We start from the raw sequence: 57,671 nt of genomic DNA, 5'->3' as shown, positions 1-57,671 counted from the left end.
AGCAATACGGTTCGGTTAAGCCCAAAAAATAAAAATGTGTAGGTTGGGTTGAGGAACGAAACCCAACATATTGCAGGGTTTGTTAGGTAACACGAATGTTCAACCCAACCTACAAATATTCTTAACCGAACCGTATTGGGCGTTGCAGGGGCAGAGAAAAAAGCTTAACTGAACTGTATTGTCCTAAAAAAGATTCTCACACAACAAAAATGAGTGGATAATCGTGATATAAACCACAACTATCCACTCAAAGTTTAGTAAATCGGGGTTACTAGAAAAACCCAAGTAGATTATTGAAACTTGGCAAACTTCAAACCAATTAACGTGACTCAGTTCCCTGATTGGGGCTACCTGCTATACCATCCTCTCCTGGTGCTTCTGGTGTAGCAGTGGTTTTAGCATCGCTCTTTTCACTATCGCCAGTTTTGCGCTTACTTTCGTCAACAGGGGTTTCGTAATCACCAGAAGAACTGGGCGTTGTTTCTTGACTACCAGATTTTTGTTGTTCAGACATTATTACATTCCTAATAATTTTATTGTTGGCATTATCTTAAGAAGATTAGGAGTGGGAGCGCATCTATCCAGATATAGTTATGGCTGATTACTACCTCTATCGAAAGTATTGTTTAGTACCACTCATGTATACTGAGAAAAATCCAGAAATGTAGAGTTTTTTAAACTTACAACGCTTCCTATGGTTAAGGGAGGTTTATTTCCGTCGACCTGTACTAGGTGAAAAATATGATGTGATGATTGTGATACAAACTAATCATTGTGTAATTAATGAATCAGAGCAATCTATCGTTACCATCTGGGTGTATGCTTCGCAAGGCAACTTCTGGGGATCAGTGGTCGATTCGATTGCTGGTGTTTTCAGCGAAACTCGACCCAACCCAATTAAATTGGCAGCAATTTTGGGTAGTTGAATGCGATGCCTACGGCGGGCAAAGCCTACGCAATCTGGTAGCTTGTGGACAGCTACGTAATTTCTCCGGGGCGCAAGAACTTGGTAGTTTGGTCGTTGCGTCAGCTTGGAGAGGTCGCGGTTTGGGTACTTTGCTAACGCAGCATTTGATTAATACAGCAACGCAACCACTTTATCTTGAATGTTTAGGTGAACGATTGGCGCAGTTTTACAGTCGCTTTGGTTTTGTGCCAATATCTTTTGAAGACTTGCCACAATTTCCCAGTACAAGAGGCAAGTCTTCGCTCAAGGGGAAATTCAGATTCTCGCAATTAGCTAAAAGGCTGTTCAGAGTTCCTGTGGTGTTTATGGAACATCGAGGTAATTTGTAATTCGTAATTCGTAATTCGTAATTCGTAATTAATAGGACTTACGCAAGAATTACGGAATAACGTAGACGCAAAGCTGTGAAGCAGCGCGGTCTTCTCACATTGGGAGAGGCTAACGCCAACGCGTAGCGTCTCGTAGAGAAGGGGGTTTCCCCCATGAGCGACTGCTGTTAGCGCAGCGTTAGCGTTCGCGAGTGCGTCTCGTAGAGAGGTACGAACGTCACCCGGAGGGCTTGCCCTCCGGCTACCACAGAGGCGCAGAGAAGCCAGTGCGCCCTTGCGGTTAAGAGACTTGTCCCTTGCGCGTCTCCCCGAATCCCATTCGTGAGAGGCTAGCGCCTGCCGTAGGATGCCCGAAGGGCTGTAGGGAGAAGCAACTGGCGCGACACGGAGAAATAAGAGTTTGAGAGATATTTTGCGTAAGTCCTAATTAAGATACGCAGAAAAAGGCTTGATACAACCTGTTTTTAACCCTTTACTTTCGTCCATTCCCCACTCCCCATTCCCAATTCCCCACTCCCCATTTTCAAATCTGAGGTTTAGCAAAAATTGTTAGTAACACAGGCCCTAGTAAATAGTGGTGATTCAAACACAATAACCCAGCAGAGGAGCCAAGAAGTTGACGTTGATTAGGGCTGTAGAGTCTAATTCCAAGGGGAGAGACTGGCAATAATTGAGGTTCTGTCTCTTTTTTGGAGGTAAAATCAACCAAGTAGAAGCGTCCACCGGGAGAAAGTACCCGTGCTATCTCACTAACCACCTGTTTAGGTTCCAAATAGTGCAAAAAGCTGATAGTGCTGAAAACAGCATCAAATTGACCATCACCAAACGCAAGAGACTCAGCTTTACCTTCGACATAAATTAAGCGTGGACGGTGGCGGTTGCTCTGTCTTGCTACCCGCAACATATTAGCAGATAAATCCAATCCGATCGCTTGCAGGTCGGAAAACTGAGTCGCAAGTCGCTCAAGTAAGCGTCCAGTACCACAGCCGATATCAAGTACATTTGCTGACTCTGGTAAATCGACGTACTCCAGCAACCGTTTGTGAACGGCTCGATAAAACACTGAAGGAAATAGCCAGTCGTAACTTGGTGCCCATCGGTCAAAAAGGAACTTTTTGTTACTAAAAAAGTCATTAGTCATTAGTTTTCGCAGTTCACCTGAAGCGGAATGCTTTTTTAGGGTAAGTAGCTGCGCCTCAAATAAGTTGGTTAACTATAGTTTTGCAGTCCGGCAATATCTAGTATGCTCACCTTGGCAAATCATCCGGAATTTTGGCAATTTAATCTGTAGTTAACAGTGTGCCTAGAGATTCATTCTATCTCTGTAGAGAACCAAAGAACTAGCAATCAGTGCATAAAACTATAGAACCTAACCGTATATATTTATAGAGGTTCAAATACAACAAACTCATCTAGCTTGAAATTATAAAGGTAAAAAATTATGACAAGTTTTATTCAAACCCGGTTACACAATGATCTACTCCATCCAGTCCGCCAGTGGTTGGAAACGATAGAAATTCAGAACTCTAAATTGGCTCATTTCCTGTGCAAAGCTATTCCTGCCCAGTGTCCCTTTGAACGAGACATCACGCTCTTTAGCCGGAAGCTGTTTCACATTCCTCCGATGTGTAAATTAAATCCCCTATACGAAGAAGTGGTTGGTTTGCGTTTTAAAGCGCTCTGTTATCTTGCCGATGAATGCGGTGAAGATGTCACAGCCTATTGCTAATAGCCAGTCGGATCGTTATTTGATCGAGCAGCGATCGGTAATTGTAAATTTACGGTTGTTACTTACTCAGGTTTATACTAAGCTAACGTACACCTAATTTAGATGTTTAGCTATTTAAGTAGCTGGCACCTCGAAGACAGTGTTTCCACACCGTATTTTTGCCTACCGTATCCTGCTGAAATCATTAACATTATCATGACGCACATCTTACTGGTTGAAGATGAAGTCAAACTGGCACGATTTGTCGAATTAGAATTGAATTATGAAGGCTATCAAGTCAGTATTGCCTACGATGGATTAACTGCACTTACCGCAGCGCGTAAGTTACATCTAGATTTAGTAATTTTAGACTGGATGTTGCCTGGTTTATCGGGGTTGGAAATTTGTCGCTGCCTGCGAAGTATTGCTGATAAAGTGCCGATAATCTTATTAACCGTCAAAGATGAAGTGAGCGATCGCATTGCAGGCTTAGACGCTGGTGCTGATGATTACCTCGTTAAACCCTTCAGCGTTGATGAATTATTAGCCAGAGTCGGCGCTCACTTGCGAAGAAGCCAGCTAGTAGATGGCGCAGATGTTTTAGAATTTAAAGACCTGTGTTTAAATCGTCGCACGCGCCAAGTGTACCGAGATCAGAGGTTAATTGAGTTAACTGCTAAGGAATTTGATTTACTAGAATATTTACTGGCCCATCCGCGACAGGTAATTACCTGCGATCGCATTTTACAAGAAGTCTGGGGTTACGACTTCATCGGCGATACCAACATCATCGAACTTCAGATGCGCTACCTACGGCTGAAACTTGAAGCCAATAACGAAAAGTGCCTCATTCAAACTGTGAGTGGTGTCGGCTACACATTGCGTGATTGAATTTGGGATTGGGCATTGGGCATTCTCCACTCTGCTTCCTCATTCTCTTTCCAGTGTGAAATAACGGTAAAACCCCAAGGTTTTCTATTCTAGGAAGATTTGGGGTTTTTGGCAATCTGAGTAAAAACTCATCCAACTCCGGGTTAATTATATTAGGATGCACAAAGCTGTGATCATCTAAAATCTAAAACTGCATGACCTATCTAGAAACAGCAGCGCAATTCTACCGCGAAGTTGCCGAAACCCCGCAAGTTGGACTTTGTTGCGTGCAAAGTACACCCCTGCAACTACCAGGATTGAAAATTCCTTTGCCAATGCAGGAAATGAACTATGGTTGTGGCACCACCGTTCACCCCACCGAACTAGGAAACCAACCTACTGTGCTATATGTCGGTGTTGGCGGTGGCTTAGAAGCGTTGCAATTCGCTTATTTTTCCCGCTATGCAGGTGCTGTAATTGCCGTTGAACCGGTTGGGGCCATGCGGGAAGCAGCTGCACGCAATCTGGAAATTGCTGCTCAAGAAAATCCGTGGTTTGACAGCAGTTTTGTAGAAATCCGTGAAGGCGATGCTTTTAACTTACCCGTTGCTGATCTTCGCGTCGATATCGTGGCGCAAAATTGCCTTTTCAACATCTTTGAACCAGAAGATTTAACCCGTGCTTTAAAAGAAGCTTATCGGGTATTAAAACCAGGCGGACGTTTGCAGATGAGCGATCCAATTGCTACTAGTCAAATTCCAGCACACCTTCAACAAGATGAACGACTCAGAGCCATGTGTTTATCAGGCGCACTCACATATCAAGAGTATACTGAACGGATTACAAATGCTGGTTTTGGTCAAGTTGAAATTCGCGCCCGTCGTCCTTATCGTCTACTAGATTCCCAGACTTATAATTTAGAAGAACACCTACTTTTAGAAAGTCTGGATTCTGTCTCCTTTAAAGTTGCTATTCCAGAAGATGGTGCTTGTATCTTTACGGGAAAAACAGCAGTTTATGCTGGCTCGGAACCCTTCTTCGACGACTCAGCAGGCCATCTACTCCAGCTAGGTATTCCCGCAGCAGTGTGTGATAAAACTGCTGCTAAACTTGCGGCTATCAAGCCAGCAGAAATAATTGTCACCAATTCAACCTGGCACTATAGCGGTAGTGGTTGCTGTTAATTTATTAAGAAAGAATTCAGGTGTCAGGAGCCAGAATTCAGAATAATTCTGTACGACTGAGCAAAGAATGCACAATTTAAATATTTCACTAATTGCATTCTTAATTCTAGATTCTAGATTCTGGATTCTGGATTCTGGATTCTGGATTCTGGATTTTGGATTCTGACTTCTTCTTTATAAACTCCAAAATGTTGTTAATTAGTCTATTTATCGCCACGCTTTTTTTAGCATATTCTAATGGTGCAAATGACAACTTTAAAGGGGTAGCAACGTTGTTTGGTAGCCGAACCAGCAGCTATCAAACAGCAATTTTGTGGGCAACTTTTACAACTTTAGCTGGTGCGGTTGCTGCAACTTTTTTGGCAAGTAGATTAATTAAAAACTTTTCTGCGAAAGGACTAGTGCCTGACGCGATCGCTGATTCACCAGAGTTTCATCTGGCAGTTGCTCTTGCTGCAGGTTTAACTGTACTGATAGCCACCTTCATGGGGTTTCCCATTTCCACAACTCACAGTTTAACAGGTGCGCTAGTTGGCGCTGGATTAGTTGCGATCGGACTCAAAGTTAATTTTGCAGCTTTGGGAACTTCTTTTATTTTGCCTCTATTACTCAGTCCAATTATTGCTATTCCCTTGGGGGCAGGAATTTATAGTTTATCTGGCTATATAATTTCAAAATGGAACCTATCAGTCAATCAAAAAATAATTGATACTTGCCATTTTCTCAGCGCTGGAATTGTCAGTTTTGCTAGAGGATTAAATGATACTCCTAAGATTTTTTCACTCATTCTAGTTATTGAGTATTTTTCGATTCAGGGGGGAATGATTACGATTGCGATCGCAATGGCACTTGGCGGTTTACTCAACTCCCAAAAAGTTGCAGTAACCATGAGTGAAAAGATTACTTCATTGAATCATACTCAAGGCTTATCAGCAAATATAGTAACTGCAATTCTGGTAATTGCAGCTAGCCGATTTGGGCTTCCGGTTTCCACCACTCACGTTTCAGTTGGTTCTATTTTTGGAGTAGGGTTAACTAGCAAAAAAGCCAATATACGTGTTTTTTATCAAATACTATTATCGTGGATTTTAACTTTACCAACTGCTGCAATTATTAGTGCAATAACCTACAGATTATTGCAAGCTTAGAAAATATTTAAGGAGTAGCAACTAATGCCAACTCAATCAAAAGTTATACTATCAACAGTCACACCATTTAAAAACAAACTCAATTCTCCTTTGACAAAAAAGGGAATCACTGTTTTACAAATTAATCTAGGTAAGCGTTGTAACCTTGCCTGTACACACTGTCATGTCGAAGCTGGGCCAAAACGTACAGAAGAACTTTCTCCTGAAGTTTGCGAACAATTGATTTCGCTAATCCATAAATTTCCTGAAATTAAGATTGTAGATTTGACTGGTGGCGCACCAGAAATGAATTATGGATTTAAGCCATTGGTAGAAGCAGCAAGAGCAACTGGTAAGCAGGTAATCGTCCGGTCTAATTTGACCATTTATTTTGAAAATGGATTTGCTGATTTACCAGAATACTTTGCTCAACACCAAATAAGAGTTGTGGCTTCCCTACCCTGCTACCTAGCAGATAATGTTGATAAAATGCGCGGTGCTGGTGTTTTTGATAGTTCAGTCAAAGCTTTGCAGTGGCTTAACCAACTCGGCTATGGTAAAGAGCCAAATTTAATTTTGGACTTGGTATTTAATCCCCAGTTACCCACGGATGAAAAATTTTCTTTAGCTCCCGAACAGACTAACCTAGAACGAAATTACAAAATGTTCTTGCAAGAACATTTTAATATTGTGTTTAGCAACCTCTTCACCATTACCAACCTACCAGTTGGTAGAACCAAAATGCATTTAGAACGGAGAAAACTGTACACCAGCTATTTGCAGTTTTTAGAGTCACATTTTAATCCCAACACAGTTGAACATTTGATGTGCCGCGATGAACTCTCAATTGACTATCTAGGCAATGTATATGATTGCGACTTTAACCAAATGATGAATTTGCCTGCGAAATATCGCAATGGTGAAACTTTGACAGTGAGCAAACTCTTAGAAGCTGACAGTTTAGACTTGATTAGTGAGATACAAACTGCTGCTTATTGCTATGGTTGTACTGCTGGATGTGGTTCTAGTTGTGGTGGTGCTTTGCTCTAAAGACAAATAACAGGGCTTACGCAAACAATAGCCAAAACCCTTATTTTCAGGTAGGGGCAATTCATGTAGACGCAAAGCGGCTTCCCGCAGGGTATTGCCCCTACAGCGTATACCTGAAAGTATCATTGCAAAAAAAAGTCTGTTACCAAAATTGTTACGAGTGCGTTGTTGTTGGGCAGTTACTTTATCATGATATATAGTTAAACTCCTCACACCACACTGAAAGCCGTGAAACATTATGTTTTGCGGTTTTTTCCTTTTTAGGAATGATACACCTGGGACAATCGTGTTGTGAGATGAGGTGCGATCGCATATTTTCACCCTTTCTAAAGAATTATCACTCTTTTCAAAAGCAAATCTCCGCTTTATTCAATTTTTCCTGAAGTTTTTTTCTCACTGCATCAGTAAATTTTAGATCAGATGCCAGACCTTCTAAGCGAATATAGCTTTTACGTTGTCTAAGGTTTATTAGCTTATCGATAGTTGTTTGTTTTATACCTGTACCTTTGAAAGCAACAATAAGTCTATCTTTGTCAGCCTTATTAATATTGATAGCAGTAGGTGGTGATGCTGATGTTGAGTCTGGTGTCGGTGTAGCCGTTGAGGCTGGTGTCGGTATTGAAAATACTTTTTCAGATTCAATAAATTGAATATTTTTAAGCTCTAACTTTCGGTGTAACAAAGATGGGCATGAAGGAGCAATCATAAAAGCTAGATCAGGTGGGTTTGCGTCTGGCTTGAAATTAATATCACTTAACCATCTTTCAAACGTCTGCAAGTGTCCGCTTAAAAGCTCATAGTTTTTTGCTTCACCAAAAGCTCTAGCTACACTTGTACGGTTATGCAACAATTCCACGTAGCAGTCAAATGCATGACCTGATAGCACAGTTGTAGTTGAAACTGCCGATAAAGTATATGCAGATTTACTCAAATAACTTGCCCACTTTGTTCGACACTGCGCTTCCACTAACTCTCGGGCATTGCCTTCAAATAACTGCTCAGGTGCTTCGTTAAAATATCTTTCATGTATTTCCAGTACTGATGATGCGTAGTCTTGGCAAAACTTCCTTAAATTATTAGTAGGGTTCAAGCGGATATTTTTAATTTCTTCCCATGCTTTTGCAAAATTCTTATATGCCTGATAAGCACCTTGAATCCGCTCATCAATCTTAGCTCTGATCGTTTCAAGCTCGTTGCTATAGCCTTTATGTAGATTGATAACCGCTCTATCTACGATGCTTTCTAATATAATATCTCCAGCAATAAAACCTTTTACATTGTCTGTAGTGCCTACCAGATAGATTAGCAGATTGACTTTTGAGTTAAACTGCTGGCGCACTCCTTTAATTAATGCCTTAAAAAGTGATCTAGTGTCTAGAATATAATTTGGATATTCTTGGAGATGATCTAGCTCATCTGTAAGGTATACAAAGGTAAAAGCTGGCTCTAAAGCTGCGACTTCAGAGATAACATAAAAGAAAAAATCTTCAAAACTCACTCCACTGTCAACAAGATACTTGTTAAACTTAGGATAAAATTGAATTTTGAAATTTTTCGCCGATTCAAGTTCAGCAACTCGGCTTCTTTCTAATAAATCGCTAAGAATACGTTTTGCTACTTCTTTAACTGATGGAGATAAGTTTTGGTTGTGTAATAATTTCCAGAAAGTGTGAGCTAATATATAACAATACAATTTTATCCCAAAGTTATGATCTCCACCCACTCTTAACAAGTCAGAAAGTGGGAAGCGAACTACTAAAGAAAGACTTCTGTAATTACGTTGAGTCTTGGTTAATTCATGTAAATAAGTTAGAAGTGAAGTCTTACCACTACCAAGCGCAGCTGCAACAAATCTAAAGGCAAAGTAGCCCTCATCAAAGGTATATCTTAGATCGTCTTCCAGTAACTGAGTTATATTAGATATTGCTCGCATAGAAAGACTGAGAGCGGTAGATCCCTCACCATCTGACCCTGGAGGTCTAACAACACGCTCAATCCAAATATCTTCTATGAAACCTTCACCTCCTTTAACTTGTTGCAAAAAGTCTTTTATAAATTTTTTCTTACCTGCATCTTCTGGCATTATTTACTCCACCCACTGAATTATTTCTTCTTCTTTTTCGGTAACAGCAAAAACTTTGCCAGTTAATTTAAGTGTATTGAAGTAGTTGTCCAATGTAGATTGAGAAATCGGGTGATTATCCCTAAATTTCAGACCAATATCTCGACTGTAAATAGCAACAACGCCACGCAATTCCTGTTGCTTTCTTTCTGCAAAGTATAGTTCTTTAAACTTTTCTACGAATGTGTCAAAGTCCATATCTTCGATAGGTACAGAAGAAACATAGTCTTTCAACGATGTCAGCTTCAGGCAATGCAGAAGAGTGTTTAGAACTTTTTGCCCTTTTGAAGAGTCGAATTCGTAGTCTGTAGTTTGTAGATTAGCGACAAGCGCTTTCCTGCCCTCTTCTGTGACTGAAATCCGCCTTCTCTTGGGAGATTCTAGTAAATTTTGCTGATATAGAGTGTTATATATACCATCAGCATTTTTTTTGAGTTCTTTAGACAAATGCTCTTTGACAGTACCTTGAGTTACCGTACCCTCATTTGAGTAGGCGACTGTGTAAAGCAAGTAAAGCATTTGCTCTATGGAGAGTTTAGTCATAAATTCCTCTTACTCTTAAACAATTTTACTTAGACTCCTTTGGTGAACATAAATATTTTATCAAAGTAACATATAATACTTCAATGTAAATAGTATTTGTTAGATTGCGTCAGTTCACCGACGAGTAAGTATGCAGAATTCCCCAAATTACTAATCTTGGGGATACAAATAACATTACCAAAAGTAATCGACCCTTGTATAATTTGCTAATCAAAAGTGCGATCGCCCTTCGCTGCGAGACGCGCAAGGGACGCGGTTCAAATCCGAAACCACTTTTCTACAAGTGCTTATATGCAAAGAAGCTTATCGTCATACATTACTCATTCCTCTAACAATTTCTGCAAGAGTGTATAAATGTCCCCTTTGTCACCCTCTTTCCGTAGTCCCACCCCAACCACTAAAACCACCACTTTCTCTAGTTCTACTTTATAAATAATTCTGTAGCGTTGACCGATAGCCCTGACACTGCGATATCCCTTAAGCTTGTCAATTAGAGGTTTTCCCTGCTTTTCTGGATCTATCTTGAGTTTGTCGATTCTGTCGCTCAAAGATTTCTGATGACGCTGATCTTTAACACCAGCCAACATTTCTAAAGCTAGTGGTGTCAGTTCAATTTCATACTCTGTGTTAACGGGTTGTGGTATATCAGAGTCCAAGTTGGGCTTTTGCTTCCTTCCAGCTAATGGTTTCTTCCCGTTCCCCTTGGCTTATACTCTCCTGTAGCTGATGGGCAAACTCCCGATCGGATAAGATTGCCAGGGTTTCTAACAAAGATTCAAATTGTTCAAAGCTAAGTGCTGCCATTACTGGCTTACCATGCTTGGTGATGATCACTGGCTCATCTTTCAACTCATTCGGCAACTCTAATAGTTGTCGTCGAGCTTCCGTAATGGTTAGGTACTTTGGCATATAAATTAGTGTACATTTAAATGTACACTAATTATAACCTGAACGCGATGTCTACGATGGTCACTGAGCTTTGTCGTACCACTTCGGGGATCTTGCTACGCGCAGCGTCTCCAAGAGTTGTGCGGGCTATTCGGCGATCGCAGTTTTCCCTCAAACATAACTTTGTGTCCACCCTATTGCGCTAAAGTTGCATAAGAACGTGCATCTAAAGCCAGGAGGAAAGAGTTGTGAAAGCAGTCTTGATGACAGCATCTGGCAGTCCCGAAGTTCTGCAACTACAGGAAGTGCCAAACCCTGCTATTCCTGTAGGGAATACTGAACTTTTAGTGCGTTTGGTGGCTGCTGGCATTAACCCCATTGACACTAAACTTCGTAACCGAGGCACTTTCTATCCCGATCGCACGCCGACAATTTTAGGATGTGATGGTGCTGGTATAGTCGAAACGGTGGGTGCTAGTGTTCAGCGTTTTCGCCCAGGCGATGAAGTATATTTTTGCTATGGTGGATTGGGCGCACACCAAGGTAATTATGCTGAATATACCGTTGTGGATGAGCGGTTTGTAGCACGTAAACCCGCGTCTATCTCCTTTGCCGAAGCCGCAGCAGCGCCTTTAGTGTTAATCACCGCCTGGGAAGCTTTATACGAACGGGGACGATTGGAACCTGGGGAACGGGTTTTGATTCATGCGGGTGCTGGTGGTGTCGGGCATGTAGCAATTCAATTGGCGAAACTTAAAGGTGCTACTGTTTCCACCACAGTGGGTTCTCAGGAAAAAGCTGATTTTGTCAAACAACTAAGTGCCGATCATGTAATTCTTTACAAACAAACAGACTTTGTACAAGCAGCATTAGATTGGACTAACGGCGAAGGCGTAGACTTGGCTTTTGATACCGTAGGCGGCGAAACCTTTCACAAAACCTTCCCCGCAGTGCGAGTCTATGGTGATATTGTGACGATTCTCGAACCAGATGCCAACACTGTTTGGAAAACTGCTAGACAACGCAATCTCCGCATTGGTTTAGAATTAATGCTCACACCAGCGTTGCTAGGATTAGAAGAAAACCTCCAGCACCATGCAGAAATTCTCGAACAATGTGCCACCTGGATCGATGAAAGCAAATTAAAAATCCATGTTAGCCACAAGTTTCCTTTAAAAGAAGCGGCTAAGGCACACCAACTAATTGAAAGCGGTTCTCTGACAGGTAAAATTGTTCTACTGATTAGCGACGAATGATCGAACAATTTCCATAATTTATTTTTTAAACGCAAAGGTACGCAGAGGGGTTTCTCTGCGCTCCTCTGCGCTGCTAAATTTAAGCAACCAAGCAATTTTCAGGGCAGTATTTTTTTTGAAAAAGCTAATTTTAAACAAACTCAATGGCTGACATTGGGGTGTCTTTTAATAATTATTGTCCCCGTGCCGGTGGCTTTATTGATCCGACTTTACCAACAAGGTCGTTATCACGATTTAATGGACGTTTCTTACTTCACAGAAGACGGCACATTTCGCCAGTTACGACTATTGATTGGACGTTTGCCAGTCATACCAAGGAATCAAACATTTCGGGAACGATACATGCCTCTGTTGTGCGATCGCAGTTGGAACTGGCTCAACTACTATGATTTTAGTCTCAACAACCTAGTTAAATTAGGATTTAACGACATCCGTCTGTGAGACGAACATCTACCTGGCATCATCTCTGCACTTGCTTGGTATCAATGGAGTTTGGGTTTAATTTACATCACTCTCGTTTTGTGAACACTTTCTCGCACAATTCCGGGATTGAATTTGCTGATTTATCTGAAGTAATATCATGTCCGCCAAATTACCCATACCACTCCCAACCCCTCCCCGCAAGCAGGAGGGCAGACAAAGCATAGCTTTGGCTCTTTGGGGTTCTTCGGGTTTAATAAGCAATCAACCGAACCTGATATAATCCCTTCACCTGAACCTTTTTTTGCTGCACTTCGTAGTAGTGCTAATATGATGCAACGTATTGCAGAGTGCCAGTAATCGTGCTATTTATTGTTATCAGTCTCGTGGTATAACGTCGGGTAAAAGTGATATAACCCAGGATAAAGGCAGATTAATTAAATATCTAAAAATTTGGCAAATTTATCAAAAGATTGTTCATTGTAATATAATATTTAACCAAAATCTAATTTTATTCGACAAACATCTCAGCTAAGTTTTTTAAATTATTGTCTAAAAATATCTACAAGTTTGATAAATATATCAAAATATTTTGCATTGCCCTTCAAAATTAAATCATATACATTGTGAGTGTAAGTAGCAATGGATTAAAAATTGATTATCTACACTTAACAAAGATAAGCAAAAAAAATCTAATAGCTACTAACTACTTCTGCTAACAAAAAGACAACAAAAAAGTCACACAACAGACTTAATTTTTGTCTATTTTATGTTGCGATGCTAGCAAGATTTTTATCAAAACAATAAGAGGATTAATTCTAATGGCAGAAAATTCAAGCAATAGTGGTAGCAGCAACTCCTCTACTAGTGGAAACAATCCGCTTAGAGATTCACCCTTCGGTCGCTTGGTTGAAGTTGTCCCTGAGAAAGACCTCCCCAACATATTCAGTGGTGTTGGTGATGGAGAAGGTGGCGGTAGCCCATTTGGGGGTGGTGGCGGTGCTGGTGGCGGTGGCAGTCAGCCTGATTTACCCTATGGTGGTAATCCTTTCGCTGGTGACAACTTCTGGAATATCTTTGCAGGCGGTGTAAACCCATCCGCGGCGGCTGGTAACCCATCCGCAGGCGGTGGTAGCCCATCCGCAGGCGGTGGTAACCCATTCGCAGGTGGTGGTAGCCCATCCGCAGGCGGTGGTAACCCATTCGCAGGTGGTGGTAGCCCATCCGCAGGTGGTGGTAACCCATTCGCAGGTGGTGGTAGCCCATCCGCAGGTGGTGGTAACCCATTCGCAGGTGGTGGTAGCCCATCCGCAGGTGGTGGTAACCCATTCGCAGGTGGTGGTAGCCCATCCGCAGGCGGTGGTAACCCATTCGCAGGCGGTGGTAGCCCATCCGCAGGCGCTGGTAACCCATTCGCAGGTGGTGGTAGCCCATCCGCAGGCGCTGGTAACCAAGGTAGTGGCAGCGACCCTTTGACTGGTGCTAGTAGCCAGACCTATGGTATTAGCACAACTGAAATACCGGACGGGTTCAGTTTGAGAGATACTATTGACAAGCTAGTTGGCTCAAGGCTTGACAAGGAACTGGGTGGTGGACAAACCCCATTTGGTGGCGGACAAGGACAAACCTCTCCATTTGGTGGTGGTGGACAAACACCCCCATTTGGTGGTGATGGACAAACCTCCCCATTTGGTGGTGGTGGACAAACACCCCCATTTGGTGGTGGTCAAACTCTACCATTTGGCGGTCAATAAATCCCGTTTGCTTAATAGAATTCTTGCGAAAATCAGCACAGAAATAGAAGAGAACAACAATTACTTCAGTACATAGTATGCTAGTACAGCTTGGCGCAAATAAACATATCATTCGATAAAGCTGAAAAACGTGTATTATCGGTGATGTGCCTTCTGCCTTATTGTACTAGTTTGCTATTTTACGCCCTGGAACTCTTTACAGGCAAGTATTTAAGAAATATTTTCTGTTAGTTTGACAGTAAAATGATTAAAGCCTTTATTTTAAAGAGATTTTGGGTTGAGCAAATCTATAAATAATTGGTATAAGAGGTACTGAAGACCCCATAATTTTTAACTAAAAATAGGAGAATTAGTGCCAATGGAAGAGTCTGCTGTCAATCCCCTTAATGGTGGAGTTAATCCCTTAAATGCAGGTAGACCTAACAGCGTTAGTTCCTTTGCTGACAATGGCAATTTGTCTGCTGAAGGTAGCCTGTTGACGGGTGGTAGCAATCTGTTATTAGGTAACGGTAACAATCCCATTCCAGGTGGCGGTATTAACCCGTTTGCAGGCTATGGTGGCAGTCAGCTTCAGCAATTAATCTTTGATCGATTAAAGTTAATTTTGGGTGATAACTTTTTCAAGGATATTGACAACACATTGGCAGGAGGTAGTAACCCGATTGCAGGCGGTGGAAACCCCTTTGCAGGTGGTGCAAACCCATTTGCAGGTGGTGCAAACCCATTTGCAGGCGGTGCAAACCCATTTGCAGGTGGTGCAAACCCATTTGCAGGCGGTGCAAACCCATTTGCAGGCGGTGCAAACCCATTTGCAGGCGGTGCAAACCCCTTTGCAGGCGGTGGTAATCCGATCGCAGGTGGTGCAAACCCCTTTGCAGGCGGTGGTAATCCGATCGCAGGTGGTGCAAACCCCTTTGCAGGCGGTGGTAATCCGATCGCAGGTGGTGCAAACCCATTTGCAGGCGGTGGTAATCCATTTGCAGGTGCTGGAACTCTGCTTCAACAATCGCCTTTCGATCCGTTGAAAGAAGTCCTTGGTAACAACATACCCTTTAGTAACGGTGGGAATACATCTAATCCTGGTAGCCAAACCTTTAATGAGGGCAACGCACCGGTTGGTAATGGTAACAGGAACTTTGGTAGTAATAACGCAACTATTGGTAATTTTAACTCGGATTATGGCAGTAACAGTGCAACCATTGGGAATGGTAACTGGAACTTTAATAATGACAACACAACCATCGGTAATGGCAACTGGCTATTTGGAAAGGGTAACACAACCCTTGGTAACGGCAACTGGTATTGGGACGACGGAAGTAATAATGCAACATTAGGTAATGGGAATTGGCACTTCGGCAGTGACAACGCAACCATTGGAAACGGCAATTGGGACTTCGGTACTGATAACACAATTATTGGTAATGGTAACTGGGTTTTTACCAGTGGAAATGAAATTATTGGTAATGGCAATTGGTTAACGAATACTGACAATACAACGATTGGAAACGTCAATAATCTCAGCAGTTTAAAGTTATCCCCACTAGGGATCAAGACTGATGTTAACAATCTGATTGACTCTCTTATAGGTAAAATAGGTCAAAATTTTCTTGGGTTCACAGGAGATTTTGATGAATCGAGTAGCCAAACCTTTAACCGCCTCATCTCTTCTAAAAGTGTTGGTAATAATACTGATATATCTAGCGATATTGAGCAACTTTTGGCATCACTCAGCCCAATTCAAGAAAATTTCATCAATTATCAGCCTCTGCAAAACCCTCAGCCTGTCTCAGAATCTGCTTCTTCAGTGTCATTGGTAGTAATGGGACTTATGTGTTTGCTGTTGTCACTATTCAAAAAACAACAACACTGTTAAGGTAAATTCAATCCTTCTAAGCTTATTGCGATCGCAACCCAATGTAATACTACTTTCTTAAGAATATTGGTAGGTTGGGCTGCGCTTGCTTTTTTTACCCCTGTCTCTCTGCTTTAATCTGTTTATCCGCTTATTGTCTTAAACTTGTGACACCTGCTTGACTTAAAGTCATTGCGGTGATATTGCCTGTGTCATCTCTTTCAAAGCAAATACTCGTATTTACTGCTTTAGCAAAGAATTCTAGTTCTGATGTCGGAAAAAACTGTAACGGCGGCTGCTGTCCAGATTGTATAAACAAATTCTCATCTTGGCTCACTACTTTGAACTGCAATCCAGATTTTGTTAAGTATAACCCTGAGTAGTTCTCAGCTTGCGCCAGGGTGATGATTGGTTTTTCTTTCTCAAGCACGTCAAGCCAGTTATACTCAAGCGCAAGAGATCGCATTACTTCTTGCATCAGTTCAACTTCATTCGAGTTGAGCATGACAACAGCACCTTTTCCAATCAATACGCTTGGGTTAAGGCTAAAACCCTTTGTGAAATCAAATTTTTTAACGAACCTTATTAGGCGCAGAGAACACAGAGAGAAGGAAAAAATGCTTAACTGAACTGTATTGAGTTATCAAGAGCGATGGCTACGCCAGCCGTTGGCATCGCGGTTAAGTTATCCACTGAGTAATTAAAATTTTCCCCTCAAAACTTTAAACTATTGAGAGGTTGTTCAAATCCCTCAATAGTTTAGAGTGAAGAATAATGGCAGATTGGCAAAAAATCACAGGTGGCATCACAGCACCAAGGGGGTATCAAGCGGCGGGAATTACCGCAGGGTTGAAACCTTCGGGGTTGCCAGATTTAGCTTTGATATTCTCAGAGGTGGAAGCGATCGCAGCTGGTGTATTCACCACCAGCCAAGTTAAAGCTGCCTGCGTAGAATATTGTCGCCAACGCTTGCAAGCCAAACATAGCGCTCGTGCCATCCTCTGCAACGCTGGACAAGCAAACGCCGCTACAGGGACTCAAGGCTATCTTGATACCCTAGAAACTGCTCTGGCAGTAGGCCAAGCATTAAACATCTCATCTGAATCTGTGTTAGTGGCTTCCACTGGCGTGATTGGTCAAAGAATTAAGATGGATGCTTTGCGAAGCGGGATTCCCAAGGTAGTAGCAGCACTATCAGAAACAGGCTCAGATGCCGCCGGAGGAGCGATTATCACTACAGACTTGGTAACTAAATCTATTGCCTTGGAGACAACTATAAGCGAACGCCCAGTACGAATTGGCGGCATTGCCAAGGGTTCCGGTATGATTCACCCCAATATGGCAACCATGCTGGCATTTGTTACTTGTGATGCTGTGGTTTCGCCAGCCCTTTGGCAGCAGATGTTAGCAAGGGCAGCTGATAGAAGCTTTAATTCTATTACTGTGGATGGCGATACCAGCACCAACGACAGCTTAATCGCCTTGGCAAACGGTCAATCTCGTACCCCAGCAATTACAGAATTGGGCGCAGAAGCAGAGAAATTAGAGGCGATGTTAACAGCAGTTTGTCAGCATTTAGCTAAAGCGATCGCTCGTGATGGTGAAGGCGCAACCTGTCTCATTGAAGTGGAAGTAACAGGGGCCCATGATGAACTCTCAGCCCGACAAATAGCCAAAACCATCGCTGGTTCATCCTTAGTTAAATCTGCAATCTTTGGACGCGATCCAAATTGGGGACGCATTGCCGCCGCCGCCGGACGTGCAGGTGTACCCTTCGAGCAAGAAAACCTGCAAATTAAGCTAGGGAATTTCTTAATGTTGAAAAATGGGCAACCTCTGCAATTTGACCGTGCAGCTGCGAGTGCTTATTTGAAAAAAGCAACGGCGGGTGCTTATCTCCAACAGGATACTGTATTAATCTCCGTTAACGTTGGCAATGGTCATGGTTCAGGTAAAGCTTGGGGTTGTGATTTGAGTTACGACTACGTGAGGATTAACGCCGAATACACTACTTAAAATCTCGTTTACAGGTATACGGTTTTTACTTTCAAATTGATACAAATGCGTTTTTAGGGTAGTACAGCTAGCTGTGCTACCCTAAATCATAGTGCCAACATAATAGTCTTCATAAATAAGAGTTTATATATTAGAAAATACTACTAATATTAAGTTGCAAAATAAGCGAAAACAACAAATCATAATATAAAAACAATAGTCTCCATAGATAATAATTTATATATTAAAAATTATTCATATAGTTAAGGAAAATAGATAAATTTTTCCTTATACATCCAATCTAATATTCGTTTAATAAATCCAGACTCCAAGTGACCAATTCAACTTGAAAGGCTGTAAACTGATTTCAACAAGGTGAATGATACCTCTGCACCACACTAGAGCAGAGCCAATAAATTAGCCGAGTTGTTATATAGGTAGCTCTGTCATTGATGAAATGACTGCGGTTGCTTTGCAAAATATAGCTTAATCATTAGTAGCGCAATAAACATAACGTTTTTTGCCTAAATTCTCATAGCTATAAAAAATCAAATTTACGTTACAAGGAGATATTATGACAGAATTTTTTAATCAAATTTCCCGCCGCAAATTTATATTCACTGCTGGAGCATCGGCGGGTGCTGTATTCCTTAAAGGCTGTTTGGGTAATCCCCCTGAAAACCTGACTAGTGGAAGTACTCAAGCACAACCAACTGCTCAATCTGTTGTTAATATTAGTCCCGAACAAACACCAGAAACTACTACAGTCAAGTTAGGATATATTCCCATTGTAGAAGCGGCTCCTTTAATTATTGCTAAAGAAAAAGGCTTTTTTGCAAAGTATGGGATGAGTAATGTTGACCTTTCCAAACAAGCTTCTTGGGGTGCAGCCAGAGACAATGTAGAAATTGGTTCGGCGGGTGGTGGTATAGATGGTGGTCAATGGCAGATGCCAATGCCACATTTAATCACAGAAGGTTTAATTACCAAGGGCAATCAAAAAATTCCCATGTATATCTTATGTCAATTAATTACACATGGAAATGGAATTGCGATCGCAAGCAAGCACCAAGGCAAAGGTATTAGTTTACAACTCGCCAGCGCTAAGTCCCTATTCACGGAATTAAAATCCTCAACACCCTTCACAGCTGCATTCACCTTTCCCCACGTCAACCAAGATTTGTGGATTCGCTACTGGTTAGCAGCAGGCGGCTTAGATCCGGATGCAGATGTCAAATTACTCACAGTACCTGCGGCGCAAACTGTCGCCAACATGAAAACAGGAACAATGGATGCCTTTAGTACAGGCGATCCCTGGCCTTATCGCCTAGTGCAAGACAAAATCGGCTACGTAGCAGCATTAACCGCAGAAATTTGGAAAAATCATCCTGAAGAATATCTTGCCATGAGAGGCGATTGGGTTGATAAAAATCCCAAGGCTACCAAAGCAATTTTAAAAGGAATTATGGAAGCCCAACAGTGGTTAGATAATTTTGACAACCGCAAAGAAGCGGCTCAAATTCTGGCTGGACGAAATTATTTCAACCTTTCTTCACCAGAAATTTTGGCAGATCCATACCAAGGCAAATATGACATGGGTGATGGTCGTAAAATTGACGATAAATCAATGGCAGCTTACTACTGGAAAGATGAAAAAGGTAGTGTTTCTTATCCCTATAAGAGTCACGATTTATGGTTCATAGTTGAAAACGTTCGCTGGGGATTCTTGCCAAAAGATTACCTAGACAATAACGCTGCTAAGGCTAAAGAACTTATCAACAAAGTCAACCGCGAAGATATTTGGAAAGAAGCTGCTAAAGAAGCTGGTATTCCTGCTGCTGATATTCCTACAAATACATCCCGTGGTGTAGAAGAGTTTTTTGATGGCATCAAATTTGACCCCGAAAAACCAGAAGAATATCTCAAAAGTCTCAAAATCAAAAAGTAGAGACGCAATTCATCTCTTGTAGAGACGCGATTCATCGCGTCTAGAGATATCGATTATTTACAAAAGACAAATAACAACTAAAATTTGAGGAGAATACAGCATCATGACACTCGCCCAAAAACGCCCTGCAAGCCCTAGATTGAGTAATGGCTTTATATCCAGCCTGCAAAAGCAATTTCCTGATCTTATACCTCCAACGATCGCCATCGCCATCTTCCTGATTATCTGGCAACTCTTCGCTTGGACTCCGGGAGCCACATTACCAGGGCCAATACAGGTTATTAAAGACACTTGGGTTCTAATTTTCTGGCCCTTTTATGACCGAGGTGGCATTGATAAAGGTCTATTTTGGCAGATTCTCGCTAGTCTGCAACGGGTTGCTATCAGTTATACCCTAGCTGCGATCGTTGGTATTGGCTTAGGCATTTTGATTGGGGTAAATAAAACCATGTCCAAAGCTTTAGACCCCATCTTTCAACTACTGCGGACAGTACCACCTCTAGCTTGGGTTCCGATTTCTTTAGCAGCTTTACGACAAAACGAACCCGCAGCCTTATTCGTAATTTTCATCACCGCCATTTGGCCCATCTTAATTAATACTGCTGTTGGCGTTACCCAAATTCCCCAAGATTACAACAACGTCGCCAAAGTTCTCCAACTTAGCCGCAAAGAATATTTCACCAATATTTTGATTCCTGCGGCATTACCCTACATTTTTACCGGCTTGAGAATTGCGATCGGTTTAGCTTGGTTAGCGATTATCGCCGCCGAAATCGTTATGTCCGGTATTGTCGGAATCGGCTTTTTTATCTGGGACGCTTATCAAAATAACAACGTCAGCGAAGTTATTTTAGCTCTAGTTTATATCGGCGTTGTCGGCTTAGTGCTAGATAAAATGATGGGTTGGCTTCAAAACAAAATTTTGCCAGCAGAGCAGAAATAGTCATTAGTCATTAGTCATTGGTCATTAGTCATTTGTAAAAAACTAAGGACTAATGACCACGTACCAAGGACTAATGGCAAAAGACAAAGGACTAATGACAAAGGACAAATGACAAAGGACAAATAAGTATGTTCGTAGCTGTTGACCAAATTGATAAAGTTTTTGAATTAACTGGTGGTGGCAAATATATCGCCCTCAAAGGAATCGATCTCCAAATTAAAAAAGGAGAATTCATTTCTTTGATTGGTCACTCTGGTTGCGGCAAATCCACCTTATTAAATATGATTGCGGGTTTGGATTTGCCAACTGAGGGTCTTGTCACCTTAGAAGGACAAAGAATCACCAAACCTGGCCCAGACAGGATGGTGGTGTTCCAAAATTATTCCCTATTACCTTGGCGGACGGTAAGAGAAAATATTGCCCTCGCCGTGGACTCGGTAATGAAAGGTTTACCCCCAGGCGATCGCAACGCCATTATCGAAAAACATATTGATATGGTAGGTTTGCGTCCCCATGCTGATAAACAACCAGGAATGTTATCAGGTGGACAAAAGCAGCGAGTTGCGATCGCCCGCGCCTTAGCGATTCGTCCCAAATTACTCTTGCTAGATGAACCCTTTGGTGCATTGGATGCACTCACACGCGGCAATTTGCAAGAACAACTGATGCAAATTTGCGAAGAAAATGAAGTAACCGCCGTGATGGTGACCCATGATGTAGATGAAGCAGTGCTGTTATCTGACAGAATCGTAATGCTAACCAACGGCCCCGAATCTAAAATCGGCGACATTTTAGAAGTGGATATTCCCAGACCCCGCAAGCGGATGGAAGTAGTAGAACATCCCAGCTACTACAGCTTGCGGAGTGAGATGATTTACTTCCTGAATCAGCAGAAACGCATCAAGAAAATTCGGGCGCGGAAAACTGCCGACATTGCCCGTCATGGATTAGAAAAAGTTAACCTAGAAATTGGCTTTTTACCTCTAACCGCTTGCGCCCCCTTAGCAGTTGCTAAAGAAAAAGGCTTTTTTGTCAAGCATGGTTTAGATGAAGTTAACCTGGTGCGGGAAAGCAACTGGCGGGGTATTGTCGATGGCATGACTGGCGGTTATTTAGATGCTGCTCAAATGCCTTCAGGGATGCCGATGTGGCTTACTTTGGGAGGACATAGTAACCAACCTCTGCCCGTTGTCACTGCCCTTACCATGACTCGCAACGGTAACGCCATCACCTTAGCAAAACGCTTTTACGACCAAGGCCTGCAAACCTTATCAGACTTCAGAAATCACCTGATTCTTACCCGGGAACAACGGCATACAATGGGGGTAGTGCATCCCGCATCTATGCATAATTTGCTACTACGTTACTGGCTAGCGGCTGGAGGAATTGACCCCGATAGCGATGTGGACATGAAGACTATTCCCCCAGCGCAGATGGTAGCCGACCTAAAAGCCGGAAGCATTGATGGTTACTGCGTGGGTGAACCTTGGAACTACCGCGCTGCTGTGGAAAATGTCGGCTTTACCATCGCTACCGACTTAGAAGTTTGGCTGGGACACCCCGGTAAAGTTCTTGGTGTGCGGGAAGATTGGGCAGAAAATTATCCAAATACGCATATCGCCTTGACTAAAGCTTTGCTAGAAGCTTGCCAGTATTGTGCAAATCCCGAAAATGCTCAAGAAATTCGCCAAATTTTAGCAGGGCGAGATTACGTCAGCACTGATTTAGAGTACATCCAACTCGAAGATCCAGATAATCTCACTTGTAGCTTAGACCATCCATTGCGAGATTATGCCCATCACCAGTTTTATTCTGAGTCTGCCATTAACCGCCCCAGTCGCACCGAACAAATTTGGATTATGAGTCAATTGGCGCGTTGGGGTGATACTCCCTTCCCCAGAAATTGGGTAGAAGTTGTTGAACGGGTGTGTCGCGTGCGTGTTTTCAGCACCGCCGCACGAGAATTAGGTTTGGATATTAGCTATATTCGCCAACCGATCCAACTGTTCGATGGTACTCCCTTTAACGCCGATGATCCGATCGCTTATCTCAACAGTTTGAAAATTAAACGTGATTTTTCAGTCGCGGAAGTTGTTCTTGATGCACCGAGAAGGAGACTCGCCTCATAAAAAAATCGTAAGAGAAAGAGGGAGTGGAAGAAGTAGCACATCACACGCGAACCTCTGAACTCCGTTAATGAGTCTCTGAACTGGATGAATCCACCTTTTATCTCCGTTAACGAGTCTCTGAACTGGATGAATCCACCTTTTATCTCCGTTAACGAGTCTTTGAACTGGATGAATCCACCTTTGATCTCCGTTAACGAGTCTCTGAACTGGATGAATCCACCTTTTATCTCCGTTAACGAGTCTTTGAACTGGATGAATCCACCTTTTATCTCCGTTAACGAGTCTTTGAACTCCATTAATGAGCCTCTGAACTCCGTCAAGTTATATCTTGCACCTGCCTATCCCGCCTGAGAATAAATTCTTAGGCTAATAGCCCAAGTCCACTCAAGTGGACTACAACCCTTACTTAGTCTTCTTTAGAAGACTTTAGGGACTTCCAAATAAAAAAATACCCAAAAAACTGGCGAAAAAACTCTCTTCTCCTTATTCCTCTGTGTTCTCTGTGTCTGGAGTGGTTCGTTTATTTGAGTAATTTATTTCTTGGAAGTCCCTTAGCTATAAGCCTCAGAATTCATTCTGGGCGGTCGTGGAGACGGCTGCAAGTCCTAAGTCAACGAATCTTTGAACTTTAACATTAAGCTTTTTAATCCCCAAATCACCATGCAAAACCGCAATTTGACAACTACCAACATCGCTACAAACACACTGGGAAAAGCATCCGCCACTGCAACCACCAGCCGCAGACCTTTCCTAGAAATTAAAGATGTTACCAAAGTTTATCCGACAAAGAAAGGCCCCTTCACCGTACTTGATGGCGTTAACCTCAACGTCGAACAGGGCGAGTTTATTTGCGTCATCGGCCACTCTGGCTGTGGCAAATCGACACTGTTAAATATGGTATCCGGTTTTAACTTTCCCACCTCCGGGCAAGTGTTACTGGAAGGAGAACCCATTACCAAGCCAGGCCCAGACAGGATGGTTGTCTTCCAAAACTATGCCTTGCTACCTTGGCGAACTGCTTTTGAAAACATCTACTTAGCTGTTAACGCCGTTTATCCCAACAAACCACAAGCCGAAAAAAGAGCGATCGTGCGCGATCATTTGGCAATGGTGGGACTAGCTGATGCAATGGAAAAGAAACCAATGCAAATGTCCGGCGGTATGAGACAACGGGTTTCTATCGCCCGGGCTTTGGCGATTCGTCCGAAAGTTTTAATTTTAGATGAACCTTTTGGGGCGCTGGATGCCATCACCAAAGAAGAATTACAGGAAGAATTGCTCAAAATTTGGGGCGATAACCGTTGTACAGTGCTGATGATTACCCACGACATCGACGAAGCACTATTTTTAGCAGATAAATTGGTAATGATGACCAACGGCCCCCATGCGAAAATTGGCGAAGTTATGGAAATTCCGTTTTCTCGTCCACGCGATCGCGCCCGCATCATGGAAGATCCACAATACTACCAACTACGTAATTATGCCCTAGATTTCCTCTTTAATCGCTTTGCCCATGATGATGTAGGTTAAGCTAATCTTCTCCTAACTTCTCACTCTCAAAAATGGTTCCTTCCAGACGAGTTTACTTATTGTTGGTTTTGGGTATAGTGATCACCCCGATCCTATGCCTTTTTCTCAGCATTAAAGCAGCGATCGCCATCACTTTGTTATTTGATGCGATCGTTCTCGGATTGATGGTTATAGATGGTTTGCAGGTGCGGCGTTCTCGTGTGCAAATTAGCCGCGAATTACCCTCACGATTATCCATTGGGCGGGATAATCCAGTGGTGCTAAAAGTAACATCGCCAAAAGCCAACGCCCTAATTGAAATCTGCGACTACTACCCAACAGGGTTTGGCGTATCTGCACCCACACTCCGCGCTATTGTTCCCAGTAACAGCACCCAGGAATTGACGTATACCGTCAACCCGACACAGAGGGGAGAGTTTCCTTGGGGAAATATTCAAGTTCGACAGTTGGGAATTTGGGGATTAGCTTGGGATGATTGGCAAATTCCCCAAAGTCTGCCAGTGAAAGTTTATCCTGATTTAGTGGGATTGCGATCGCTCACAATTCGTTTGACATTGCAATCATCAGGATCAATCCGCCAATCTCGCCAAACTGGTATCGGTACAGAGTTTTCCGAACTGCGGAACTATCGCACTGGTGACGATTTGCGGTTTATTGATTGGAAAGCTACCGCCCGTCGGGTTGGGGCATATAATAATGCAACGCCACTGGTGAGAGTTCTAGAACCCGAACAGGAACAAACTTTACTAATCTTGCTTGATCGCGGGCGGTTGATGACAGCAAAAGTGCAGAAATTGCAGCGATTTGACTGGGGTTTGAATGCAACTTTATCCTTAGCATTGGCGGGGTTGCATCGAGGCGATCGCGTCGGTGTTGGTGTATTTGACCGCCAAATGCATACGTGGATTCCCCCAGAACGCGGTCAACATCATTTGAATCAGCTAATCGATCGCCTGACTCCAATTCAACCAGTGTTATTTGAATCTGATTATTTGGGGGCGGTGACAAATGTTGTGCAGCGTCAAACTCGCAGGGCGCTGGTAGTGGTGATTACCGACTTAGTTGATGTCACCGCTTCTACAGAACTCCTGGCTGCACTCTCCAAGCTAGCACCGCGCTGTCTCCCATTTTGCGTGACTCTGCGAGATCCGCAAGTTGATCGTTTAGCACACAACTTCACAGATGATATTACAAATACTTATGCCCGTGCAGTAGCACTCGATTTATTAATGCAACGACAAGTAGCATTTGCCCAGCTGAAACAAAAAGGTGTATTAGTACTAGATGCACCAGCAAATCAAATTGCCGATCAGTTAGTTGAGCGATATCTGCAACTCAAAGCACGAAATCAACTTTAGCGAATTGCATTAATTTATCAAACGCGAGGTGCTATTTTCAGCACCCCGCAATCCCTGCCTAAAGTAATGGAGTGCTAATCACGATTAAACAACCACAAAATTGTTTTCGGTTAGAGATAATCCAGCAGATAGTTGTGCAAATTTTTCCTGAGTAAATGCAGACGCACTGCCATCTGGGTCAAAGAACAATCCACCTGTAACATTGTCATAGATGAATCGTTGAGCGATCGTGGTTGCAGATGTTCCAAAGGTAAACTGACTAGCTGAGAGTGAACCTGGTGATAACCTTAACCCACTATCATAAAACACATAAGTAAACTTATAAGCCGATATCTGAATCAGTTCATTAGTGGCGTCGAAATCATAAAGGCTAGCAACGCTTTCATAGAAACTATAGTAATAATTGAAAGCAAAGATATCACTACCAGCTCCTCCATAGAGGGTATCATTACCATCAGAACCCCCAGAGAGCGTATCATTGTTATTACTCCCCACGATTAAGTCATCGTAGTTTGTACCTGAGATATTTAATCGTTCGATATTTTTGTAACTAACCTGATTCATGCCCGCCATAATTGATCCAATGTTAGTACTGGCATTGAATGTCGAAGTGATTCCTGCGGTAGCATTACTCCTGTAATCGACAGACAACAAATCGTCACCATTACCCCCATCTATCGTATCCTTGCCACTACCGCCTGTGGAGAGAACGTCGCCATTACTCGTCGAAATCAAGTTACCACCGCCAGTGGAGAGCGTATCGTTGCCATTGCTCCCCACAATCAAGTCATCATAGTCTGTACCTGAGATATTTAATCTTTCGATATTCTTGTAGCTAACCTTATACTTGCCTGCTGTCATCGAGCCAATGTTAGTAGTGGCATTAAATGTTGTTGTGATTCCTCCAGTAGCATTGCTGTAATCGACGGACAGCAAATCGTCAGCCTGACCCCCATCTACCGTTTGAGTCACTAAATAAGAGCGGACAGTATCTGGGGATGAGGTGCTTAGATACAAGGAATCATTGCCATCGCCACCAGAGAGTAAGTTATTGCCTGTTGAAATCTCAGCACGCAATGTATCGTCACCAGTGCCACCGTAGAGGGTATTATTACCTGAGGAGGGATCGTAAAAATCTCCACCACTGGTTTCGCTAACAATGCCAGAGATGGAGAGATTATCATTGCCATCGCCACCAAAGAGTAGGTTATTACCTGTTGAAATCTCAGCACGCAATGTATCGTCACCAGTGCCACCGTTGAGGGTGTTATTGCCTAAGGAGCCAAGGGTATAGCCATATCTACCATAAGCATAAACGCCAGAGGTGGAAAGATAATCATTGCCATCGTCTCCAGAGAGTAACTTATTACCTTTTGGAGACTCAGCACGCAATGTATCGTCACCAGCGCCACCATTGAGGGTGTTATTGCCTGAGGAGCCAATAAAGCCGTATCCCAATCCTGTCTCAAAAGAAAGCTCACTGGCGCTAAGAATATCATTGCCATCGCCTCCAAGAAGCAGGTTATCGCCTGTTGAACCGTTAGCATACAATTCATCGTCACCAGCGCCACCGTCGAGGGTGTTCTTGCCTGTTGAAGAGTCAACATTCAAAATATCGTTGCCTGCAAGACCCTTAATCGTGTCCGCGCTGTCGCTGCCCGCTAGCGTATCATTACCATTGCTTCCAATGATATTTGCCATAATCTTTAACTACCTAAATCGATTTTTTCAGTAACTTCAGTTCTCAACCTTGAGTTTAACGTGAGTTCGACGGGCTGAATTGACTATAGTTACTGGTTAGGGATTCAATAAAAGAGGTGGCGATCGCGTAAGACCGTTATGGCACATCTACAGTCTCGCTTGGATATCACAAACGTTTTTTGCGACTTAGACGACTTCGACTTCTGCCAAATTTTTGAATCAGGATGGAAGGAAGCACACCTACCGCAGAGAAAGGGGAGAAATTAAGCAAGTGTCGAATGTGTTTGAGGGAGATCATGACTATCGTCATTGCATTTCATGGGTCTGGGTATCGTACATTTAAAGATTTTTATACATTGCAAGTTCTACCTGATTGGAAGAATGCCTTCCCAAATCTAGTCAGCTATAACCGAGCGTAAATCGGTGGAGTAAGCTTTCATATCGATGCACATGGTTCTTGATATACTCCATCCTCCCACACTGTATTCCACTCAAGTGAGAACCGCTATAAATTATCAGAATTATGAATGCAGACATAAATCAACTAAGCCAAGAACACTTGCAAATCATCCGCACACATACCGAAAGTTGAAGAACTAAACCTAACATCTACTCTCTGTTAGCACTAAATTGCATTAAACAATCGAGTGCGAGATGCTATTTTCAGCACCTCGCAATCTGTGTTTAAAGTAATGGAGTGCTAATTACAATTAAACAACCACAAAATTGTTTTCGGTTAGTGATAATCCAGCAGATAATTGTGCAAATTGTACCTGAGTAAACCCAGACGCACTGCCATCAAGGTCAAAGTACAGTCCACCTGTAACCAAGTCATAGATAAATCGTTGAGCGATCGCGGTTGCAGATACTCCGATGGTAAACTGACTTTTCTGAAGTGAAGGTGTTGCTAACCCGCCACCAAAACCAGTAGCCGATAACTGAATCAACTCATCAGTGGCGTTGAAATCATAAAGACTATCAACGCCTTGATTATAACTATTGAAAGCAAAGGTATCAGTATCATCTCCTCCATAGAGGGTGTCATTACCGTTCCCACCTGTGATGATATCATTATCAAAACCACCATAAAGAGTGTTATTACCTAATGCGCCATAGGCACTAAGAGTATCGTTGCCATCGCCACCATCCAACAGATTAGTGCCTGTTGAATAATCAACAATCAAGTTATCAGCACCAGCGCCACCGTTGAGGGTGTTATTTCCTGATGCTCTGCGATAGACTCCTTTGCCGAACTCGCCCTGTTCGTCGTACTTGTAGCCAGAGGCACTAAGAGTATCATTGCCATCGTCTCCAGAGAGCAGATTATCGCCTGATGAATAGTCAACATTCAAGTTATCGGCACCAGCACCACCGTTAAGGGTGTTATTGCCAGTGGTGATATAACACCTTCCTCCGTAGCCGTAGCCATAGGTAGAGGCACTAAGAGAATCATTACCATTGCCTCCATTGAGCAGATTAGTGCCTCGTGAACAGTTAACATTCAAGTAATCGTCACCAGCGCCACCATTGAGGGTATTCGTGCCAGAGGTGTTATCAAACCTGTAGCCCTCGAAGTTAGAGGCACTAAGAGAATCATTGCCATCGCCACCAGAGAGCAGATTATTGCCTCTTGAAATGTTAGCACTCAAAGAATCGTTACCAACGCCACCGTTGAGGGTATTATTGCCATTGGCAAGATTGACGTTAAGATAATCATTATCATCCCCACCATCCAGGAAGTTATCGCCTGTTGAATATAAAGCACTCAAGGTATCATTACCAGCACCACCATTGAGAGTGTTATTACCAGACACTTCAGGGTCGTAGTAGCCACCAGAGACACTAAGAGAATCATTGCCATTACCACCATCCAGTAGGTTATCGCCTGCTGAACTGTTAGCACTCAAGCTATCGTTACCAGCGCCACCGTTGAGGGTGTTATTACCAGACACCACATCGTACTCACCTAAGGCCGAGAGAGTATCATTGTCATCGCCACCATCCAATAGGTTATTGCCTGTTGAAGAGTTAACGTCTAAGTAATCGCTGCCAGTATCACCAAGGAGGATGTTATTCCCTTCACCACCAATGAGAGTATCATTACCGATAGTTCCAATGATATTTGTCATAATTTTTACCTTATTTAATCTATTGTTGGAGTAACTTTAGTTCTAAACCCTGAGTTAGTGCTGTTTTAGCGCACAAAGAACTAGCCGAGAGTTGACACTTTCGACAAATTCCTTTGTGTCACTATTGAGGAACAGTAATTTTTATCGAAAATTCATTCTGTTGAGCAGGTTACAAGTAGCACCTATCTCAATACTGTGTAGGTTTTGCCTAAAAAATCACTTCAGTGTAGGTTGAGTTGAGGAACGTAGACCCGAGGGGCTTCCCGCACGGTAACCCAACATTTTCAGGGCTTTGTTGGGTTTCACGACCTACCCCTACGGGGATCTTGCTACAATCCAACTTACAAATTTTCTTAACCGAGTAGTATTGCCACTTGTCTAAGTATTAAAGTTTCACACACTGTACAAATTCATGACTGTGTGGATGAACTCAAATAAGTCGTTTCAGGCTTGTTTTAATCATCCTTGATTGAATAGCAATCACTGAAAAAGCGTCGCCAAATTAAACTTAAATGCCTGAAACTCAGATTCCATACTTTAATTTTTCAATACGTAAGTCCTGCTGTCTTGAAAATAGGTAAAGGGATTTTTATACCCTCATTGTGGGCTATCGCTTGTGGGTGTCTAGTTTAAAATAGGAAACATTTAAATAACACTGTAATAACCATTTGTAATAACCATATATGAATATTTACCGAGATGTCTATAGTTAAAACACATCTTTGCATACTCTTCACATTTATTTTGCTAATGTATATATAAATACTTTATTGCCAGTATATATAACATTTTTATGGCCAAGAATTTATTTGCAGAAAGCAACAGACAAAGAGTTGTTTGAGCCGAGCTTCCAAGGCAGGGAACTTGTTAGATGCTTGAAAGAATAATAAAGAAATATGGAATTAATCGTGGCGATCGCTTTAGTTAGGCTACGCTTACGCAGTGAGTAAGATAAAGAAACTGTATAGCAATGTATTAAATCTAAGTAATAATAACTACATAAAACTACGTGTATAAATTGGAAACGCAGCCCAACTTAGCTAGAAAAACTTAAAAATCATCTATACACATGCCGAAAGTTGAGGAATGTAGACACCTGTAGACGCGCAAAGGGCGGCTTAAGGGACTTCCAAATAAATAAATATCCCATCGCTGTTAAGGCAAGGGGGCAGGGAGCAGGGGGAAAGAAAGTTGTTTTGATGGGCGTGAAATTGGATAATTTATTTCTTGGAAGTCCCTTAATAAATTGAATGCAAGATGCTATCTTAAGCACCTCACATTCTCAAGCTTTCTCGCTTAGTAATAGAGCGCTAATCACGATTAAATAACCACAAAATTGTTTTCAGTTAGTGATAATCCAGCAGATAGTTGTGCAAATTGTACTTGAGTAAACCTAGACGCACTACCATCTTGGTCAAAGTACAATGCACCTGTAATGCCGTTGTAGATAAATCGCTCTTCGCTAGTGGTTGCAGATGCTCCAATCTTAAACTGACTAGTTGAGAGTGAACCTATTGATAACCCGCCACCAAAATTACCAGCCAATACCTGAATCAATTCATTAGTCGCGTTGAAGTCATACAGTCTATCAATGCCTTCATTTAAACTAAAGAAAGCAAAGGTATCAGTACCAGCTCCTCCATAGAGGCTATCGTTGCCACCATTGCCCCCAGAGAGCGTATCGTTGCCATTGCTCCCCACAATGTTGTCATCGTAATCTGTACCTAAAATGTCTAATCGTTCGATATTCTTGTAGCTAGCCCGATTTGCGCCCGCCGTAAATGAGCCAATGTTAGTGGTGGCATTGAATATCGTTGTGATACCCTCGGTAAATCTTAAGTTGGTAAAAAAGGAGTTATAGTTATAGGAGAATAAATCGTCACCTGTACCCCCATCGATCGTATCATTGCCAGTAGGACTCATATATATCGTATCGTTGCCATCGCCCCCAGAGACCAGATAATTGCCTGTTGAAAATTTAACATCAAAATTATCATCACCAGCGCCACCGTTGAGGGTATTATTGCCAGAAGTGAATTCGTAGCGGTTTGGGGGGACCGCGGACGAAAGACTATCATTGCCATCACCTCCATCCAGTAGGTTATCGCCTTGTGAATTGTTAATACTCAAACCATCGTTACCAGCGCCTCCTTGGAGCGTGTTGTTACTTCCTGCATCAGAGTAGAGATAAATGAAGAGTTCATCATTGCCATCGCCACCAATGAGTAGGTTATCGCCTGTTATACCGGAAAGACCCAAGCTATCGTTACCAGCGCCTCCGATAATGGTGTTATTGCCTGATATCCCACTAAGCTCATACTTATTGGAATAGTTTCTGAGATAATCATTGCCATCGCCACCAATGAGTAGGTTATCGCCTTCTGATAAGAAAAGACCTAAGGTATCGTTACCAGCACCACCGTTGAGGGTGTTATTGCCTAAAGAGTAATAGATGTTTCCGTTTCCCAAATACTCGTCGTTGCCAGAGGCCAAAAGATAATCATTGCCATCGCCACCATTAAGTAGGTTATCGCCTGTTGAAGCGCTAACATCCAAGGTATCGTTACCAACGCCACCCGAAAGTAAGTTATCGCCTGTTGAAAAACCAGCATACAAGTTATCGTTACCAGCGCCACCAATGAGAGTATTATTCCCCGCGCCACCACGCAGCAGGTCATTGCCACTTAAGCCATCGATTTTGTCATCCCCGCCCTGACCATTGATGACATCATCTGAGTTGTCAAAGCCGTTGACATAGTTATTCAGGTCATTAAAAAAGGTAACTGTGTTCTTGCGGAACAGGTTGTTTTGGGTGGAGTTGGCATTGATGACATCAAAGCTATCACTGATACTGGTTTGCCCATAAAACTGGATATTGCCTAAGTTGACAGTGGCTCCAGTAGATTTCCTGAGGTTATCCAGGTTTTCCTGGACAAAGTTTTGCAAAATGATTTTGGCATTTGGAACTACACTTTGAAAGGTGATTTCTAGATTGCTGCCATTTTGCGTGAGCAGCAGATTTCGGGCAGTTAAGCCAGGACTAAGGAATTTGATGGTGTCTACTTCGGCAATGACTGCTGCTGTTGGATTTGTGCCTTTACCCACACCACCGAAATCAGTGATGGTATCAGGGCTAGGTCCAAAGCCAAAGTTGTTGTAAACAAATTGATCGTTACCAGCGCCACCAGTCAGGGTGTACTCGCTATAGCTATCTGTGATTATTGTATCGTTGCCTGCTTTACCGTTAATCGTGTCAGCCTCGAAGTTGGCTACTAGGGTATCGTTACCGTTGGTTCCAGTGATATTTTCCATAATTTTTACCTACCTGAATCATTTTTTTCAGTAACTTCAGTTCTCAACCTTGAGTTTAGTGCTGTTTTAGGGCATAAAAATTCGCCTCAATTTGTCGTTTTCGGCATACTTTACACGCCAACCTTGAGGAACAGTAATATTTCTTGAAAATTCACCCTATGAAAAGAAAAGGCTTGTACGTAGTGAGCTGTTCTCTGTGGGTGTCTAGCTTGAAAATAGAGAACATCTCAATAGCCTCAAAATAATTACATACTTAATATCTTACTTAGATGTCTATACTTAAATAAGCGTCTTTGCATACTCTTTACATTCTTTCTCGATAAATGTATAGCAATCCTAAATCATTTGTGAGATAGTAAAAGGCTGAAAAGCTTATAAATACGAACTTTTAATCACCGTATTTTCTCACGATTCAATTCGGATTGCTATATATATAGATAGATACTAAAATTTATATATTCTTCACATTATTTGAGTTTACAGGTAATAATTTCCAGAAAGCACTAGGCAAATGTTTGAAGGAGTGATGCAAAATACATATTTTCCTTTTTGAACGGTGCGATGTCTGCGGCGGGCTACGCCTACGCCTGGCAATATCTTATATCTGTGCAACAATCGCTAGAGGTTACTAAAATTACAAACGCAGAGATGATCCGATTTAGCCAAGAACACTTACAAACTATCCGCACTCATGCCGAAAGCACCTATCCAGAGGAATGCTGTGGTATAATTTTGGGTTATCTGGCTAATGGGGGTAAAGTTGTGGTAGAAGTCATACCAACAGAAAATGCCTGGAATACAGAAGCGGCGGCTGAGTTCTCAGGGGAACGCACAGCAGAAAGTAAAAGACAGCAATATGCGATCGCACCCAAAGTTATGTTAAAAACACAAAGGGAAGCACGCGACAGTTCACTCAACATTATCGGCATTTTTCACTCCCACCCAGATCATCCTGCTATCCCTTCAGAATGCGATCGCCTATACGCTTGGCAAGGATACTCGTATATAATAGTTTCCGTCCAAAACGGCAAAGCTGGAGAACTCCGAAGCTGGAGCCTTGATGATACTCATCATTTCCAAGCAGAGGCAATTGAAAATATAATTTAACGGCTTAGTTTTAAAGACGCATATCGTTTTTCGATAGGATTAATATTCCGTCCCAGATCATAACTGCTATGCTCAATCCCAGCAGCATAAACCCTTTCTTTTGTAGCTATTCCCTTATTTGACATTTTCCTGGCTCTCCAAGTGTGTCGTAGTGTAATACACACGAATTAATACATTTATACTAATCATGTCTACTGTATCGTATTAGATACACTTAATACATTAGACTTCTTGCTTGCGAGAACCATATAATAGTTTTTTCTAAATTTTTTCGATTTCGTACTGGCTTCACCACTGTTGTGTAGATAACATTTTTTAGATAGGTTAACCTGTGTAAAAAATGTTTTCTACAAGTGGCATAGATACGCAAAGTTAGTTACCGGGGAAAGGTAAACCCTTTGAATATTTTTTGGCTAACAACTGGCAACAGGATAATCAAGGGAAATACCAAAACGTCCTACTTTTCGCAATTTTCCCACCTTTTTTGCTGGGGGTTATGTCGGTAAATATGGCTAAACCAGCCATCAAGTTAACTAAAAAGTTAAATAGACTACGATGGCGAGATTGTTCTATTTGACACATATTTTTGAGATGGTCATTGACCGACTCAATTACCGCCCGTTTGCGTTAAAGAATTTTATCAATCAGTTTTACCAATCTAAATACTATTTACTGTTGCCTTCCTTTCTTTTCATCCAGTGCTTTTTGAATAGCTTCTCTACAAAATTCAGGAGGGTCATCTTGTGCTTTGACCGCTTCTTTCATTGATTCAGTGCATCTAAAACTGATATTAGCTGTCATGGGTTCCTCGCCCTTTGGTTGTATCGGTTCTAAATTTTCAGGACTTCCTTTAGGGTTTGGCATTATTGCGAAATATAAATACAGCTTGAATTGTCTGTATACAAATAATTAGAGTATTTAATCGGTGGTGATAACAGTCAGCAAAACAGTACACCACCGATACCACTTTTAAGGAATGGTTACTCTATGTTTACACGTTCGGAACTCGAAATCAAAACGATTAAAGAACTTCGTGACCTATGCTTGCGCTACGCCATCAAACCAAGGGGGAATAAAGGGTACAAGACTTCATGGATTACATCTTTGATGGTGTTCCCTCGTATGGCGTTATCCCAGTTTGAGAACGGTAAGGGATTAAAACCTCCTACCTTTGCTTTCATGCAAGCACTGAGTAACGCCATAGATGAGATGAATGCCCCTACTGATGAGCAAGCTGCACTCATCAAAATCACGATGGAAGGGAGAATTATGAATTACCCAGACAGATACACCCAAGAGAAACTGCTAGCTTTGCATAAAGCGAAAATGTATCTTGAAATGGCTATCGGGTTGCTGAGTCAATAATTATCCATTAATCTTTTTCAGCTAACTCCCTTTTAGGATGAAGGGAGTTTTTTATGTTTCTATTTTTGATATTTTAAAAATAAAAATTAATATCAATCTTTCAATACAGGTTATACGTCTGAAGTTCTCTAAGATAGCGAGATTGAGACTCTTTGCTAATACAAGCGAGTTAGGGCAAGCGAGTTAGGGATACAGTACACGAGCCTAGTGGTAAACTAGAGTATTACTAGTAAAAAACAGCTAATAGAAGTACCTAAATTTGCTTCTAGGCACTAAATTACTATTTTAATACTAGAATTACTAGATTAAACCTTGAAACTATTGGTACATGGTATGTCGCTAAATCCGGATCTGGATGAAATCCAGTTGACCAAAGACGATTACGAACGCTACTCCCGACACCTGATTTTGCCGGAAGTAGGACTAGAAGGACAGAAGCGCCTGAAAGCTGCCAGTGTCCAGTGTATCGGTACAGGTGGACTAGGTTCACCATTACTTTTATATTTGGCGGCGGCGGGTATTGGACGTATCGGGATTGTCGATTTCGATGTTGTCGATACTTCCAACTTACAACGCCAAGTCATCCACGGTACATCCTGGGTAGGTAAACCTAAGATTGAATCAGCAAAAAACCGCATTCACGAGATTAACCCCTATTGTCAGGTTGATTTATACGAAACCCGCCTAACTTCCGAAAACGCCCTGGAAATCCTTCAACCTTACGATATCGTCGTGGATGGTACTGATAACTTCCCCACTAGATATCTAGTTAACGACGCTTGCGTATTGCTGAATAAGCCCAACGTCTACGGTTCCATTTTACGCTTTGAAGGTCAAGCTACTGTATTTAACTACCAAGGTGGGCCAAATTATCGTGACCTTTTCCCAGAACCACCACCACCAGGGATGGTTCCCTCTTGTGCAGAAGGTGGCGTATTGGGAATTTTACCCGGAATTATTGGTTTAATCCAAGCAACGGAAACTGTCAAAATCATTTTGGGACAAGGTAATACCCTAAGTGGACGGTTGCTGCTATACAACGCCTTAGATATGAAATTCCGGGAGTTGAAGCTGCGTCCTAACCCAATTCGCCCAGTGATTGAAAAGCTGATAGACTACGAACAATTCTGCGGAATTCCACAAGCTAAGGCAGAGGAGGCTAAACAGCAGATGGAAAGTCAAGAAATGACCGTTAAGGATTTGAAGGAGTTGCTTGATAGTGGTGCGAAGGATTTTGTACTGCTAGATGTTCGCAACCCCAACGAGTACGACATTGCCAAAATTCCTGGTTCAGTGTTGGTGCCTTTACCAGACATTGAAAATGGCAATGGCGTTGCGAAGGTGAAGGAAATATTAAACGGTCACCGCTTAATTGCTCATTGTAAGATGGGCGGGCGATCGGCAAAAGCCCTCGCCATTCTCAAAGAAGCTGGGATTGTTGGGACGAATGTCAAAGGCGGAATTACCGCTTGGAGTCGAGAAATTGATCCTTCTGTTCCAGAGTATTAAAAACGCAAAGTAACGCGGAGGTTTAACGCAGAGGTACGCAAAGTTATTCTCTGCGTACCTCTGAGTTTAAAACCTGACTTCTTAATTACAAATTACGTTAGCGTAGCGGTAGCGAGGAACGAGCGTCATTACGAATTACGAATTAGCTACGGGTTTAATCTGACCCAGCAAACTGTGCAGTTTTTCGCCTTCAATGACCTCTGTTTCTAAGAGTTGAGTAGCGATCGCTTCTAGCAAGTCTCGGTTCTGTCTGAGAATCTCTAGGGCTTGCTCGTGGGCTGTTTCCACGATTTCCTTGACTTCGCTATCAATAGCTTTCGATGTGTCTTCACTCACCGCCCGCCGAGGATTAGCCGCACCATTACCCAAGAACATTGATTGTTGTCCTTGTTGGTAAGCCAGTGGCCCTAAGACTTTGCTCATACCATAAGTTGTTACCATCCGTTCTGCCAAGTCAGTTGCTCGTTGCAAATCGTTGGAAGCACCTGTTGTAATACTGTTAAACACAATCTCTTCGGCGGAACGTCCACCTAACAAAGTCGCAATCTGACCCCGCAGTTCATCTTCATTCATCAAAAAGCGGTCTTCAGTTGGTAATTGCAGAGTGTAACCCAAAGCTGCCATCCCACGAGGAATAATCGAAATCTTTTCTACGCGACCGTTTCCTGTTGTTAGCGCCCCTACCATTGCGTGACCGACTTCATGGTAAGCAACAATCTTTTTCTCAGTCTCGTTCATCACTCGACTCTTCTTCTCTAAACCGGCGACTACCCGCTCAATTGCTTCGGCAAAGTCTTCTTGAGCAACACTTTGACGGAGATTGCGAGCTGCTAATAATGCCGCTTCATTCACCAAGTTTGCCAAATCTGCACCAGCAAAACCAGGGGTACGAGTAGCGATCGCTCTTAAATCTACATCATCTCCTAATTTTACCTTTTGAGCGTGAATCTTCAGAATTGCTTCCCGACCAGATAAATCGGGACGGTCTACCAACACTTGGCGGTCAAAGCGGCCTGGACGCAGCAATGCAGAGTCAAGACTTTCGGGGCGGTTGGTCGCTGCTAATACAATCACAGTTGCATCCCCAGCTGCAAACCCGTCCATCTCCGTTAGTAACTGGTTGAGGGTCTGTTCTCGCTCATCGTTACCACCGTAGAAGCCGTTACTGCTACGAGATTTACCGATCGCATCCAATTCATCAATGAATACAATACAGGGAGCCTGTTTCTTTGCCTGCTCAAACAAATCCCGCACTCTGGAAGAACCCACACCGACAAACAATTCCACAAACTCCGAACCAGAGATACTGAAGAATGGAACTCCTGCTTCTCCTGCTACGGCTTTCGCTAAAAGTGTCTTACCAGTACCCGGAGGCCCAACCAACAACACACCTTTGGGAATCCTAGCGCCAATTTGCGTAAATCGTGCCGGAGTCTTGAGGAAATCCACAATTTCCACTAACTCAGTTTTCGCTTCTTCTACCCCAGCCACGTCTGCAAAGGTGATTTTAGCTGATTCGCCTTCAACGTAAACCTTAGCTTTGCTCTTACCAATGGAAAGCGCACCTTGGGGGCCACCGCCACCACCACGGGCGAGAAAGAATTGCCAAATACCAATAAAAATCAGTGGTGGAATCACCCAACTTAAAAGGGTTGTAAACCAAGTATTCTTCGGTGGAGGTGTAGCAGCGAATTCAACTCCCTTTTGTTCTAGCAGTTTGGGTAACTCTAAATCAAAGATTGGTGTCGTTGCAAACACCTGGGGCGGCTCGGCATTTTCTGCTTTTAGTTGGTAGATGATCTGGTTTTGACCAACGGAAACGCGGCTGACTTCCCCTTCTTGTACTTGATGAATAAACAAGCTATAGGGAACACCAGTAGGGCCAGAAGCAAATAAACCAGGCAAAAATAAATTTAAGAGCAAAAATAGCCCTGATACTGCCAGTAATATATTAGCAATGATCCGAAACCGAGGTGACTTAGGCTGTTCTTTAATTGGCATTGATGTTACTAATCCTTAAAATGAAAACTGTTGAAAATGTGACTTTCACAGAAAGTCTGTTATTTACCATCCAAATAGTTGAAGCAGCAGCTTATACTGTTTCCAACCAATCAAAAATTTGGGCTAACTGATCCAGTGTTACCAGTCCATACTGCCAGAGGGTCATAGCCAGAAAGTTGGGGGTCTGCTCACAATGTCGCAAAGCAAGAGAAATTGCTCCACCAGAAATACCCAACTCTTGTTCTAAAAAATGCACTAATTGATCTGTAGCTTTCATAACCATGTTAAACAATGTTAATTAAATCTTATTTCTGACTTAGCTCAATAAACTTGATTAAACACCAGTCAAGATTTCCAAAACTATAAGAGATATAAACCCAATCACCGCCAAGCGACCATTGAGTTTTTCTGCATACTTAGTGAAACCAAGCGTATATTCTTGCGTGATGTACATCCGAGGTACTGGCGTTCCCGCCCAAACTAGGCGATGGGCTAGGCGCAAAGTCGTTCAATTTGTCTTGTTTCTCAAAAATATACCGCTTCTCATAATTTCTCCCCTCTAGCAATGTTTGCAGCACTTTTTTATTTATGTAACTAAACTTAACAATTAAATTAATCTTTGGGAACTAACGAGCAAATACGGTTTACCGTACTCAAAGAGTTAACACCACGCGAAATGAGAAAACTTAAATGAACAGAAGGCTGTCAAAAAAGACGCAGAGATTGTGAGAGGCAAAGAGAAAACCTCGTGTCCTCCTCCATATCTTTGTGTAATGTTCATTTTTCACCAATTATTTATATCTTTAGATAGATACATACACAATCTGGAGAGAGCAATATCTACGACGGGCTACGCTTACACAAAAACTTTACTTTGCACATTATCAACTTAACTATAACTTTACCATAATTACACTTAGCCTATTGACACTACTTACATATTCATAAGAGTATCTAAATGTTTTAAAAAATATCAAAGTATTTTAAAGATTTAAAAGTCAAGTCCTTTGACTAAATGATACCCAAAGACTGCTACTAACATAATTCCTAATTAAATTTCTTAATTACGAATTACGAATTACGAATTACGAATTATCATGTGCAGTCCAATGTTAGAGGGTAGCAATAGCGATCTGTCTACAACACTATGAATGAGTGATTAACGCCCCTACTTGGATCAAGCTTAGAACCTTAAAATCCATTCCCTGACTAACAATCAATAAACACAGGAGAAAATCATGGCTAGTTCATTCTTGAATCTAGCTGATCTGAATGGTAGCAATGGCTTCATCATCAACGGCATTGCTGCAAATAACTACTTAGGCAATCATTGACGGCAAAAGTGGCAATGACCTGCTGCGGGGGGGTTCTGGCGATGATACCCTTGTCGGTGGTGCTGGCAATGATAGATTCCTTTACAACACCGATGCAGCCTTTGCTCTAACTGCTGTTAGTGTAGATGCGATCGCTAATTTCAACAGTTCCCAAGGTGACAAGATTGTACTGGATAAGACTACCTTTAGCGCGTTCCTGCTTCGGGTTGCCGTGGGCATCGCTTCAACTGCGGGAACAGGTTTTAGTAAGAAGAGTGATTTCCAAATTACTTCTATAGGGGGAAGCAGCACGGCGAAAATTATTTATGATGCGGTGAGTGGACAGTTGTTCTACAACTAAAATGGCTGTGCGGCTGGTTTTGGCAGTGGTGGTCTATTTGCAACTCTGACTGGTGCGCCAACTCTAAGTGCATCAGATTTTGTGGTGCAAGGGTAGATGCACACATATGTCAACAAATAAACACAGGAGAAAATCATGGCTAATTCATCATTCAATTTCATTAACCTCTCTGACTTGAATGGCACGAATGGCTTTTTCATTAACGGCATTGCAGCACTTAACGGCTCAGGCTGGTCACTCAGCAATGCGGGGGACATCAACAACGATGACATTGACGACCTGATTATTGGGGCAAGTAATGCCTCCCCCAACGGCAACTCTCGTGCTGGGCAAAGCTATGTAGTTTTTGGGGTCAAGAATCTGGGCAGTGACGGTACCCTCAACCTCTCTGATTTGAATGGCACGAATGGCTTTTTCATTAACGGCATTGCATCAGGTGACTGGTCAGGCTGGTCACTCAGCAATGCGGGGGACATCAACAACGATGGCATTGACGACCTGATTATTGGGACACCTTTTGCCGACGCCAACAGCAACTCTGAAACTGGGCAAAGCTATGTAGTGTTTGGGGGGACGAATCTGGGCAGTGGCGGCACCCTCAACCTCTCTGATTTGAATGGCACGAATGGCTTTTTCATTAACGGCATTGCAGCATATGACGGCTCAGGCTGGTCACTCAGCAATGCGGGGGACATCAACAACGATGGCATTGACGACCTGATTATTGGGGCAAGTGATGCCTCCCCCAACGGGAACTCTCGTGCTGGGCAAAGCTATCTAGTGTTTGGGGTCAAGAATCTGGGCAGTGGCGGCACCCTCAACCTCTCTGATTTGAATGGCACTAATGGCTTTTTCATTAACGGCATTGCAAAAGATGACTTCTCAGGCTCCTCAGTCAGCAATGCGGGGGACATCAACAACGATGGCATTGACGACCTGATTATTGCGGCACGAGGCGCCTCCCCCAACGGCAGCACCCGTGGTGCTGGGCAAAGCTATGTAGTGTTTGGAGGGACGAATCTGGGCAGTGGCGGCACCCTCAACCTCTCTGATTTGAATGGCACTAATGGCTTTTTCATTAACGGCATTGCAGTAAATGACGACTCAGACTGGTCACTCAGCAATGCGGGGGACATCAACAACGATGGCATTGACGACCTGATTATTGGGGTACGAAGTGCCTCCCCCAACGGCAAAGATTTTGCTGGGCAAAGCTATGTAGTGTTTGGGGGGACAAATCTGGGCAGTGGCGGCACCCTCAATCTCTCTGATTTGAATGGCACTAATGGCTTTTTCATTAACGGCATTGCAGCAGATGACTACTCAGGCTGGTCTGTCAGCAATGCAGGGGACATCAACAACGATGGCATTGACGACCTGATTATTGGGACACCTGTTGCCGACGCCAACAGCAACTCTGATGCTGGGCAAAGCTATGTAGTGTTTGGGGGGACGAATCTGGGCAGTGGCGGCACCTTCAACCTCTCTTCTTTGAATGGCACGAATGGCTTTTTAATTAACGGCATTGCAGCAGATGACTACTCAGGCTCCTCAGTCAGCAATGCGGGGGACATCAACAACGATGGCATTGACGACCTGATTATTGGGGCACCAGGTGCCTCCCCCAACGGCTTTCAGAGTGGGCAAAGCTATGTAGTGTTTGGGGGAAAGAATATTGCTAGTAGCAACACCTCTGTCAACCTGACTGGAACTCCTGGTGCAGATAACTTATTTGGTTCACCAATCAACAATATCATCAATGGGTTAACTGGTGACGATACTCTAACAGGCAACGGCGGTCAAGATAAATTTTTTATTCGCCTTGGCGATCGCAATGACATTATCACCGATTTTGGTGGCGTTGGGAAAGGTACAAATCCTTCAGCAGAAGTCATTGCAAATTTTGACACCTTGCAATTTACAGGTAGTGGTTTAACTGCCCAAAATCTGCAATTAACTCAAAATGGTAATAACTTAGAAGTTACCTTTGAAAATGTGGCTTCTACCAAAGTCATTCTGCAAAACTTCAAATTAGAAAACCTCGATAATCTGTTTGCTTCTCAAGCAAGCCCTGCGATTGGCAATATTCTGTTTGATGGGCAAAGCAACATCGCTGACAGCTTTGATGTCTTGAATGCCAACTCTACTCAAGCTAGCATTTTCAACAAAAACACTGTCACCTTCCTCAATGACTTAAACAATAACATCGCAGGTTTTGACAACTCCAATGATGTGATTAATGGTCAAAGGGGTAATGATATTATCAATGGCTTGAGTGGCAATGACCTGTTGCGGGGCGGGTCAGGGGATGATATTCTCATCGGTGGATTCGGCAATGATACTCTTGTGGGTGGTGTAGGCAATGATATTCTCGTTGGTGGTGTAGGTTCTGACAGATTCCTTTACAACACCGATGCAGCTTTTGCCCTGACTGCTGTTGGTGTAGATGCGATCGCTGACTTCAACAGTTCCCAAGGTGATAAGATTATCCTAGATAAAACTACTTTTAGTGCTATTACTTCAACTGCGGGAACAGGTTTTAGTAATGCCAGCGATTTTAAAATCACTTCTTCAGGGGCGGCTAGCACGGCGAAAATTATCTACGACGCTTTTCGTGGACAGTTGTTCTACAACCAAAATGGCTGTGCAGCTGGTTTTGGCAGTGGCGGTCTATTTGCAACTCTCACTGGTGCGCCAACTCTGAGTGCATCAGATTTTGTCGTGCAAGCGTAGGAGCATACGGATGTTATCTGTGTCAACATCAGTAGAGTAGCACAGCGCTTACCCTACTTCTGTGTGTTGCATTTATATGAAAACAGCTATTAGACATCTGGTAGAAATTAAATTCATTTTTTTAACTAGTTCCGTGGGTTTAAGTCCCCCGGTTCAATAAAAAAGCAAGTTTTGTGTTGGGGTTAAATCCCCATTACAAAACAAAATTTACGAATTACGAATTACGAATTACGAATTATTTAATATCCAACACCTAAAATAAACGTATTTCTATTCTCTAGCAATGACAATATCGTTAGACTTAATGACTGCATAAGCTTCTTTTCCCTCAGATAGTTCCAACTCTTCTGCGGAAGCTCTTGTGATAATCGAGGTTAATTCTACTTTATGAATAATCTCCAGAGTCACTTCACTATTAACTGCTCCATAAACAACTCGTTTAACGACACCTTTAAGAATATTGCGAGAACTAACTTTTAGTGATTTCTTTTGAATACTACTTTCTATGTTAGGTTTTTGAGTGTAGTAGATGTCTTCCTGTTTTTCCTGATGAATTGGTGGTGATATCGGTGCTGATGAGTGCTGATTAAGGCTACGCACGAGTTCCCGCAGAATCTCAGTCTTAGTGCGTTGAGACTGTTCGCAGAACTCCTCCAGAATCTTTCGCTCGTCCTCTGAGGTTTGAAATGTGACCCATCCTTGTTCTTTTCTTGGCATAATATTATCAGTTTTGGTTATTCTTGGTATGATTCTACCAAGTATCAATTAGATGTGTTGTTTTAAGAAAAATATTTTTTCTGGAAGGATTTTCTCCATTTTTATAGAGAATTTCTCAACTAATCCTATACATTTAACTACATAAATATTTATTTTTTGTAAGTACAAAACAATTTGTTACTTAATATTAAGTGAGGATTACTAATTTTATACCAATTTAATTGGTATAAAATTTATGCTGGCTTAATTTGGGATCAAAATTATAATTATCTGCAAGCCTTTGTGTCGTGATATCCTCACTCATGAACACTACATCTTGCAATCTAAACAGGGAGATCAAAGATGTCCGCCACAAATTCTCCACCCCAACTGATATCATGTTCGCTTGATTACTTATTAAACCCGAAGAACCCCACCCCGACAATCGTCGCTTCGTCTCCCCTCCTGCTTGCGGGGAGGGGAGATTTTGGGGAGCCAGTGCGGTCTTGGGGTCTCCCCAAGTGGAGCCGGATAGCGTGTGGGGTGCAATGACTGTGGAAATCATAACTAATTATGCGAACATGATATGAAACGAGAATTAGGGGGGTAGCAATTGGGGCAATTGTTGCCACCTGTATTTGTAGGCATAGCGATCACTCTGCTGGTACTGTTGGGTAATGTCAAAACTACCTGGTCGTTTAGTGCCTTTAGTGTTTTGATCTATTACACAATTACCAGCTTTGCCGCACTATCAACTCCAGCCATTTGATGATGCCAAAATAGAAGAGTTTATTAATCGTTGGTACGACAGAAAATTGAAAATTAAGCCTTAACGCGGCTTATTGAGCGAATCACTAACTTGAGTACCTGTATACTTGGGAACCCAACCTTCTGCGTTGGCGCAGCCCGCCGCAGGCATCGCAAAATAGCGTATCCCTTTGAAATTCAACGATGCAGTTGGGCTGCACCAATGCTCAACGCCGGCGGGAATGTAGAGATAATCTTGTGCCTGAACTAAAAGCTTTACCTGACTACCATTAGGTCGCACAAAGCCATAAATCATTTCTCCTGCCAACACGTAGAGGGGTTCAGCCGCAGGATGAATATGGTAACGGTCGTAGGTTGTTATCAGGTGGTGAAGATTAAAGGAACCTGGATGCACATTTAGCAAGTCACACCACAGAGCGCCATTTTCTTGCTGAATAAATTCAAAAACGCTGTTATGGAGTTCCACACAATAACGTTTCTCAGACTCAGTTAAAACGTCTTGGTCTAGCAGATTGAGCAAGAGAAGCGATGTTCCTGGGTCGTAGTGTCTGAGTTGAATGCCAAGAGGGGCAAGTTCAAGAGCTATTTCGCCTAAATCGCTCTCAATCGTACCGTCATCAAGTAGTAGGTTAGCCATGACAAAAAGACTAATTAACTCTTAAGAAGAGTATACTCAACTTTGAGCTAATAAGCCACTATTCCGACTGACAAACCGGAGAATAGGGAATGGGGAATAACTAATTGCCAATGCCCACCCACAAAATAAATTTATCGCCAGAATGATGTTCATTGATACCACTAGCATTTAAGCTAGTACGGGTGAACTATATCTAGCATGGAATGTCTGACTTAATTCTGTTTTGGCATCGGCGCGATTTACGCATTTCTGACAATACGGGACTGGCTGCGGCAAAACAACAGAGTCCGAAAGTGGTGGGCGTGTTTTGTCTTGATTTGAATATTCTGGAACGGGATGATGTTGCTCCTGTAAAAGTAACTTATATGATTGGCTGTTTGCAGAAACTCCAAGAGCGATATGCTCAAGTTGGTAGCCAGTTATTAATACTCCACGCCAATCCTGTACAAGCGATACCAGCTTTAGCAGAAGCAATAAATGCCAAAGCTGTTTTTTGGAATTGGGATGTAGAACCTTATTCGCAAGAACGCGATCGCACCATTATAAATGCCCTCAAAGAAAAAGGCATTCAGTTTCTTAACCAAAACTGGGATCAAATTCTCAATTCCCCAGAGCAATTACGCACCGGTAGCAATCAACCTTACACGGTTTACACTCCCTTCTGGAAAAATTGGATTACCAAACCGAAAGCGAACCCAGTAGAAACACTGAAAAATGTTGAGGGTTTAACAGAAGCTGAACAGGAAATTGCTAAACTTGCAGGAGCCTTAACGCTACCTTCAGCCAAAGATTTAGGATTTATTTGGGATGGAGAATTGATTATTTCACCGGGAGAGGCGGCGGCGCAAGAACGGCTAGAGGAATTTACTGCTAAAGCTATTACTGAATACCAAAAACAGCGAAATTTCCCCGCAGTGGACGGAACATCGCAACTGAGTGCAGCTTTAAAATTTGGCGTAATTGGCATTCGCACCGTTTGGCAAGCCACGATAGAAGCACTAGAAAACAGCCGCAGTGAAGAAACAGCAGTTAATATTCGCACATGGCAACAAGAATTAGCTTGGCGGGAGTTTTATCAACATGCAATGTATAACTTCCCCGAATTAGCTGATGGTGCTTTCCGCGACACCTTTAAAAACTTTCCTTGGGAAACTAACGAAGAATATTTCCAAGCTTGGTGTGAGGGGAGAACTGGCTATCCCATTGTCGATGCAGCAATGCGCCAGATGAATGAAAGTGGCTGGATGCACAACCGTTGTCGAATGATTGTCGCCAGTTTCCTTACCAAAGACTTGCTAATTAATCCCCAATTGGGAGAAAAATACTTTATGCAGCACCTGATTGACGGTGATTTATCTGCCAATAATGGCGGTTGGCAATGGAGCGCTTCTAGCGGCATGGACCCTAAACCTGTACGGATTTTTAACCCAGCCAGTCAAACACAAAAATTTGATCCAGAGGGGGAATATATTCGGCAATGGGTGTCAGAATTGCGGTCTGTAGATACAGAATATTTAGTTACTGGTAAAATTCCATCTTTAGAACGTCATGCTGTTGGTTATCCTGAACCTATTGTGGATCATAGAATACAGCAACAGCAGTTTAAACTGCGTTATCAACAGCAAAAAACTATTAGTAATCCTGAGTAGAATTGTTAGCTTTTTAATGTTGAGTTAAAGCTGATATAGTAATACCAATTTTTTAAGAAGCTCCATATCGCTCTTCCATCACTCTCTCCAGAGGAAAAAGAATAATCCTTGCTACATAAGGCTTTCAGGCAAAACTGATGATTCTAGCCATAATGTTAGAAAATAAAGCTCGAAACCCAGTTTCTGTCTCTTGTTTAAAAGTTGGCTGAGATTTTTCTTTAACCAGAGTGATGGAAGAGCGTTAGTTCAAGGCAGGGAGAGGTTCGTTGAACTGACGTATATTTACTAGAACTCTCCGGCTAAGGCTGCAACGCATCGTTCGCAAATTAACGGATGTTCTGCTGATTCTCCCACATGAGTAGAGTAGTTCCAACAGCGATCGCATTTTTGCCCATCTGCATTCACTACACCAATTCCCCAGTCTTCCGTCTGCGCTGTATATTTTAATCCTTGCAACCCTTGAGCAGAATCTAATAATTCCACCTGGGAAGTCAGCAATAAATACCGCAGTTCGTCAATACCGTTACCCTTAACCGGGTTAAAGGCTTTGATAGCATCACCTAACTGTTTGTGAGGTATATGAATCAAAGCTTTCGCTTCCAGGGAAGAACCAATGAGTTTTTCTATCCTGGCTTGTTCTAACACCTTGTTAACATCGGTACGGAGTTGTCGCAGTGCTGACCAAAATTCCGCTAACTCTGGATTACGCCATTTTTCCTCAACCTGCACCCAACCGGACTCAAATACCGATTTGTAAGGTGTTTTGTAAGGGAGATATTGCCAGATATCTTCGGCGGTGTGGGATAGTACTGGTGCGATCGCTCGTGCTAAATTATCTATTGCTATCTTCAGCACCGTTTGACAACTGCGACGACGGAAAGCATCGGTTGTACTGATGTACAGCCTATCTTTGGCAACATCTAAATAAAAGTTGGATAAATCCACCACGCAGAAATTCTGCACTGTTTGGAAAAAGCGGAAGAATTGGAAACTCTCAAAGGCAACGGTTACTTCCTCAAATACCTCGGTGATGCGGTGCAGCATATAACGGTCAAGTTCTGGCAATTCCTCAAAGGGAACTGCATCTTTTTCGGGGTCAAAATCATGCAAGCTACCCAACAGGAACCGCGCTGTATTGCGAATCTTACCTCTGACATCATTCAGCTGCTTAATGATGTTTTTACCAATGCGGACATCAGAGGAATAATCTACCGACGACACCCACAACCTCAATACATCTGCACCATAAGGTGGTTCTTCTTTTTTATTTTTTCCACCTTCAATGATTGTATTTGGGTCAACCACATTGCCTTCTGATTTGCTCATTTTACGCCCTTGTTCATCTAAAACAAAGCCGTGAGTTAGCACAGTTTTGTAAGGCGCAATGTCATTCACTGCTACACTGGTAAGCAAACTTGACTGGAACCAACCGCGATGTTGGTCGGAACCTTCCAAATACAAATCAGCGGGGTAGCGTAACTCTGGACGCTGTTTAGTTACTGCTGCCCAAGATGAGCCAGAATCAAACCATACATCCATTGTGTCTGTACCTCTGCGGTAAGACTTACCATTTTGGCGATAGGATTCTGGTAACAACTCTTCTACCGACAGTTCCCACCAAGCATCAGAACCAATTTCTGCAATAATTGCTTGGACGTGGTTGATAGTTTCCTCATTCAGCAGTGGTTCTCCCGTGGCTTCATCGTAAAAAACAGGAATGGGTACACCCCAAACGCGTTGACGCGAAATACACCAATCGGAACGTTCCGCTACCATTGGAGTGATGCGATTTTCACCTTGGGCTGGAATCCATTTTACAGTTGCGATCGCATCAAGTGCTTCTTCTCTAAATCCTTCCACGGAAGCAAACCATTGTTCAGTAGCGCGGAAAATCGTCGGCTTCTTCGTCCGCCAATCATAAGGATACTTGTGGGCGTATGGTTCTTCTTTCAACAAAGAACCAGCCGCATTTAATGCATCAATCACCGCCTGATTCCCATCACCCAGCACATTTAACCCCGCAAATTGTCCCGCTTCTTCGGTAAAATTGCCATTGTCATCCACTGGTGCAAGGATGGGCAAACCGTAGCGTTGACCAACAATGTAATCTTCTTGACCATGACCAGGTGCAGTATGTACCAACCCAGTACCCGATTCAGTTGTAATGTAATCACCGCCGACAACAATCGGACTTTCGCGGTCAAATAGAGGATGACGGAAAGTAGTATGTTCTAAATCATTCCCCTTAAATGTGGCTTTTACAGTTAACTCAACTCCGAAAGTTGAAGATAAACGTTCCACTAAATCAGCAGCAACGATGAGATAACGGAACCTCACTCCCGTTAACGGAGAAGGGGAAGCTACTTCCTCACTCCCCCTCCCTGCTTGCGGGGAGGGGGTTGGGGGGTGGGGTTCCACTTCCACCACTGCATAATTCAAATCTGCATTTACCGCCACAGCCAAATTCCCTGGAATTGTCCAAGGTGTAGTTGTCCAGATAGCCACGCCCAAATCTGACTGATATTCCGCCAGCAGTGGTTTTACAGCTTCCGCCAAACTTGTAACTGCAAAAGCTGCATAGATACTGCGGGAAACGTGACCTTCAGGATATTCCAACTCAGCTTCAGCCAAAGCGGTATGAGAACTGGGACTCCAGTGAACAGGCTTTAAACCGCGATAGATGTACCCTTTTAAGAACATCTGACCAAACACGCCAATTTGAGCCGCTTCATATTCCGGCTGCAAAGTCAGATAAGGGTGTTCAAAATCGCCCCACATCCCAAAGCGTATACAACTTGTGCTTTGGTCTGCTACTGCTTCTAGTGCAAATTGTTTAGCTTTTTGCCGCAATTGTAAAGGCGTTAAGTTTTGCCGTTCTGCTGACTTCATATTCTGCAAAACTTTTAATTCAATTGGTAAACCGTGACAGTCCCAACCGGGGACATAGCGAACCTTACGCCCTTGTAGCAGTTGGTAGCGATTAATAATATCTTTAAGAATTTGACCCAAAGCATGACCACTATGCAGAGAACCATTAGCATAGGGAGGCCCATCGTGCAGTATAAATAATTCGCCGGGGTTATTTTTGGAGAGGCGATCGTAAATTTTATTTTCTTCCCAAAATTTTTGGATTTCAGGCTCACGCTTGATGGCGTTTGCCCGCATATCAAAGTTAGTCTTGGGTAGGTTTACAGTATCTTTGTAACTTCCTGATTCGGTCACAGTCTCATGCCTAGAATTAGGTGTGCAGGTTTTATTAATTATAGAAGATGACATGAAAACCAAAATTTGCTATTTTAACGTGAGTTTGATAAATATTATTTGACCTCTCCCCCAGCCCCTCTTTGTTGGCGTCAGCCTGCCGCTAGGCAAGCAAAGAGGGGAGCAAAAAGCTGAATTTTCACTCTAGTAATTTTCGTTATCTGGGGAGTCGTTCAAGTCTCTCCCTCTCCGAGTCGGCTACGGTGTACACACAAGTCTTGTCGCAGCTATGTCTTTATTAATAAATCTCGCACTGCGTTTCTATAGGAATCATATTTGATTTCTGAAAAAATCTCGGTAGTCTTGTAATGGACTGTCTAGGCTTTAATGATTGCAAAAAAATTGTAGGTTGGGTGGAGGCTAAGCCATTGCTAACATCCTGATATATGTTGGGTTGCGCTCCGCTCCACCCAACCTACGTCTAATGCACTATTTTGCGTAGACAGTCCACTACGTGCATTTCAAAAATCAAATACTAGTCCTATATCCCGCCTCGGAATGAATTCCGAGTCTCATAGCTAAAGTCTACGCTTTGTGGACTAAATTGATCGTTGAGTCCACAAAGCGTGGACTTCAGTTATGAGCCGCTGAACTTTAGTTCTGGGCGGGATGTCGGTGAGTGTGATAGTTTAACTCTGACAAAAATGTGGGTAAAAGAGTTGAAACCTATGTGGACAGCACTTGTGTGTACACCGTAGCTCCGAGTCGGAGAGGGACGGTTTTATGTTGTAAAACCAGGGAGAGGTTTCTAGGCGATTAGGGGACTAATCAGAAATTTTGCGGAGGTTGAGAGTTAATCAACAGAAAGTAGTATACTTTTGTGGGTTCGCCTAAAGCTATCCAAAAAGTTTCGTCTAAAAACCAAGAATTTTGGGGTTGCTCTAAATGCTAAGTCCTGTAGTAACAGTCAGTATCTTTCAAAAACAACCCGACCCTCAAGCATTTTCAGCAGGCGAAGTCATCTTTGAAGAAGGACAGCCAGGTGAGCACATGTACGGGATTCTGGAAGGAACAGTGGATATATTAGTCAATGGCAAGGTTGTAGAAACCATTGATACGGGCGAAGTTTTTGGTGTCGGGGTACTTGTAGGAGTAAAAAATAGAACTTACACAGCTATTGCCAAGGTGGACAGCAAACTTGCTTTCGTTGATGAGAAAAGGTTTCTTTTTGCCGTTCAGGAAACACCCATGTTTGCCCTCAAGGTGATGAAAAGTTACTCAGAGCGTCTGAGTCGCCTGCAGCGTATGGTGTGAGGCAGGAGGCAGGTGGTCGCCGAGCGCAGTCGAGGTGAGGCAGGGGGCAGGGGGCATGTGTACCTCTTCTCATTGCAGGACTCTACGTGAAGGTTTTCGTAGAGAAGCGATACAGTATTGCAAGTGAGCCTCCAGCCCTCTGCTTTTTTTGGTGAAACATGAAAGATTTACCGGAGGTAGCAATGGCGCGTAAACGGTTGATTATCGAGATGGGGATGGGAATAGATCAACATGGACAAGAACCTACAGTAGCAGCATCTAGGGCAGTACGGAATGCGATCGCTCATAATGCTTTACCTGGTGTTTGGGAGGTTGCTGGCTTAAGTCACCCCAATGAAATGATTATAGAGGTTCAGGTAGCAGTTCCATATCCAGAGCAAGTTAGAGAAGAAGAGGTATTAGCTGTACTACCATTTGGTCGGAAAACCCTTACCGTAGAATCTGGGGGGATGGTAGTTCAAGGGCGGGCAATTCCCGAACTCAATGATAAAAATGATGAAATGTTAATTGCGATCGCTGCTGTTACAGTTTTAATCGAAGATAAGTAGCTGAGGTCAAAGGTACGTAAGCTGACAATTACCTTTGTTTGCGCTTGAGAGATTATACCGAAAAGTTTTTAATTTATTTGAGCATCGGCTTTGTTTGTATATCTGTGATTTTTAATTGTCAGGTATATTTGCTGATTACTTTATCAAAATGCCTAATTGCTTTATCAAAATGCCTGTTTACTTTCTCAAAATACTGAAATGCTTTATCAAAATGGCATTTGACTTACTCAAAATGCCATTTTACTTATTCATTTTGGTGTTTTCCGCAAGTAAAATGACGTTTTACTTACTCAAACCCCAGTTTACTTATTCATTTTGGTGTTTTCCGCAAGTAAAATGACGTTTTACTTACTCAAACCCCAGTTTACTTATTCATTTTGGTGTTTTCCGCAAGTAAAATGACGTTTTACTTACTCAAACCCCAGTTTACACTTACTCATTTTGGTGTTTTCCGCAAGTAAAATGCCTTATGACTTACTCATTTTGGTGTTTTCCACAAGCAAATGTTAATTTTTGAAGTTTCACCCTAGAAATGTTCTCTCTCTGGGGCTAAAGATTTGCTAATACAAAGGTATAAAACAATACGCTTGGGTTAAGGCTAAAACCCTTTGTGAAATCAAATTTTTTAACGTAGACGCTGCATCGGCTTGCCGCAGGCTACCACAGAGGCGCAGAGAACACAGAGAGAAGGAAAAAATGCTTAACTGAACTGTATTGAGGTCTAAAATCATAGAAACCTGGAGAAAACTATGTCATTAGAAACAGAGACACTACAGGCAACACCACCAACTTCTACCTTTGAGACGCTTGAGGAGAAGCAAGAATTTAACTGGAGGCAATGCTGGTATCCCGTCACCTTCGTGCAAGACTTGCCTGCCAACCGCCCTCATAGCTTTTCGTTGTACGATGAACCTTTAGTTTTGTTCAAAAACAAAGATGGACAGTTTATCTGTTTAACAGATCGTTGTCCTCACCGTACAGCGAAACTTTCCGAAGGACAAATTATTGACGGCAAAATTGAGTGTTTATATCATGGTTGGCAGTTTGGCAGTGATGGGCAATGTCTCCACATTCCCCAATTACCAGCAGATGCAAAAATTCCAGTCAATGCTTGTGTGCCATCCTTTAAGGTTGTAGAACGCCAAGGCATGATTTGGGTGTGGGCTGGTGAAAAAGAAACTGCTGTTGATGAAAATATCCCAATTTTGCCAGATTTAGATAAGCCAGGATTCGTGCATACAGATTTTATATTGGATCTGCCTTACGACCAAACATATCTAATAGAAAACGTTACCGATCCGGCTCATGTTGCTATTAGCCATCATGGCACTAGGGGGGGTAGTAATCGCAAAAATGCTCAACCGCTAGAAATAGAAGTCCTAGAGAGTTCGGCTCAGGGGATTCGAGGTAGGTGGCGGGGAATTAATAAATCAAATGAAGCCTGGAAGTATATTGATTTTGTTGCTCCAAGTCTTGTGCTGAACAATGGTTATATTGAAGACCGAGGCTGGACATTTGGACTAGCTTTATATTCGATTCCTTTAGGTAAAGGGCGATGCCGTCTTTTAGCTAGAGGTTATCGTAATTTCATGACTTGGGGAGTCAAGCTAAGACCACGCTGGCTAGATCACTTAAATACCAACAAAATATTAGAGCAGGATTTGCCTCTTATTGCGGGGCAACAGTCAGAAATTGAGCGCTTACAAACAAGTCTCAAAGAACTATATTTGCCTTTAAAAACATCTGACACATTAGTAGTTGAGTACCGCAAGTGGCTAGATAAATTTGGGTCGTCTTTGCCTTTTTATCAAGGCTATTCCACATGGAAAAATGTTGAGAATGGTGAGTTGAATCCAAAGCCAATTTTGTTAGACAGATTCTCGCGGCACACACTTATCTGTAGTTCCTGCAATCGAGCTTATCAAGTGACAAATACGGTTAAGCAAAGTTGTATAGGGGTAGCGATCGCTCTAGCTGCTGTAGCAATACTTGCAGATGATTCTAGAATTAGAATCGCAGCAATATCGCTTTCTATAGCAGCAGTTGCAATATCCGCTATGGCTCATACACTCAAAACTCACTTTGAGCGTTCCTACACTCGTCAGTGAACTACCCACACTTCCTCCGTCAGGAGAAGTGTGGGCTTCCGGTTTCATCGACAAATGCCTTTCCACCTTGCGGCTTGTTGGTCTTACTCCGCCGACGCTCGAAGACTCGCTACCGCTTCGCTATCGACTCGGCAAGAACTCTCTTTCCCTCCGTCCACGGATAATATCCGAAGTCCTTCTGTTCTTATGTAGGACTTACGCAAAACTACACGCGCTCAGGGGCAATTAATGAATTGCCCCTACCTAACAATAAGGGTTTCGGCTATTGTTTGCGTAATATGATGTCCCGGTAATTAACCATAATAACCGGAACCCCACCCCGCAAAAGCTGCGCTTGAGCTAACCTCCTGCTTGCGGGGAGGGGTTGGGGGTGGGGTTCTTTTATTATGGGTGATTTGGCGGACATGATATAAGTCCTGTTATGATTAACGCGGCGTTCCCATCACGATCGTGATGAGTATTGCAGCTTGGACAATTCCACTCTCTAATATCAAGTGGTAACGCATCCACAACATGACCACAACAGGAACAGGTTTTAGAACTGGGGTACCGGAAGTTTGCTCACCTTAAACAATTTGCTCAAACCCCTTGTGTGGTTAAGTTATGCTCAAGTTAGTGGCTCTGCGCTAAAGTAAAAATATTGGGATAAAAATCTCTGGCAGTAAGTTCAACTGAATCACTAATCTTTACCACTGCGGCGATAATGTCTCAAGAGCATAACGAATCACTCCAAATTCAGGAGATCACCAAACTAAAACCGAAACACTTTGCTGATTTAGTCAGATCAGCACAATTGGTTTTTGACCCCACAGCCGGAGTTTCGGGAAGACACATAACAGTTAACTGGGAACAATTCGGAATTCCCCATGATGTGGCGGACAATCTCAAATCACTTGGTCAGCAATACCAATATGCATCTCCTCACATTCCTGTTGAAGACATTTGGAGTAAATTAACTCCAGAAACTCGTATTTGGTTCGTTGAAAATAAAGATAGGTTGTGGCAGCTTGAAGAAGCTTTCCCAGCCCTTGACGAAGATTAAACGGCTGAACCATTGAAAGGAATACAAATTATTTGTAGGGGCACAACGATCATTGTGCCCCTATCCTCTCTCTATAGGCATTTTTGTTTGAATACAACACGCGGTAAATTTAAACTTAGTACCGCAAGGCGGAAATAAACCTACCATTTTATTACAGCCAGAAAGCTCAAAATTAAAGCAGGCGTGAATGCGTGACTTCCGCCTTGCGGTACTAGTAGTCCACTAGACCAACTTTAATCGATGAATAAGTTTGTAGTAAGGACTTTAGTCCTTGATTTGAGCGCTTTAGCGCTCACTACGAACCTAGTTATCTTGTGCGATCGCATTACCTTAAATGCATAGTTAAATTAATAAAAAAGCTCATATCGATGAATCAAAGCCTAAGTGTTGCTCCCAGTCTAGAAGAACACACTCATGAAAGTCCCGTTGTTACCAAACAACAGCTATTTACGAAGCAACTGATTGTCCTTGTCTTGGAAATGCTTCTGGCATTACCTCTGGGTTTACTTCTGGCAAAGTTCCAAATTGGCAGAATTGCCTGGATCTTTGGCGGGATTGCTGCTGGTACAGTAGTTCTTCAAGGGTGTCGAATTTTTTATCAATATTCTCCCCAACCAAACCGCACTGCTAGAAAAGTGGGAATGGCACTTGTAGGCTTAACTGTCGGCGCTTCCAATGCTCACGGTAATCTAGCTAGTGTTGCTTCTAATATTCCCATATTTATTTTTCTTACCTTGTTTCTACTGCTGAGTGGAACCTGTATTGGTTATATTTACTCGCGCCTTAGCAAAACCAACCTGTTAACAGCAATGCTGGCTACAGTTCCTGGTGGTGTCGGAATTATGGCAGCGATCGCCGCCGATTACAACAAAAATGTTAGTTTGGTTGCCTTAGTTCAGGCGATTCGCGTTACCTCAGTAGTTGTTCTAATTCCCTTCATCGCTAAGACATCAACTGGTAATTACTATCCGCAAACACTCCCAATCAACGCTGCTTGGCTCAATTTCGATCCATCTCAACTAGAATTACTTTTGTTAGTACTAATAATTACTGGATTAGTAGTTTATCCAGCTATATTATTTAAAATTCCGGCTGGCGATTTCTTTGGTGCATTGTTAATTGGTATCGGGTTTAATCCTTTGCTACATTGGCTACCTTTTGTAGGTGATATTAGCTTTAGTCCGCCGCCAATAATAAACTTATTGGGTCAAATGCTGCTGGGAATTACTATTGGTGAATATTGGGGAGACAAACCCAACTTTAGAAAGCAGACTGTCGGCTATGCCTTGATGTCTGTGGGGATGACCCTAATAGCGGGAGCGATCGCTGCTATACTTGCGATGCAATTAACCTCTTGGGACTGGTTAACCTGTCTATTAGTCACAGCACCAGGAGGATCAGCAGAAATGATTCTGGTTTCCTTGGCATTGAATCATAATGTTGAAATTGTCACAACTGGTCATTTAGTGCGACTAATTGCAATTAATAGTTCCCTACCACTTTGGGTGTTTTTGTTTCGCCGTCTGGATGAGCAAGTTTCTGAATCAGTTTAATTGATGAGGGCATTGGGCATTGGGCAAAAGAGTGGAGTTCTGAGCCTCATTAATGAGTATCAAAGACTCATTAATGGAGTTCAAACACTCATTCACGAGTCTTTAATACTCGTTAATGGAGTTCTAAGCCTCATTAATGAGTATCAAAGACTCGTTAACTCAGAACTTGCATCAGTTCCGACGACCGCCTCAGAATGAATTCTGAGGCTTATAGCTAAAGTCTATCTATTGAAGACTGAGTAAGGGTTATAGTCCACTAAGCGTGGACTTATATCAAGTCCGGTGAATCATATCATGTCCGCTTGATTACTTATTAAACCCGAAGAACCCCACCCCGACAATCGTCGCTTTGTCTCCCCTCCCCGCAAGCGGGGAGGGGATTAAGGGGTGGGGTGCAATGACTGTGGAAATCATAACTAATTATACGGACATGATATCACTTGTGATTACCGTATCTGTGCAAAAATCCCAAAAGCCTCTTTCCCCCAGCAAGAACAGCAAGAACTGCGCTCTAAATGATATTTCATTAAACTCAACGAGGTTGTCACCAACCCCGTTGGTCTTCAAAACCGTGCATGAGACTTTCACCTCACACGGCTCCTCAATAACTTGGTGCTTGTCACGCATACCTCATCACCCATTTATCCTCAA

Annotated in this window: 46 protein-coding genes and 4 pseudogenes; 30 read left to right on the top strand and 20 right to left on the bottom strand. The window is 42.6% G+C overall.

Annotated features, from left to right (window positions below):
- Positions 1–319: 319 nt before the first annotated feature.
- Positions 320–514: a hypothetical protein gene (locus tag LC653_RS26550; protein ID WP_229497685.1), complete on the bottom strand. Its 195-nt coding sequence runs from the start codon at positions 512–514 to the stop codon at positions 320–322.
- A 269-nt stretch (positions 515–783) separates the two neighbouring features.
- On the opposite strand from LC653_RS26550, the gene LC653_RS26545 reads away from it, so the two are divergent.
- A complete protein-coding gene (locus LC653_RS26545) occupies positions 784–1,296 on the top strand; it encodes a GNAT family N-acetyltransferase (RefSeq protein ID WP_229497684.1) in 513 nt (170 codons plus the stop codon).
- 523 nt (positions 1,297–1,819) lie between these two features.
- Here the strand turns inward: LC653_RS26545 and LC653_RS26540 are convergent.
- A complete protein-coding gene (locus LC653_RS26540; RefSeq protein ID WP_229497683.1) occupies positions 1,820–2,437 on the bottom strand; it encodes a class I SAM-dependent methyltransferase in 618 nt (205 codons plus the stop codon).
- 300 nt (positions 2,438–2,737) lie between these two features.
- Here LC653_RS26540 and LC653_RS26535 point away from each other — a divergent pair, with 300 nt between their 5' ends.
- The 5 genes from LC653_RS26535 (at position 2,738) to arsS (ending at position 7,235) form a co-directional block, all read left to right on the top strand.
- Positions 2,738–3,025 (top strand): Mo-dependent nitrogenase C-terminal domain-containing protein, encoded by a 288-nt coding sequence (locus tag LC653_RS26535; RefSeq protein WP_229497682.1) that lies wholly within the window; start codon positions 2,738–2,740, stop codon positions 3,023–3,025.
- A 195-nt stretch (positions 3,026–3,220) separates the two neighbouring features.
- Complete coding sequence (locus LC653_RS26530) at positions 3,221–3,895, top strand: response regulator transcription factor (protein ID WP_229497681.1); 675 nt, start codon at positions 3,221–3,223, stop codon at positions 3,893–3,895.
- Between the two features lie 194 nt (positions 3,896–4,089).
- On the top strand, positions 4,090–5,058 hold the full coding sequence (gene arsM, locus LC653_RS26525; RefSeq protein WP_229497680.1) for an arsenosugar biosynthesis arsenite methyltransferase ArsM: 969 nt from the start codon (positions 4,090–4,092) through the stop codon (positions 5,056–5,058).
- A gap of 188 nt (positions 5,059–5,246) precedes the next feature.
- Positions 5,247–6,206 (top strand): inorganic phosphate transporter, encoded by a 960-nt coding sequence (locus LC653_RS26520; protein WP_229497679.1) that lies wholly within the window; start codon positions 5,247–5,249, stop codon positions 6,204–6,206.
- A 24-nt stretch (positions 6,207–6,230) separates the two neighbouring features.
- Positions 6,231–7,235, top strand: a complete 1,005-nt coding sequence (gene arsS / locus LC653_RS26515) for an arsenosugar biosynthesis radical SAM (seleno)protein ArsS (protein ID WP_229497678.1) — start codon at positions 6,231–6,233, stop codon at positions 7,233–7,235.
- A gap of 346 nt (positions 7,236–7,581) precedes the next feature.
- Here the strand turns inward: arsS and LC653_RS26510 are convergent, their stop codons facing one another.
- From LC653_RS26510 to LC653_RS26495, 4 genes are all read right to left on the bottom strand, one after another.
- Positions 7,582–9,318, bottom strand: coding sequence for a BAR domain-containing protein (locus tag LC653_RS26510; RefSeq protein ID WP_229497677.1), 1,737 nt, complete (start codon positions 9,316–9,318; stop codon positions 7,582–7,584).
- Positions 9,319–9,321: 3 nt separating this feature from the next.
- Positions 9,322–9,900: a winged helix-turn-helix domain-containing protein gene (locus LC653_RS26505; RefSeq protein WP_229497676.1), complete on the bottom strand. Its 579-nt coding sequence runs from the start codon at positions 9,898–9,900 to the stop codon at positions 9,322–9,324.
- 320 nt (positions 9,901–10,220) lie between these two features.
- The gene (locus LC653_RS26500) at positions 10,221–10,556 is read right to left on the bottom strand and encodes a type II toxin-antitoxin system RelE family toxin (protein WP_229497675.1); all 336 of its coding nucleotides are present in this window, start codon (positions 10,554–10,556) and stop codon (positions 10,221–10,223) included.
- Entirely contained in the window at positions 10,546–10,809 is a 264-nt protein-coding gene (locus tag LC653_RS26495; protein WP_229497674.1) for a type II toxin-antitoxin system Phd/YefM family antitoxin, read from the bottom strand. The genes LC653_RS26500 and LC653_RS26495 overlap by 11 nt, the downstream gene beginning before the upstream one ends.
- A gap of 227 nt (positions 10,810–11,036) precedes the next feature.
- Here LC653_RS26495 and LC653_RS26490 point away from each other — a divergent pair, with 227 nt between their 5' ends.
- The 4 genes and pseudogenes from LC653_RS26490 to LC653_RS26475 all read left to right on the top strand — a co-directional run bounded on the left by LC653_RS26490 (position 11,037) and on the right by LC653_RS26475 (position 16,091).
- Positions 11,037–12,044, top strand: a complete 1,008-nt coding sequence (locus LC653_RS26490) for a zinc-dependent alcohol dehydrogenase family protein (protein WP_229497673.1) — start codon at positions 11,037–11,039, stop codon at positions 12,042–12,044.
- A gap of 144 nt (positions 12,045–12,188) precedes the next feature.
- Positions 12,189–12,569, top strand: a pseudogene (locus LC653_RS26485) (pentapeptide repeat-containing protein); the annotation flags it as partial.
- Between the two features lie 716 nt (positions 12,570–13,285).
- Positions 13,286–14,218 (top strand): hypothetical protein, encoded by a 933-nt coding sequence (locus LC653_RS26480; protein ID WP_229497672.1) that lies wholly within the window; start codon positions 13,286–13,288, stop codon positions 14,216–14,218.
- 358 nt (positions 14,219–14,576) lie between these two features.
- Positions 14,577–16,091, top strand: a complete 1,515-nt coding sequence (locus LC653_RS26475; protein WP_229497671.1) for a ribosomal eL19 family protein — start codon at positions 14,577–14,579, stop codon at positions 16,089–16,091.
- Positions 16,092–16,221: 130 nt separating this feature from the next.
- Here the strand turns inward: LC653_RS26475 and LC653_RS26470 are convergent, their stop codons facing one another.
- Positions 16,222–16,599: a DUF3471 domain-containing protein gene (locus LC653_RS26470; RefSeq protein ID WP_229497670.1), complete on the bottom strand. Its 378-nt coding sequence runs from the start codon at positions 16,597–16,599 to the stop codon at positions 16,222–16,224.
- Positions 16,600–16,844: 245 nt separating this feature from the next.
- Here LC653_RS26470 and argJ point away from each other — a divergent pair, with 245 nt between their 5' ends.
- From argJ to LC653_RS26435, 7 genes are all read left to right on the top strand, one after another.
- The gene (gene argJ, locus LC653_RS26465; RefSeq protein ID WP_229497669.1) at positions 16,845–18,086 is read left to right on the top strand and encodes a bifunctional ornithine acetyltransferase/N-acetylglutamate synthase; all 1,242 of its coding nucleotides are present in this window, start codon (positions 16,845–16,847) and stop codon (positions 18,084–18,086) included.
- Positions 18,087–18,639: 553 nt separating this feature from the next.
- A complete protein-coding gene (locus LC653_RS26460; protein ID WP_229497668.1) occupies positions 18,640–20,013 on the top strand; it encodes a CmpA/NrtA family ABC transporter substrate-binding protein in 1,374 nt (457 codons plus the stop codon).
- A gap of 103 nt (positions 20,014–20,116) precedes the next feature.
- Entirely contained in the window at positions 20,117–20,956 is an 840-nt protein-coding gene (gene ntrB / locus LC653_RS26455; protein ID WP_229497667.1) for a nitrate ABC transporter permease, read from the top strand.
- A gap of 122 nt (positions 20,957–21,078) precedes the next feature.
- Positions 21,079–23,085: an ABC transporter ATP-binding/substrate-binding protein gene (locus LC653_RS26450; protein WP_229497691.1), complete on the top strand. Its 2,007-nt coding sequence runs from the start codon at positions 21,079–21,081 to the stop codon at positions 23,083–23,085.
- An 84-nt stretch (positions 23,086–23,169) separates the two neighbouring features.
- Complete coding sequence (locus tag LC653_RS26445) at positions 23,170–23,436, top strand: hypothetical protein (protein ID WP_229497666.1); 267 nt, start codon at positions 23,170–23,172, stop codon at positions 23,434–23,436.
- A 309-nt stretch (positions 23,437–23,745) separates the two neighbouring features.
- On the top strand, positions 23,746–24,615 hold the full coding sequence (locus tag LC653_RS26440; protein ID WP_229497665.1) for a nitrate ABC transporter ATP-binding protein: 870 nt from the start codon (positions 23,746–23,748) through the stop codon (positions 24,613–24,615).
- A gap of 32 nt (positions 24,616–24,647) precedes the next feature.
- Positions 24,648–25,973 carry a DUF58 domain-containing protein gene (locus LC653_RS26435; protein WP_229497664.1) on the top strand — a complete coding sequence of 442 codons (1,326 nt, stop codon included), beginning with the start codon at positions 24,648–24,650 and terminating at the stop codon, positions 25,971–25,973.
- A gap of 84 nt (positions 25,974–26,057) precedes the next feature.
- On the opposite strand, the gene LC653_RS26430 is transcribed toward LC653_RS26435, so the two are convergent.
- Entirely contained in the window at positions 26,058–27,674 is a 1,617-nt protein-coding gene (locus LC653_RS26430) for a calcium-binding protein (protein WP_308189144.1), read from the bottom strand.
- Between the two features lie 296 nt (positions 27,675–27,970).
- Between LC653_RS26430 and LC653_RS46380 the strand changes: the two genes are divergently transcribed.
- The gene (locus LC653_RS46380) at positions 27,971–28,093 is read left to right on the top strand and encodes a hypothetical protein (protein WP_267923177.1); all 123 of its coding nucleotides are present in this window, start codon (positions 27,971–27,973) and stop codon (positions 28,091–28,093) included.
- Positions 28,094–28,384: 291 nt separating this feature from the next.
- On the opposite strand, the gene LC653_RS26420 is transcribed toward LC653_RS46380, so the two are convergent.
- Positions 28,385–29,803: a calcium-binding protein gene (locus LC653_RS26420; protein WP_229497663.1), complete on the bottom strand. Its 1,419-nt coding sequence runs from the start codon at positions 29,801–29,803 to the stop codon at positions 28,385–28,387.
- 1,320 nt (positions 29,804–31,123) lie between these two features.
- Positions 31,124–33,115, bottom strand: coding sequence for a beta strand repeat-containing protein (locus LC653_RS26415; RefSeq protein WP_229497662.1), 1,992 nt, complete (start codon positions 33,113–33,115; stop codon positions 31,124–31,126).
- A 648-nt stretch (positions 33,116–33,763) separates the two neighbouring features.
- On the opposite strand from LC653_RS26415, the gene LC653_RS26410 reads away from it, so the two are divergent.
- Positions 33,764–34,222 (top strand): M67 family metallopeptidase, encoded by a 459-nt coding sequence (locus LC653_RS26410; RefSeq protein ID WP_229497689.1) that lies wholly within the window; start codon positions 33,764–33,766, stop codon positions 34,220–34,222.
- 435 nt (positions 34,223–34,657) lie between these two features.
- Here the strand turns inward: LC653_RS26410 and LC653_RS26405 are convergent.
- A pseudogene (locus tag LC653_RS26405) lies at positions 34,658–34,879 on the bottom strand (transposase); the annotation flags it as partial.
- A gap of 12 nt (positions 34,880–34,891) precedes the next feature.
- On the bottom strand, positions 34,892–35,086 hold the full coding sequence (locus tag LC653_RS26400) for a hypothetical protein (RefSeq protein ID WP_229452789.1): 195 nt from the start codon (positions 35,084–35,086) through the stop codon (positions 34,892–34,894).
- A 123-nt stretch (positions 35,087–35,209) separates the two neighbouring features.
- On the opposite strand from LC653_RS26400, the gene LC653_RS26395 reads away from it, so the two are divergent.
- Both LC653_RS26395 and moeB read left to right on the top strand, forming a co-directional pair.
- Positions 35,210–35,587, top strand: coding sequence for a hypothetical protein (locus LC653_RS26395; protein ID WP_229497661.1), 378 nt, complete (start codon positions 35,210–35,212; stop codon positions 35,585–35,587).
- 333 nt (positions 35,588–35,920) lie between these two features.
- Positions 35,921–37,096 carry a molybdopterin-synthase adenylyltransferase MoeB gene (gene moeB, locus LC653_RS26390; RefSeq protein WP_229497660.1) on the top strand — a complete coding sequence of 392 codons (1,176 nt, stop codon included), beginning with the start codon at positions 35,921–35,923 and terminating at the stop codon, positions 37,094–37,096.
- 135 nt (positions 37,097–37,231) lie between these two features.
- Here the strand turns inward: moeB and ftsH4 are convergent, their stop codons facing one another.
- The 3 genes from ftsH4 to LC653_RS26375 form a co-directional block, all read right to left on the bottom strand.
- Positions 37,232–39,097: an ATP-dependent zinc metalloprotease FtsH4 gene (gene ftsH4 / locus LC653_RS26385; protein WP_229497659.1), complete on the bottom strand. Its 1,866-nt coding sequence runs from the start codon at positions 39,095–39,097 to the stop codon at positions 37,232–37,234.
- Between the two features lie 91 nt (positions 39,098–39,188).
- A complete protein-coding gene (locus tag LC653_RS26380) occupies positions 39,189–39,374 on the bottom strand; it encodes a DUF2949 domain-containing protein (protein WP_229452785.1) in 186 nt (61 codons plus the stop codon).
- A gap of 57 nt (positions 39,375–39,431) precedes the next feature.
- A complete protein-coding gene (locus tag LC653_RS26375; RefSeq protein WP_504828434.1) occupies positions 39,432–39,551 on the bottom strand; it encodes a CAB/ELIP/HLIP family chlorophyll-binding protein in 120 nt (39 codons plus the stop codon).
- 872 nt (positions 39,552–40,423) lie between these two features.
- On the opposite strand from LC653_RS26375, the pseudogene LC653_RS47490 reads away from it, so the two are divergent.
- Positions 40,424–40,471 (top strand): annotated as a pseudogene (locus LC653_RS47490) (hypothetical protein); the annotation flags it as partial.
- A gap of 41 nt (positions 40,472–40,512) precedes the next feature.
- Here LC653_RS47490 and LC653_RS26370 read toward each other — a convergent pair.
- Positions 40,513–40,650: a hypothetical protein gene (locus tag LC653_RS26370; RefSeq protein WP_229497657.1), complete on the bottom strand. Its 138-nt coding sequence runs from the start codon at positions 40,648–40,650 to the stop codon at positions 40,513–40,515.
- A gap of 256 nt (positions 40,651–40,906) precedes the next feature.
- Here LC653_RS26370 and LC653_RS26365 point away from each other — a divergent pair, with 256 nt between their 5' ends.
- The gene (locus LC653_RS26365) at positions 40,907–43,504 is read left to right on the top strand and encodes a beta strand repeat-containing protein (RefSeq protein ID WP_229497656.1); all 2,598 of its coding nucleotides are present in this window, start codon (positions 40,907–40,909) and stop codon (positions 43,502–43,504) included.
- A gap of 270 nt (positions 43,505–43,774) precedes the next feature.
- On the opposite strand, the gene LC653_RS26360 is transcribed toward LC653_RS26365, so the two are convergent.
- Entirely contained in the window at positions 43,775–44,221 is a 447-nt protein-coding gene (locus LC653_RS26360; RefSeq protein ID WP_229489611.1) for a TOBE domain-containing protein, read from the bottom strand.
- A 592-nt stretch (positions 44,222–44,813) separates the two neighbouring features.
- Between LC653_RS26360 and LC653_RS26355 the strand changes: the two genes are divergently transcribed.
- Positions 44,814–44,969, top strand: a complete 156-nt coding sequence (locus LC653_RS26355) for a hypothetical protein (protein ID WP_229497692.1) — start codon at positions 44,814–44,816, stop codon at positions 44,967–44,969.
- Between the two features lie 60 nt (positions 44,970–45,029).
- Here LC653_RS26355 and LC653_RS26350 read toward each other — a convergent pair whose 3' ends face one another.
- Positions 45,030–45,605 carry a cupin domain-containing protein gene (locus LC653_RS26350; RefSeq protein WP_229497655.1) on the bottom strand — a complete coding sequence of 192 codons (576 nt, stop codon included), beginning with the start codon at positions 45,603–45,605 and terminating at the stop codon, positions 45,030–45,032.
- A gap of 203 nt (positions 45,606–45,808) precedes the next feature.
- On the opposite strand from LC653_RS26350, the gene LC653_RS26345 reads away from it, so the two are divergent.
- The gene (locus LC653_RS26345) at positions 45,809–47,254 is read left to right on the top strand and encodes a deoxyribodipyrimidine photo-lyase, 8-HDF type (protein WP_229497654.1); all 1,446 of its coding nucleotides are present in this window, start codon (positions 45,809–45,811) and stop codon (positions 47,252–47,254) included.
- Between the two features lie 285 nt (positions 47,255–47,539).
- Here LC653_RS26345 and ileS read toward each other — a convergent pair whose 3' ends face one another.
- Entirely contained in the window at positions 47,540–50,476 is a 2,937-nt protein-coding gene (gene ileS / locus LC653_RS26340) for an isoleucine--tRNA ligase (RefSeq protein ID WP_229497688.1), read from the bottom strand.
- A gap of 924 nt (positions 50,477–51,400) precedes the next feature.
- On the opposite strand from ileS, the gene LC653_RS26335 reads away from it, so the two are divergent.
- The 3 genes from LC653_RS26335 (at position 51,401) to LC653_RS26325 (ending at position 54,425) form a co-directional block, all read left to right on the top strand.
- Positions 51,401–51,769 carry a Crp/Fnr family transcriptional regulator gene (locus LC653_RS26335; RefSeq protein WP_229497653.1) on the top strand — a complete coding sequence of 123 codons (369 nt, stop codon included), beginning with the start codon at positions 51,401–51,403 and terminating at the stop codon, positions 51,767–51,769.
- 182 nt (positions 51,770–51,951) lie between these two features.
- Complete coding sequence (locus LC653_RS26330) at positions 51,952–52,317, top strand: Lin0512 family protein (RefSeq protein ID WP_229497687.1); 366 nt, start codon at positions 51,952–51,954, stop codon at positions 52,315–52,317.
- 749 nt (positions 52,318–53,066) lie between these two features.
- On the top strand, positions 53,067–54,425 hold the full coding sequence (locus LC653_RS26325; protein ID WP_229497652.1) for an aromatic ring-hydroxylating dioxygenase subunit alpha: 1,359 nt from the start codon (positions 53,067–53,069) through the stop codon (positions 54,423–54,425).
- 420 nt (positions 54,426–54,845) lie between these two features.
- Here the strand turns inward: LC653_RS26325 and LC653_RS26320 are convergent.
- Positions 54,846–54,974 (bottom strand): annotated as a pseudogene (locus LC653_RS26320) (zinc ribbon domain-containing protein); the annotation flags it as partial.
- 154 nt (positions 54,975–55,128) lie between these two features.
- On the opposite strand from LC653_RS26320, the gene LC653_RS26315 reads away from it, so the two are divergent.
- Positions 55,129–55,467 carry a hypothetical protein gene (locus LC653_RS26315; protein WP_229497651.1) on the top strand — a complete coding sequence of 113 codons (339 nt, stop codon included), beginning with the start codon at positions 55,129–55,131 and terminating at the stop codon, positions 55,465–55,467.
- Positions 55,468–55,835: 368 nt separating this feature from the next.
- On the top strand, positions 55,836–57,020 hold the full coding sequence (locus LC653_RS26310; protein WP_229497650.1) for an AbrB family transcriptional regulator: 1,185 nt from the start codon (positions 55,836–55,838) through the stop codon (positions 57,018–57,020).
- The last annotated feature ends 651 nt before the right edge of the window (positions 57,021–57,671 follow it).

It is taken from the genome of Nostoc mirabile CHAB5784, from assembly GCF_020829645.1.
Lineage (GTDB): Bacteria > Cyanobacteriota > Cyanobacteriia > Cyanobacteriales > Nostocaceae > Nostoc > Nostoc mirabile.
This window is presented reverse-complemented; position numbering and strand designations above follow the sequence as displayed.

Coding starts and splice junctions, on each gene's coding strand:
- LC653_RS26550 (WP_229497685.1), bottom strand. CDS start 514: ATGTCTGAACAACAAAAATCTGGTAGTCAAGAAACAACGCCCAGTTCT.
- LC653_RS26545 (WP_229497684.1), top strand. CDS start 784: ATGAATCAGAGCAATCTATCGTTACCATCTGGGTGTATGCTTCGCAAG.
- LC653_RS26540 (WP_229497683.1), bottom strand. CDS start 2,437: ATGACTAATGACTTTTTTAGTAACAAAAAGTTCCTTTTTGACCGATGG.
- LC653_RS26535 (WP_229497682.1), top strand. CDS start 2,738: ATGACAAGTTTTATTCAAACCCGGTTACACAATGATCTACTCCATCCA.
- LC653_RS26530 (WP_229497681.1), top strand. CDS start 3,221: ATGACGCACATCTTACTGGTTGAAGATGAAGTCAAACTGGCACGATTT.
- arsM (WP_229497680.1), top strand. CDS start 4,090: ATGACCTATCTAGAAACAGCAGCGCAATTCTACCGCGAAGTTGCCGAA.
- LC653_RS26520 (WP_229497679.1), top strand. CDS start 5,247: ATGTTGTTAATTAGTCTATTTATCGCCACGCTTTTTTTAGCATATTCT.
- arsS (WP_229497678.1), top strand. CDS start 6,231: ATGCCAACTCAATCAAAAGTTATACTATCAACAGTCACACCATTTAAA.
- LC653_RS26510 (WP_229497677.1), bottom strand. CDS start 9,318: ATGCCAGAAGATGCAGGTAAGAAAAAATTTATAAAAGACTTTTTGCAA.
- LC653_RS26505 (WP_229497676.1), bottom strand. CDS start 9,900: ATGACTAAACTCTCCATAGAGCAAATGCTTTACTTGCTTTACACAGTC.
- LC653_RS26495 (WP_229497674.1), bottom strand. CDS start 10,809: ATGCCAAAGTACCTAACCATTACGGAAGCTCGACGACAACTATTAGAG.
- LC653_RS26480 (WP_229497672.1), top strand. CDS start 13,286: ATGGCAGAAAATTCAAGCAATAGTGGTAGCAGCAACTCCTCTACTAGT.
- LC653_RS26475 (WP_229497671.1), top strand. CDS start 14,577: ATGGAAGAGTCTGCTGTCAATCCCCTTAATGGTGGAGTTAATCCCTTA.
- argJ (WP_229497669.1), top strand. CDS start 16,845: ATGGCAGATTGGCAAAAAATCACAGGTGGCATCACAGCACCAAGGGGG.
- LC653_RS26460 (WP_229497668.1), top strand. CDS start 18,640: ATGACAGAATTTTTTAATCAAATTTCCCGCCGCAAATTTATATTCACT.
- ntrB (WP_229497667.1), top strand. CDS start 20,117: ATGACACTCGCCCAAAAACGCCCTGCAAGCCCTAGATTGAGTAATGGC.
- LC653_RS26445 (WP_229497666.1), top strand. CDS start 23,170: ATGAATCCACCTTTTATCTCCGTTAACGAGTCTCTGAACTGGATGAAT.
- LC653_RS26440 (WP_229497665.1), top strand. CDS start 23,746: ATGCAAAACCGCAATTTGACAACTACCAACATCGCTACAAACACACTG.
- LC653_RS26435 (WP_229497664.1), top strand. CDS start 24,648: ATGGTTCCTTCCAGACGAGTTTACTTATTGTTGGTTTTGGGTATAGTG.
- LC653_RS26430 (WP_308189144.1), bottom strand. CDS start 27,674: ATGGCAAATATCATTGGAAGCAATGGTAATGATACGCTAGCGGGCAGC.
- LC653_RS46380 (WP_267923177.1), top strand. CDS start 27,971: ATGACTATCGTCATTGCATTTCATGGGTCTGGGTATCGTACATTTAAA.
- LC653_RS26420 (WP_229497663.1), bottom strand. CDS start 29,803: ATGACAAATATCATTGGAACTATCGGTAATGATACTCTCATTGGTGGT.
- LC653_RS26415 (WP_229497662.1), bottom strand. CDS start 33,115: ATGGAAAATATCACTGGAACCAACGGTAACGATACCCTAGTAGCCAAC.
- LC653_RS26410 (WP_229497689.1), top strand. CDS start 33,764: ATGATCCGATTTAGCCAAGAACACTTACAAACTATCCGCACTCATGCC.
- LC653_RS26400 (WP_229452789.1), bottom strand. CDS start 35,086: ATGCCAAACCCTAAAGGAAGTCCTGAAAATTTAGAACCGATACAACCA.
- LC653_RS26395 (WP_229497661.1), top strand. CDS start 35,210: ATGTTTACACGTTCGGAACTCGAAATCAAAACGATTAAAGAACTTCGT.
- moeB (WP_229497660.1), top strand. CDS start 35,921: ATGTCGCTAAATCCGGATCTGGATGAAATCCAGTTGACCAAAGACGAT.
- ftsH4 (WP_229497659.1), bottom strand. CDS start 39,097: ATGCCAATTAAAGAACAGCCTAAGTCACCTCGGTTTCGGATCATTGCT.
- LC653_RS26380 (WP_229452785.1), bottom strand. CDS start 39,374: ATGAAAGCTACAGATCAATTAGTGCATTTTTTAGAACAAGAGTTGGGT.
- LC653_RS26375 (WP_504828434.1), bottom strand. CDS start 39,551: ATGTACATCACGCAAGAATATACGCTTGGTTTCACTAAGTATGCAGAA.
- LC653_RS26370 (WP_229497657.1), bottom strand. CDS start 40,650: ATGCCCACGGCAACCCGAAGCAGGAACGCGCTAAAGGTAGTCTTATCC.
- LC653_RS26365 (WP_229497656.1), top strand. CDS start 40,907: ATGGCTAATTCATCATTCAATTTCATTAACCTCTCTGACTTGAATGGC.
- LC653_RS26360 (WP_229489611.1), bottom strand. CDS start 44,221: ATGCCAAGAAAAGAACAAGGATGGGTCACATTTCAAACCTCAGAGGAC.
- LC653_RS26350 (WP_229497655.1), bottom strand. CDS start 45,605: ATGGCTAACCTACTACTTGATGACGGTACGATTGAGAGCGATTTAGGC.
- LC653_RS26345 (WP_229497654.1), top strand. CDS start 45,809: ATGTCTGACTTAATTCTGTTTTGGCATCGGCGCGATTTACGCATTTCT.
- LC653_RS26335 (WP_229497653.1), top strand. CDS start 51,401: ATGCTAAGTCCTGTAGTAACAGTCAGTATCTTTCAAAAACAACCCGAC.
- LC653_RS26330 (WP_229497687.1), top strand. CDS start 51,952: ATGGCGCGTAAACGGTTGATTATCGAGATGGGGATGGGAATAGATCAA.
- LC653_RS26325 (WP_229497652.1), top strand. CDS start 53,067: ATGTCATTAGAAACAGAGACACTACAGGCAACACCACCAACTTCTACC.
- LC653_RS26315 (WP_229497651.1), top strand. CDS start 55,129: ATGTCTCAAGAGCATAACGAATCACTCCAAATTCAGGAGATCACCAAA.
- LC653_RS26310 (WP_229497650.1), top strand. CDS start 55,836: ATGAATCAAAGCCTAAGTGTTGCTCCCAGTCTAGAAGAACACACTCAT.